Annotated in this window: 57 protein-coding genes (1 of these 57 cut by a window edge); 42 read left to right on the forward strand and 15 right to left on the reverse strand. The window is 75.9% G+C overall.

Features of this window, described 5'->3' with window-relative positions; translation table 11 throughout:
• Positions 1–193: 193 nt before the first annotated feature.
• Positions 194–712 (reverse strand): Lrp/AsnC family transcriptional regulator, encoded by a 519-nt coding sequence (locus tag ACI79V_RS14340; protein ID WP_456874797.1) that lies wholly within the window; start codon positions 710–712, stop codon positions 194–196.
• A gap of 157 nt (positions 713–869) precedes the next feature.
• Between ACI79V_RS14340 and hppD the strand changes: the two genes are divergently transcribed.
• The 10 genes from hppD to ACI79V_RS14390 all read left to right on the forward strand — a co-directional run bounded on the left by hppD (position 870) and on the right by ACI79V_RS14390 (position 11,224).
• On the forward strand, positions 870–2,075 hold the full coding sequence (gene hppD / locus ACI79V_RS14345; RefSeq protein ID WP_456890283.1) for a 4-hydroxyphenylpyruvate dioxygenase: 1,206 nt from the start codon (positions 870–872) through the stop codon (positions 2,073–2,075).
• A 318-nt stretch (positions 2,076–2,393) separates the two neighbouring features.
• Complete coding sequence (locus ACI79V_RS14350; protein ID WP_456890284.1) at positions 2,394–3,476, forward strand: sugar ABC transporter substrate-binding protein; 1,083 nt, start codon at positions 2,394–2,396, stop codon at positions 3,474–3,476.
• Between the two features lie 4 nt (positions 3,477–3,480).
• Positions 3,481–4,965 carry a sugar ABC transporter ATP-binding protein gene (locus tag ACI79V_RS14355; RefSeq protein WP_456890285.1) on the forward strand — a complete coding sequence of 495 codons (1,485 nt, stop codon included), beginning with the start codon at positions 3,481–3,483 and terminating at the stop codon, positions 4,963–4,965.
• Positions 4,962–5,987 (forward strand): ABC transporter permease, encoded by a 1,026-nt coding sequence (locus tag ACI79V_RS14360; protein WP_456890286.1) that lies wholly within the window; start codon positions 4,962–4,964, stop codon positions 5,985–5,987. Before ACI79V_RS14355 ends, ACI79V_RS14360 begins: the two co-directional genes overlap by 4 nt.
• Complete coding sequence (locus tag ACI79V_RS14365; protein WP_456890288.1) at positions 5,984–6,814, forward strand: mycofactocin-coupled SDR family oxidoreductase; 831 nt, start codon at positions 5,984–5,986, stop codon at positions 6,812–6,814. The genes ACI79V_RS14360 and ACI79V_RS14365 overlap by 4 nt, the downstream gene beginning before the upstream one ends.
• Positions 6,811–7,671 (forward strand): mycofactocin-coupled SDR family oxidoreductase, encoded by an 861-nt coding sequence (locus tag ACI79V_RS14370; RefSeq protein WP_456890290.1) that lies wholly within the window; start codon positions 6,811–6,813, stop codon positions 7,669–7,671. Before ACI79V_RS14365 ends, ACI79V_RS14370 begins: the two co-directional genes overlap by 4 nt.
• A gap of 10 nt (positions 7,672–7,681) precedes the next feature.
• The gene (locus tag ACI79V_RS14375) at positions 7,682–8,905 is read left to right on the forward strand and encodes an acyl-CoA dehydrogenase family protein (RefSeq protein ID WP_456890292.1); all 1,224 of its coding nucleotides are present in this window, start codon (positions 7,682–7,684) and stop codon (positions 8,903–8,905) included.
• A gap of 83 nt (positions 8,906–8,988) precedes the next feature.
• Positions 8,989–9,894, forward strand: coding sequence for a PaaX family transcriptional regulator (locus tag ACI79V_RS14380; protein ID WP_456890293.1), 906 nt, complete (start codon positions 8,989–8,991; stop codon positions 9,892–9,894).
• Between the two features lie 39 nt (positions 9,895–9,933).
• Positions 9,934–10,347, forward strand: coding sequence for a TIGR03668 family PPOX class F420-dependent oxidoreductase (locus ACI79V_RS14385; protein ID WP_456874787.1), 414 nt, complete (start codon positions 9,934–9,936; stop codon positions 10,345–10,347).
• A gap of 16 nt (positions 10,348–10,363) precedes the next feature.
• Positions 10,364–11,224: an LLM class flavin-dependent oxidoreductase gene (locus ACI79V_RS14390; protein ID WP_456890295.1), complete on the forward strand. Its 861-nt coding sequence runs from the start codon at positions 10,364–10,366 to the stop codon at positions 11,222–11,224.
• Positions 11,225–11,252: 28 nt separating this feature from the next.
• On the opposite strand, the gene ACI79V_RS14395 is transcribed toward ACI79V_RS14390, so the two are convergent.
• Together ACI79V_RS14395 and ACI79V_RS14400 are read right to left on the reverse strand one after the other, a co-directional pair.
• Positions 11,253–12,533, reverse strand: a complete 1,281-nt coding sequence (locus ACI79V_RS14395; RefSeq protein WP_456890297.1) for a 3,4-dihydroxy-2-butanone-4-phosphate synthase — start codon at positions 12,531–12,533, stop codon at positions 11,253–11,255.
• 1 nt (position 12,534) lies between these two features.
• Positions 12,535–13,038, reverse strand: a complete 504-nt coding sequence (locus tag ACI79V_RS14400; protein ID WP_456890299.1) for a flavin reductase family protein — start codon at positions 13,036–13,038, stop codon at positions 12,535–12,537.
• A 176-nt stretch (positions 13,039–13,214) separates the two neighbouring features.
• On the opposite strand from ACI79V_RS14400, the gene ACI79V_RS14405 reads away from it, so the two are divergent.
• The 10 genes from ACI79V_RS14405 to ACI79V_RS14450 all read left to right on the forward strand — a co-directional run bounded on the left by ACI79V_RS14405 (position 13,215) and on the right by ACI79V_RS14450 (position 22,841).
• A complete protein-coding gene (locus ACI79V_RS14405; protein WP_456890301.1) occupies positions 13,215–14,087 on the forward strand; it encodes an alpha/beta fold hydrolase in 873 nt (290 codons plus the stop codon).
• Entirely contained in the window at positions 14,084–14,953 is an 870-nt protein-coding gene (locus ACI79V_RS14410) for an alpha/beta fold hydrolase (RefSeq protein ID WP_456890304.1), read from the forward strand. The genes ACI79V_RS14405 and ACI79V_RS14410 overlap by 4 nt, the downstream gene beginning before the upstream one ends.
• A complete protein-coding gene (locus ACI79V_RS14415; protein ID WP_456890306.1) occupies positions 14,950–16,413 on the forward strand; it encodes an LLM class flavin-dependent oxidoreductase in 1,464 nt (487 codons plus the stop codon). Before ACI79V_RS14410 ends, ACI79V_RS14415 begins: the two co-directional genes overlap by 4 nt.
• Before the next feature lie 6 nt (positions 16,414–16,419).
• Positions 16,420–17,592 (forward strand): LLM class flavin-dependent oxidoreductase, encoded by a 1,173-nt coding sequence (locus tag ACI79V_RS14420; RefSeq protein WP_456890308.1) that lies wholly within the window; start codon positions 16,420–16,422, stop codon positions 17,590–17,592.
• A gap of 3 nt (positions 17,593–17,595) precedes the next feature.
• On the forward strand, positions 17,596–18,549 hold the full coding sequence (locus ACI79V_RS14425) for an NAD(P)-dependent oxidoreductase (protein ID WP_456890311.1): 954 nt from the start codon (positions 17,596–17,598) through the stop codon (positions 18,547–18,549).
• Positions 18,550–18,564: 15 nt separating this feature from the next.
• A complete protein-coding gene (locus ACI79V_RS14430) occupies positions 18,565–19,593 on the forward strand; it encodes an LLM class flavin-dependent oxidoreductase (protein WP_456890312.1) in 1,029 nt (342 codons plus the stop codon).
• Positions 19,594–19,602: 9 nt separating this feature from the next.
• The gene (locus ACI79V_RS14435) at positions 19,603–20,712 is read left to right on the forward strand and encodes an amidohydrolase family protein (protein ID WP_456890314.1); all 1,110 of its coding nucleotides are present in this window, start codon (positions 19,603–19,605) and stop codon (positions 20,710–20,712) included.
• Positions 20,709–21,128, forward strand: a complete 420-nt coding sequence (locus tag ACI79V_RS14440) for an iron-sulfur cluster assembly protein (protein WP_456890316.1) — start codon at positions 20,709–20,711, stop codon at positions 21,126–21,128. The genes ACI79V_RS14435 and ACI79V_RS14440 overlap by 4 nt, the downstream gene beginning before the upstream one ends.
• On the forward strand, positions 21,125–22,126 hold the full coding sequence (locus tag ACI79V_RS14445; RefSeq protein WP_456890318.1) for an amidohydrolase family protein: 1,002 nt from the start codon (positions 21,125–21,127) through the stop codon (positions 22,124–22,126). Before ACI79V_RS14440 ends, ACI79V_RS14445 begins: the two co-directional genes overlap by 4 nt.
• 157 nt (positions 22,127–22,283) lie before the next feature.
• A complete protein-coding gene (locus ACI79V_RS14450; RefSeq protein WP_456890320.1) occupies positions 22,284–22,841 on the forward strand; it encodes a hypothetical protein in 558 nt (185 codons plus the stop codon).
• 260 nt (positions 22,842–23,101) lie between these two features.
• On the opposite strand, the gene ACI79V_RS14455 is transcribed toward ACI79V_RS14450, so the two are convergent.
• Entirely contained in the window at positions 23,102–23,557 is a 456-nt protein-coding gene (locus tag ACI79V_RS14455) for a nuclear transport factor 2 family protein (RefSeq protein ID WP_456890322.1), read from the reverse strand.
• 98 nt (positions 23,558–23,655) lie between these two features.
• Between ACI79V_RS14455 and ACI79V_RS14460 the strand changes: the two genes are divergently transcribed.
• From ACI79V_RS14460 to ACI79V_RS14520, 13 genes are all read left to right on the forward strand, one after another.
• Positions 23,656–24,090 carry an organic hydroperoxide resistance protein gene (locus ACI79V_RS14460; RefSeq protein ID WP_456890323.1) on the forward strand — a complete coding sequence of 145 codons (435 nt, stop codon included), beginning with the start codon at positions 23,656–23,658 and terminating at the stop codon, positions 24,088–24,090.
• The gene (locus tag ACI79V_RS14465) at positions 24,087–24,530 is read left to right on the forward strand and encodes an ester cyclase (protein WP_456890325.1); all 444 of its coding nucleotides are present in this window, start codon (positions 24,087–24,089) and stop codon (positions 24,528–24,530) included. Before ACI79V_RS14460 ends, ACI79V_RS14465 begins: the two co-directional genes overlap by 4 nt.
• 14 nt (positions 24,531–24,544) lie before the next feature.
• Complete coding sequence (locus tag ACI79V_RS14470; protein WP_456890326.1) at positions 24,545–25,354, forward strand: alpha/beta fold hydrolase; 810 nt, start codon at positions 24,545–24,547, stop codon at positions 25,352–25,354.
• Entirely contained in the window at positions 25,351–26,310 is a 960-nt protein-coding gene (locus ACI79V_RS14475) for a quinone oxidoreductase family protein (protein WP_456890328.1), read from the forward strand. Before ACI79V_RS14470 ends, ACI79V_RS14475 begins: the two co-directional genes overlap by 4 nt.
• Before the next feature lie 48 nt (positions 26,311–26,358).
• Positions 26,359–26,646: a NifU family protein gene (locus ACI79V_RS14480; RefSeq protein WP_456890330.1), complete on the forward strand. Its 288-nt coding sequence runs from the start codon at positions 26,359–26,361 to the stop codon at positions 26,644–26,646.
• A complete protein-coding gene (locus ACI79V_RS14485; RefSeq protein ID WP_456890331.1) occupies positions 26,643–27,464 on the forward strand; it encodes a 2-keto-4-pentenoate hydratase in 822 nt (273 codons plus the stop codon). The genes ACI79V_RS14480 and ACI79V_RS14485 overlap by 4 nt, the downstream gene beginning before the upstream one ends.
• The gene (locus tag ACI79V_RS14490) at positions 27,461–28,363 is read left to right on the forward strand and encodes an acetaldehyde dehydrogenase (acetylating) (RefSeq protein WP_456890335.1); all 903 of its coding nucleotides are present in this window, start codon (positions 27,461–27,463) and stop codon (positions 28,361–28,363) included. The genes ACI79V_RS14485 and ACI79V_RS14490 overlap by 4 nt, the downstream gene beginning before the upstream one ends.
• Positions 28,360–29,451 (forward strand): 4-hydroxy-2-oxovalerate aldolase, encoded by a 1,092-nt coding sequence (dmpG, locus tag ACI79V_RS14495; protein WP_456890336.1) that lies wholly within the window; start codon positions 28,360–28,362, stop codon positions 29,449–29,451. The genes ACI79V_RS14490 and dmpG overlap by 4 nt, the downstream gene beginning before the upstream one ends.
• A 23-nt stretch (positions 29,452–29,474) precedes the next feature.
• Complete coding sequence (locus ACI79V_RS14500) at positions 29,475–30,758, forward strand: Rieske 2Fe-2S domain-containing protein (RefSeq protein ID WP_456890339.1); 1,284 nt, start codon at positions 29,475–29,477, stop codon at positions 30,756–30,758.
• A complete protein-coding gene (locus ACI79V_RS14505) occupies positions 30,755–31,684 on the forward strand; it encodes an alpha/beta fold hydrolase (protein ID WP_456890341.1) in 930 nt (309 codons plus the stop codon). Before ACI79V_RS14500 ends, ACI79V_RS14505 begins: the two co-directional genes overlap by 4 nt.
• A 109-nt stretch (positions 31,685–31,793) precedes the next feature.
• A complete protein-coding gene (locus ACI79V_RS14510; protein ID WP_456890343.1) occupies positions 31,794–33,179 on the forward strand; it encodes a hypothetical protein in 1,386 nt (461 codons plus the stop codon).
• Positions 33,176–34,117, forward strand: a complete 942-nt coding sequence (locus tag ACI79V_RS14515; RefSeq protein ID WP_456890345.1) for a DODA-type extradiol aromatic ring-opening family dioxygenase — start codon at positions 33,176–33,178, stop codon at positions 34,115–34,117. The genes ACI79V_RS14510 and ACI79V_RS14515 overlap by 4 nt, the downstream gene beginning before the upstream one ends.
• Positions 34,114–35,001, forward strand: a complete 888-nt coding sequence (locus ACI79V_RS14520) for an alpha/beta fold hydrolase (protein WP_456890346.1) — start codon at positions 34,114–34,116, stop codon at positions 34,999–35,001. The genes ACI79V_RS14515 and ACI79V_RS14520 overlap by 4 nt, the downstream gene beginning before the upstream one ends.
• Here ACI79V_RS14520 and ACI79V_RS14525 read toward each other — a convergent pair.
• A complete protein-coding gene (locus ACI79V_RS14525; protein WP_456874760.1) occupies positions 34,991–35,386 on the reverse strand; it encodes a WhiB family transcriptional regulator in 396 nt (131 codons plus the stop codon). The two genes, ACI79V_RS14520 and ACI79V_RS14525, sit on opposite strands and share 11 nt — an antisense overlap.
• A gap of 307 nt (positions 35,387–35,693) precedes the next feature.
• Between ACI79V_RS14525 and ACI79V_RS14530 the strand changes: the two genes are divergently transcribed.
• A complete protein-coding gene (locus ACI79V_RS14530; protein WP_456874759.1) occupies positions 35,694–36,038 on the forward strand; it encodes a YciI family protein in 345 nt (114 codons plus the stop codon).
• A 7-nt stretch (positions 36,039–36,045) separates the two neighbouring features.
• A complete protein-coding gene (locus ACI79V_RS14535; RefSeq protein ID WP_456890348.1) occupies positions 36,046–37,314 on the forward strand; it encodes an RNA polymerase sigma factor in 1,269 nt (422 codons plus the stop codon).
• Between the two features lie 5 nt (positions 37,315–37,319).
• Here the strand turns inward: ACI79V_RS14535 and ACI79V_RS14540 are convergent, their stop codons facing one another.
• From ACI79V_RS14540 to ACI79V_RS14560, 5 genes are all read right to left on the reverse strand, one after another.
• A complete protein-coding gene (locus ACI79V_RS14540; protein ID WP_456890351.1) occupies positions 37,320–37,787 on the reverse strand; it encodes a heme-degrading domain-containing protein in 468 nt (155 codons plus the stop codon).
• Entirely contained in the window at positions 37,784–38,062 is a 279-nt protein-coding gene (locus ACI79V_RS14545) for a YciI-like protein (protein ID WP_456890353.1), read from the reverse strand. The genes ACI79V_RS14540 and ACI79V_RS14545 overlap by 4 nt, the downstream gene beginning before the upstream one ends.
• A gap of 10 nt (positions 38,063–38,072) precedes the next feature.
• Positions 38,073–39,362, reverse strand: coding sequence for a D-arabinono-1,4-lactone oxidase (locus ACI79V_RS14550; RefSeq protein ID WP_456890355.1), 1,290 nt, complete (start codon positions 39,360–39,362; stop codon positions 38,073–38,075).
• Positions 39,363–39,483: 121 nt separating this feature from the next.
• Positions 39,484–39,687 carry a cold-shock protein gene (locus tag ACI79V_RS14555; protein ID WP_456874754.1) on the reverse strand — a complete coding sequence of 68 codons (204 nt, stop codon included), beginning with the start codon at positions 39,685–39,687 and terminating at the stop codon, positions 39,484–39,486.
• Positions 39,688–40,179: 492 nt separating this feature from the next.
• Complete coding sequence (locus ACI79V_RS14560; protein WP_456890358.1) at positions 40,180–41,364, reverse strand: MFS transporter; 1,185 nt, start codon at positions 41,362–41,364, stop codon at positions 40,180–40,182.
• 94 nt (positions 41,365–41,458) lie between these two features.
• Between ACI79V_RS14560 and ACI79V_RS14565 the strand changes: the two genes are divergently transcribed.
• Complete coding sequence (locus tag ACI79V_RS14565) at positions 41,459–41,944, forward strand: cupin domain-containing protein (protein WP_456874752.1); 486 nt, start codon at positions 41,459–41,461, stop codon at positions 41,942–41,944.
• 173 nt (positions 41,945–42,117) lie between these two features.
• On the opposite strand, the gene ACI79V_RS14570 is transcribed toward ACI79V_RS14565, so the two are convergent.
• From ACI79V_RS14570 to ACI79V_RS14585, 4 genes are read right to left on the reverse strand one after another with little or no spacing between them, the layout of a single operon-like run.
• Positions 42,118–43,053, reverse strand: coding sequence for an alpha/beta hydrolase (locus tag ACI79V_RS14570; protein WP_456890362.1), 936 nt, complete (start codon positions 43,051–43,053; stop codon positions 42,118–42,120).
• Between the two features lie 51 nt (positions 43,054–43,104).
• Positions 43,105–44,622 carry a flavin-containing monooxygenase gene (locus tag ACI79V_RS14575; protein WP_456890365.1) on the reverse strand — a complete coding sequence of 506 codons (1,518 nt, stop codon included), beginning with the start codon at positions 44,620–44,622 and terminating at the stop codon, positions 43,105–43,107.
• Positions 44,623–44,661: 39 nt separating this feature from the next.
• A complete protein-coding gene (locus tag ACI79V_RS14580) occupies positions 44,662–44,808 on the reverse strand; it encodes a hypothetical protein (protein ID WP_456890367.1) in 147 nt (48 codons plus the stop codon).
• A gap of 19 nt (positions 44,809–44,827) precedes the next feature.
• Positions 44,828–46,210, reverse strand: coding sequence for a cytochrome P450 (locus ACI79V_RS14585; protein WP_456890369.1), 1,383 nt, complete (start codon positions 46,208–46,210; stop codon positions 44,828–44,830).
• A gap of 161 nt (positions 46,211–46,371) precedes the next feature.
• Between ACI79V_RS14585 and ACI79V_RS14590 the strand changes: the two genes are divergently transcribed.
• The 3 genes from ACI79V_RS14590 to ACI79V_RS14600 are packed head-to-tail and all read left to right on the forward strand — an operon-like array spanning position 46,372 to position 49,174.
• Entirely contained in the window at positions 46,372–47,253 is an 882-nt protein-coding gene (locus ACI79V_RS14590; protein ID WP_456890373.1) for a 3-keto-5-aminohexanoate cleavage protein, read from the forward strand.
• 60 nt (positions 47,254–47,313) lie between these two features.
• The gene (locus tag ACI79V_RS14595; RefSeq protein WP_456874747.1) at positions 47,314–48,342 is read left to right on the forward strand and encodes an aldo/keto reductase; all 1,029 of its coding nucleotides are present in this window, start codon (positions 47,314–47,316) and stop codon (positions 48,340–48,342) included.
• A gap of 7 nt (positions 48,343–48,349) precedes the next feature.
• Positions 48,350–49,174, forward strand: a complete 825-nt coding sequence (locus ACI79V_RS14600) for an alpha/beta hydrolase (protein WP_456890376.1) — start codon at positions 48,350–48,352, stop codon at positions 49,172–49,174.
• Between the two features lie 10 nt (positions 49,175–49,184).
• On the opposite strand, the gene ACI79V_RS14605 is transcribed toward ACI79V_RS14600, so the two are convergent.
• Entirely contained in the window at positions 49,185–50,129 is a 945-nt protein-coding gene (locus ACI79V_RS14605) for a hypothetical protein (RefSeq protein WP_456890378.1), read from the reverse strand.
• A 222-nt stretch (positions 50,130–50,351) separates the two neighbouring features.
• On the opposite strand from ACI79V_RS14605, the gene ACI79V_RS14610 reads away from it, so the two are divergent.
• The 3 genes from ACI79V_RS14610 to ACI79V_RS14620 all read left to right on the forward strand — a co-directional run.
• On the forward strand, positions 50,352–50,600 hold the full coding sequence (locus ACI79V_RS14610) for a hypothetical protein (RefSeq protein WP_456890380.1): 249 nt from the start codon (positions 50,352–50,354) through the stop codon (positions 50,598–50,600).
• A 197-nt stretch (positions 50,601–50,797) separates the two neighbouring features.
• Positions 50,798–51,613 (forward strand): 3-oxoacyl-ACP reductase family protein, encoded by an 816-nt coding sequence (locus ACI79V_RS14615; protein WP_456890382.1) that lies wholly within the window; start codon positions 50,798–50,800, stop codon positions 51,611–51,613.
• A 54-nt stretch (positions 51,614–51,667) separates the two neighbouring features.
• On the forward strand, positions 51,668–56,584 hold the 5' portion of the coding sequence (locus ACI79V_RS14620) for an ATP-binding protein (RefSeq protein ID WP_456890383.1). Its footprint extends 597 nt past the window's final position; the window shows 4,917 of its 5,514 coding nt (coding positions 1–4,917); its start codon is at positions 51,668–51,670; the stop codon falls past the right edge of the window.

Consider the following 56,584-nt stretch of genomic DNA (forward strand, 5'->3'; position numbering starts at 1 on the left):
CCCCCCCGCCCCCCGCCCCCCCCCCCCCCCCCGCCCGCCCCCCCCCGCCCCCCCCCCCCCCCCCCCCCCCCCCCCCCCCCCCCCCCCCCCCCCCCCCCCCCCCCCCCCCCCCCCCCCCCCCCCCCCCCCCCACGGGGTGAGCCCGGGCCGGCCGCACGGTGGGGTCGGGCACCGCGCGGTGGGCCCTGGCCGGTCAGCCCCCCGACGGCCCCGGCATCCCCGAGCGGCCGGCGCCCGGCGCGGCCTCCGACCGCAGCAGCGGCAGCGTGCGCCAGGGCACCAGCTCCGACAGCACCACGACGCTGGTCGAGCGGACCACCGCCGAGGAGCGGTTGAGGTCGACGAGCATCTGCTGCAGCGCCTCGTGCGAGCGGGCGGCGACCCGCACCAGGACGTCGCCGCTGCCCGTGGTCGCGTGCGCCTCCAGCACCCCGGGGATGGCCTCGAGGTCGCGGCGCACCGCGTCGATGGCGCCCTGGGCGATCTCCAGCGTGACGAAGGCCTGCACGCCGAACCCGGCCGCCCGCACGTCGACGTCGGGGCCGTAGCCGGTGACCACCCCGGCCTCCTCCAGGCGCTGCAGCCGCGCCGAGACGGTGCCGCGGGCCACGCCCAGCAGCCGGGAGAGCTCCAGCGGCCCGGCCGAGCGGTGCTCCCGGACGGCGGCGAGCAGCGCCACGTCGAGCGCGTCGAGCACGCGGCGGTCGGTCACGAGCGGTCCTCCTGCTGGTCCCGGTGACCAGGTCATGGCGCGGTCAGCTGGTCGTCCTGGTCAGTCGTACCAGCACCAGCGGTACCGGTTGCCCAGGTGTCCCCCGCGGGTGTGCAGTCCGGGGGACACCGACGACCCCCCGCGGGAGGAGACGGCGATGAGCCTCGAGCAGATCCTCAACGACGACGAGAAGCTGGCCGGCCTGCACGCCGACCAGCTGCAGCAGCTGGTCGGCCTCGTCGAGTACGACGCCTCGGCCGACCCGTTCCCGGTCAGCGGCTGGGACTCGCTGGTGTGGGTGGTCGGCAACGCGCTGCAGACCGCGCACTTCCTGCAGTCGGCGTTCGGCATGGAGCTGGTGGCCTACTCCGGCCCCGAGACCGGCAACCGCGACCACCACGCCTACGTGCTCCGCTCCGGCGCGGCGCGCTTCGTCGTCCAGGGCGCCTACGACCCCGACAGCCCGCTGGCCGACCACCACCGGCGGCACGGCGACGGCATCGTCGACATCGCCCTGTCGGTGCCCGACGTCGACCGCTGCGTCGCGCACGCCCGCGCCCAGGGCGCCACGGTGCTCGAGGAGCCGCACGACGTCTCCGACGAGCACGGCACCGTCCGGCTGGCCTCGATCGCCGCCTACGGCGACACCCGGCACAGCCTGGTCGACCGGTCGCGCTACTCCGGCGTCCACCTGCCCGGCTACGTGCCGCGCACCTCCACCTACCGCAAGCGGGACGGCGCGCCGAAGCGGCTGTTCCAGGCCGTCGACCACGTCGTCGGCAACGTCGAGCTCGGCGCGATGGACACCTGGGTCGACTTCTACAACCGGGTCATGGGCTTCACCAACATGGCCGAGTTCATCGGCGACGACATCGCCACCGACTACTCCGCGCTCATGAGCAAGGTCGTGGCCAACGGCAACCACCGGGTGAAGTTCCCGCTCAACGAGCCGGCGATCGCGAAGAAGAAGTCGCAGATCGACGAGTACCTGGAGTTCTACCGCGGGCCCGGCGCGCAGCACGTCGCGCTGGCCACCAACGACATCCTGGCCACCGTCGACGCGATGCGGGCCGAGGGCGTGGAGTTCCTCACGACGCCGGACTCCTACTACGAGGACCCCGAGCTGCGCGCCCGGATCGGCGAGGTGCGGGTGCCGGTCGAGGAACTGCAGGCCCGCGGCGTGCTGGTCGACCGCGACGAGGACGGCTACCTGCTGCAGATCTTCACCAAGCCGACCGGGGACCGCCCGACGGTCTTCTTCGAGCTCATCGAGCGGCACGGGTCACTCGGCTTCGGCAAGGGCAACTTCAAGGCGCTGTTCGAGGCGATCGAGCGCGAGCAGGCCCGCCGCGGCAACTTCTAGGAGGACCCCCGCACCGCCGAGTGAGCAGTCGTCGCTGCTCGACGCGGCGTGTCGGAGGGTGTCGTCGCTCGCAACTGCGCACTCGGGTCGCGAGGGAGCCGTTCCCGAACCCCACCACGGCCCGCGTCCCCGTTCCACGGACGGAGGACGCGGGCCGTTCGCGTGCCCGGACGGGGCGATCACGGACCGGAACCCCGGCGCCTCCATTGTGGCGACGGTCACTGCGTGCTACACATCCCTCGTCTTCATGACGAGCGTCACAGGGGCGCTATCCACGACGGCGGGGTCCGTCCCGGCCGGCAGACCGAAGGAGACCTCGTGCGCAGCAGGATCCGGGGACTGGTCGCGGCATCGACAGCGGTGGGCCTGGCGCTGACGCTGGCCGCCTGCGGGAGCGACGGCGAGGCGTCCGCCGGGGGCGGGGGTTCCGGCGGGACCCAGAACGCCGCGGACGGGGAGGGCGGCAGCGGGGACGGCGTCGGCTGCGCCGAGGCCGAGGGTGCGGTCGTCGGCTACAGCGAGCCGCTGCCCGACCCCAACTTCCTGTTCATCGAGCAGATCATCGAGCAGGCTCTGGGCGAGTACGGCGCCGAGCTGCGGCCGGTCAACGCCAACCTCGACCCGGGCAAGCAGGTGGCCGACATCAACACGCTGGTGCAGAGCGGCGTCGACGTGCTCATCGCCAACCCGATTGACCCCAACGCCACGCTGCCGGCGTTCGACCGGGCCCGCGCCCAGGACATCCCGATCATCGCCCAGGAGACCACCGTCGGCGGGCCGTTCTTCACCAACGTCACCGCCGACGTCGAGTCCGCCGCCGCCCAGGGTGCGCAGCTGCTGGCCGAGACCGTCGGTGACGGCCAGGTCGCCGCGCTCGCCGGACCCAACTTCGCCGAGGTCATCACGCGCGAGAACGAGGCGTTCGCGGCCGCCGCCGAGGAGGCCGGCCTCGACGTCGTCGACACGCAGGTCAACCAGCAGATCACCCCGCAGGCCGCGCAGGCGATCGCGCAGGCGTGGCGGGACCGCTACGGCGCCGACCTCGCCGGGGTGTGGACGTTCAACGACACCTCCGCGGTGGGCGTCGCGTCGGCGTACTCCGGCAGCGACCAGCGGCCGGCGATCGTCTCGATCAACGGCCAGCCGGAGGTCATCCCGCTCATCGAGAGCGGCGAGGTCCTGGCCACCTTCGACATCCAGCAGGACAAGATCGGCCAGGCGCTGGCCTACGCCGCGCTCGCGGCCATCTGCGGCTCCGAGGTCCCCGAGGAGATCGTCGTCCCGGTGGCGCGGATCGACCAGGCCAACGCCGGCGAGTACCGGCCGCTGGAGGAGCGGGTCGACGACCCCTTCGAGGTCTCCTTCGAGGAGCGCGACGGCCGCACGTACGTGGCCGGCTGAGCCCGTGACGGCGACGCCGCTGCTGCGCGCCCGCGGCATCAGCAAGCGCTACGGGGGCGTGCAGGCCCTCGCCGGCGTCGACCTCGAGCTGTACCCCGGCGAGGTGGTCGCCCTCGCCGGGGAGAACGGCTCGGGCAAGTCGACGCTGTCCAAGGTCCTCGCCGGCCTGGTCGTCCCCGACGCCGGCGAGGTGGAGGTCGACGGCCGGCCGCTGACCCCGGGCAGCACGGTGGCGTCGCTGGAGGCCGGCATCGCCCTGGTCAGCCAGGAGCTGACCGCGGTGCCGCACCTGTCGGTGGCCGAGAACGTGCTGCTGTCCCGGCAGCGCTCGCCGCTGTCGCGGTTCAGCCGCCGGCGCACCGTCGAGGCCGCCCGCGAGCACCTGGCCGCCGTCGGCCTGCACGTGGACCCGGCGCTGCCGATGGCCGCGCTGGCGCCGGGCGACCGCGAGATGGTCGAGGTGGCCAAGGCGCTGGCCACCCGGCCCCGGGTGCTCGTCCTCGACGAGGCCACCGCGCGGCTGCCCGACCCCGGCCGGCTGTTCGCCGTCGTGGAGCGGGCCGCCGCCCGCGGCACCGCCGTCGTGCTCATCACCCACCGCCTCGCCGAGATCTGCCGGATCGCCTCCCGCGCGGTGGTGCTGCGCGACGGCCGGCTCACCGGCCGGCTGGCCCGCGAGGAGCTCACCGACGAGCGCCTCACCGCGCTGATGGTCGGGCGCGACCTCGGCGACTTCTTCCACAAGCACGACCTCGCGCCGGGACCCACGGTGCTGGAGGTCGAGGACCTGGTCACCGACCGCTCGCCGGCCCCGCTGTCGCTGGCGGTGCGCGCCGGGGAGGTCGTCGGTGTCGCCGGCCTGGTCGGCTCGGGCCGCAGCGAGCTGCTCGAGTCGATCGCCGGCGCGCGCCGCCGGGTCGCGGGCACCGTCCGGGTGGCCGGCACGCCGCTGGCCGGCCGCGGACCGGCCGAGGCGATGGCCGCCGGCGTCGCGTTCGTGCCCGAGGACCGGTTCGCCCAGGCGCTGGTGCCCGGCGCCAGCCTGGTGACCAACCTGTCCATGCCGCACTGGCGGGTGCTCGGCCGCACCGACCGCCGCCGGGAGCGGGCACGGGCCGACGACGCGGTCGCCCGCTACCGCATCCGCTGCTCCGGGGTGGGCGCGCCGGTGCGCAGCCTGTCCGGTGGCAACGCGCAGAAGGTCGTCATCGCCCGCTGCCTGCAGGACGACCCGCGGGTCGTCGTCCTCGACGAGCCCACCCGCGGCGTCGACGTCGGCGCCCGCTCCGACATCTACGCCCTGCTCGCCGGCGCCGCCGAGCGGGGTGCCGCCGTCCTGGTCGCCTCCTCCGACCTGCCCGAGCTGCTGGGCCTGTGCGACCGGGTGCTCGTGCTGCACGACGGCGCGTTCGCCGGCGAACTCGACCGCGCGCAGGCCACGGAGGAGTCGATCGCCCTTCTCGCCCTCGGTGGAGGTCCGACCCGATGATGTCCGCACCCGCCGCCCTGCGGGGCCACCCGGCGGCGACCGGCGACGGCCCGCCCCGGCCGCCGTCCCGGTTCGGCCGGCTCAACAGCGCCACCAGCCAGTACGTCGGGGTGCTGGCGGTGCTGGCGCTCCTGGTGGTCGTGCTGGGCGTCACCCAGCCGCAGTTCCTCACCGTGCAGAACTTCGTCAACATCGCCGACCAGAACGCGGTGCTGCTGACCGTCGCCGTCGGCATGACCTTCGTCCTGCTCGTCGGCGGCATCGACCTGTCGGTCGGCGGGGTGCTGGCGCTGACCTCGGTGGTGCTGTGGCAGCTGCTGACCACCGGCATGTCACCCCCGCTGGCGATCACGCTCGCGGTCGCGGTGGCCTTCTTCCTCGGGTTCGCCGTCAACGGGATCCTGATCGGCTGGGTCGGGCTGTCCTTCCTCGTGGTCACCATCGGCACCGCCTACGTCTTCCGCGGCCTGGCGCAGGTGTGGACCGGCGGGCAGTCGCAGTCGATCTACCGGACGGAGTACCTCGTCTCGCTCGGCGCGGCCCGCTGGCTGGGCGTGCCGGCCGGGGTCGTCATCGCCGCGGTGGTGTTCGTGCTGGCGCTGCTGGTGCTCCGCTACACCGGCTACGGCCGGATGCTCTACGCCGTCGGGGGCAACGCCGAGGCCGCCCGGCTGGCCGGCATCAACGTCACCTTCGTGCGGGTGTCGGTGTTCGGCATCTCCGCCGGGCTGGCGGGCCTCGCCGCGATCATGGACACCGCCCGGCTGACCACCGCGTCGCCGGTCGCCGGCTCCGGGTACGAGCTGCTCGCCGGCGCCGCGGTGCTGCTCGGCGGCACCTCGTTCATGGGCGGGCGCGGGTCGGTGTTCGGCACCCTGCTCGGCGTGCTGTTCCTCGGCGTGCTGCAGAACGGCCTGACCCTGGCCGGGATCAGCCCGTTCTGGGCCTCGGTCGCCAGCGGCACCGTGCTCATCGCCGCGGTCCTGGTCGACCGGCTGCGCAACGGGGTGATGCGCTCGTGACCGGCCGGGTCGAGGGCAAGGTCGCGCTGGTCACCGGCGCGGCGAAGGGGCAGGGGAGGTCGCACTGCGTGCGGCTGGCCGAGGAGGGCGCGCGGATCGTCGCCGTCGACCGCTGCGCCGACCTGCCGGGCATCCCCTACGCGCAGGGCACCGCCGAGGACCTCGCCACGACGGCCAAGCTGGTCGAGGCCGCCGGCGGGGAGGTGGTCACCGCCGTCGCCGACGTGCGCGACCGGGCCGCGCTCGCCGACGCGGTGGCCGCCGGGGTCGAGGCCTTCGGCGGGCTCGACGTCGCCGTCGCCAACGCCGGGGTCATCCAGCTCAAGCCGGCCCTCGACGTCGACGACGACGACTGGGACACCGTGGTCGGGATCAACCTGGCCGGCACCTGGCGCACCGTGCAGGCGGTGCTGCCCGCGCTGGTCGAGCGCGGCGGCGGCTCGGTGGTGATCACCAGCTCCGCGGCCGGGCTCAAGGGGCCACCGGCGATGGCGCACTACGCCGCGTCCAAGGCCGGCATCCTCGGCATGGTCCGCTCGCTGGCCACCGAGTTCGGTCCGCAGCGGGTGCGGGTCAACTGCATCGCGCCGACCACCGTCGACACCGACATGGTGCACTGGCAGGGCGCCTACGACGTCTTCCGCCCCGACCTCGAGCACCCGACGCGGGCCGACGTGGAGCCGGTCTTCGCCTCGCTCAACGTGCTGCCGGTGCCGTGGATCGAGCCGCAGGACACCAGCAACGCGGTGCTCTGGCTCGCCTCCGACGAGGCCCGCTACGTCACCGGCACCGTGCTCCCGGTCGACGCCGGGACGGCGCTGACGTGAGCACCGCGAGCGCTCCCGGCCGGGTCGCCGGCACGGTCGCCCTGGTCACCGGCGCCGCCCGCGGCCAGGGCCGGGCGCACTGCCTGCGGCTGGCCGAGGAGGGCGCCGACGTCGTCGCCGTCGACCTGTGCGCCCCGGTGCCCGGCACCGACTACCCGCCCGCGACCGAGGCCGACCTCGAGGAGACCGCCGAGGCGGTCCGCGCCGCCGGGCGGCGGGCGGCCGCCCGGGTCGCCGACGTCCGCGACGACGCCGCGCTGCGGAGTGCGGTGGACGGGGCCGTGGCCGAGCTCGGCCGGCTCGACGTGGTCGTGGCCAACGCCGGGGTGGTGGTCGCCGCTCCCGCCGAGCAGCTGTCCGCGCAGGAGTGGCGGACGGTGGTCGACACCAACCTCACCGGCGTCTGGAACACGGTGAGCGCCGCGCTGCCGCACCTGCTCGCCCGGCCGGCCGGGAGCCCGTCGGCCAGCATCGTGGTGACCAGCTCGGCCAACGGCGGGATGAAGGCGCCGCCGCACCTGGCCGCCTACGCCGCCAGCAAGTTCGGCGTCGTCGGGCTGGTGCGGTCGCTGGCGCACGAGCTGGGCCCCCGGGGTGTGCGGGTCAACGCCGTGCACCCGACCGCGGTGAGCACGCCGATGATCCACAACGAGGCCACCTACCGGCTGTTCGCGCCCGAGGCCGAGCGACCCGGGCCCGCGGAGGTGGCGCCGGTGTTCGCCCGGTTCCACTCGCTGCCGGTGCCCTGGATCGAGCCGGTCGACGTGAGCAACGCGGTGCTGTGGCTGGCCTCCGACGAGGCCCGCTACGTCACCGGCGTCTCGCTGCCGGTCGACGCGGGACTGTCCGCCCGCTGAGAGGAGCCGCATGACCCTGCGGGACGAGGCCGCCGACCGCACGCTGCTGCGCGACACCGCGGCCCGCTTCGCCGCCCGAGAGCTCGCCCCGGCCGTGGCGCGGGCCGAGCGGGAGACCGGCGGCCACCTCGGCCGGGAGGAATTCCGGTCGCTGGTCGCCGCGGCGGCCGACCTGGGGCTCACCACCCTGCTGCTGCCCGAGGAGCACGGCGGCGGGGGCGGCAGCCAGCTGGACAACGCCGTCGTCGCCGAGGAGCTCGGCGCGGTCGACGTCGGCTTCGCCGCGGCGCTCAACCTCACCGCGACCGTGCCCGGGCTGCTCGTGGCCGCGGGCACCCCCGAGCAGCAGCGGCGCTGGTTCACCGCGCTCACCGCCCCCGGCGGGCACCTGCTGGCCGGGGCGCTCAACGAGCCCTCGGTGGCCGGCGCGGAGCTGTTCAGCCCGGTGCCCGACCCGGCGATCGGGGTGGCCACCCGGGCGCGGCGGGACGGCGGGGACTACGTCGTCTCCGGGGCCAAGGCGCAGTGGGTGACCAACGCCGGGGCCGCGGACACCTACCTGGTCTTCGCCCGCACCGACCCGGCGGTGCCCGCCGCGCAGGGGGTGAGCGTCTTCTGGGTGCCCGCGGACACGCCCGGCCTCGTCGTGGGCCCGCGCACGTCGCTGCTCGGCATGCGCAGCGGCTGGCACGCCGAGCTGGTGCTCGACGACGTCCGGGTGCCCGCCGACGCGCGGATCGGCCCGGAGGGCGGCGCGCTGCCGCTGCTGGGCAGCTCCACCCCGGGCATGGTCGTGGGCCTGGCCGCCGCGCTGGTGGGCCTGGCCCGCGCCGCGCTGGAGCAGACGCTGGCCTTCGTCGAGGGACGGCGCAGCTGGGGACAGCCGCTGCGCAGCCACCAGGCGGTGGCGCTCAAGCTCGCCGAGATGGCCGCCGACCTGCACACCGCCCGGCTGGTGGTGCACGACGCCGCCCGTGCCGTCGACCGGGTGGCCGCCGGGGAGGAGGACCCGGCCGCGCTCGCCGCCCGCGTCCCGCTGGCCAAGGTGCGCGCCGTCGACGTGGCCATCGCCAACGCCCAGCGCGCGGTCGAGCTGCACGGCGGCGCCGGGGTGACCGCCGGCGGTGGCACCGGCGGCAGCGCTCCCGAGCGGCTGCTCCGCGACGCCTGGACCGGCTACTCCTGCGACTTCCCCCGCGACGTGCTGATGCTCGGGGTCGCTGCCACCCTGTAGTCGGGTGGTGGCACCCTGAGCACAGCGCGGCAACAGCACGGCCCCGGCCCCGGCGCCGGGCGCGGGCGGGAGGAGGTGCGGTCGTGGTCCGGTCCCCGGAGGGTGCGGGCCCGGCGCGGGGGCGCTGGACCGGCGGCACGCCGTCCATGGCGGCCTCGCCGCTGCAGCGCGAGCGCGGCGGCCCCGGGCAGCCCCGCCTGCTGATCATGGACGTCTGCGGCGCCTTCATGCGGCCGCTGGGCGGCTGGCTCCCCGTGGGCCGGCTGGTCGGGCTCATGGCCGTCGTCGGCGTCGACGAGCAGGCCACCCGCTCGGCGGTGTCCCGCATGCGCCAGCGGGACCTGCTCGTCGCCGAGACCCGCCACGGGCAGCGCGGCTACCGGCTGTCGGACAAGGCGCTGGTCAGCCTGGACGAGTCCGACCGGCGGATCTTCTCCCGGGTGCACTCGGCCACCGTGGCCGAGGGCTGGGTGCTCGTCTCCTACTCCATCCCCGAGCAGGAGCGCGACAAGCGGCACCAGCTGCGCAGCCGGCTGGAGTGGCTGGGCTTCGGGATGCTCAACAGCGGGCTGTGGCTGGCGCCGCGCTGGATCCAGCCGGAGCTGGAGTCGGCGATCAAGACCCTCGGCTTCGAGGAGTACGTGACCGTCTTCGAGGCCCACCACCTCGGCTTCGAGGACCTGCCGGCCCTGGTCCGCCGGTGCTGGCAGCTCGAGGACCTCCGCGACCTCTACGTCGAGTTCCTCGGCACCGCCTCGACGACGGCGCAGCGGTGGCGCGACCGCCCGGGGGACGACCGGGACGCCTACGTCGACTACGTCTCGACCCTGCACCAGTGGCGCAAGTTCCCCTACCTCGACCCCGGCCTGCCGGCCGAGCTGCTGCCCGAGCGGTGGGAGGGGCAGCGTGCCGCCGACCTGTTCTTCGAGCTGCGCGACCGCCTCGAGGCGCCGGCCCGCCGGTTCGTGACCGACTTCGTCTCCGGCTGAGCAGGCCCGGAGGGCTCCCGCTCTGGTAGGACTGGCGGCGTGCAGACGGCGGAACTGCGCAGCCGCTTCGCCTCCAGCGCCGTCGCCCGGCTGGCCACCGTGCGGCCCGACGGCGCGCCGCACGTGGTGCCCGTCGTCTTCGCGCTCGTGGACGGGACGGTCTACTCCGCGGTCGACGCCAAGCCGAAGCGGACCCGCCGGCTGCAGCGGCTGGCGAACGTCCGCGCCGACGCCCGCTGCGCGCTGCTCGTCGACCACTACGAGGACGACTGGTCGCGGCTGTGGTGGGTGCGCGCCGACGGGACCGCCGCCGTCGTGGAGGACCCCCCGGCGGCGCACCCGGGGATGGCGGCGCTGGCGGCGCGGCACGCGCAGTACCGGACCGAGCCGCCGGCCGGGCCGCTGCTGGTGGTCACCGTCGAGCGCTGGAGCGGTTGGTCGAGCACGTCCTGACCAGGAGGAGGAACAGGTGGAGATCGGCATCGGCATCCCGAACAGCGTCCGGGGCACCACGGGCCCCCAGCTGCTCGAGTGGGCGAGACGGGCGGAGGGCGCGGGATTCTCCAGCCTGGCCTCGATCGGCGCGGTCTCCTATCCCAGCTACGAGGAGCTGACCGTCTTCGCCGCCGCCGGTGCGGTGACCGAGCGCATCCGGTTCCTCACCAACGTCCTCATCTCCCCGGCCCGCAGCACGGCGGAGCTGGCCAAGCAGGCGGTCACCGTGCAGGAGCTCACCGGCGGGCGGCTGACCCTGGGCCTGGGCGCCGGCTGGCGCGACATCGACTACCGGCTCACCGGCCGGGACTTCGCGGCGCGCGGGCGGCTGTTCGACGAGCAGCTGGCCGACCTGCACCGGGCGTGGACCGGCGAGCCGATCGTCGAGGGGACCCGGCCGGCGACGCCGGAGACCTCCCACCCCGGCGTGCCGCTGCTCATCGGCGGCAACACCGAGGCGGCCATCCGCCGCACGGTCGAGTACGGCATCGGCTGGACCGCCGGCGGCCTGCCGCCGGAGATGACCGCGCCGTTCCTCGACCGGGTCCGGACCGCGTGGCGCGAGGCCGGCAAGGAGGGCTCGCCGCGGTTCGCGGCGCTCGTCTACTTCTCGCTGGGGGACACCGAGGAGGCGTCCCGGCGCTACCTCCTCGACTACTACGAGCCGATGGGCCGCGAGACCGCGGAGATGATCGCCGGCAGCGCGCTGCGGTCACCGGAGGCCGTCCGTGAGGCCATCGCCGGGTTCGCCGAGATCGGCGTCGACGAACTGCTCCTCGACCCCACCGTCCCCGACCCCGGGCAGGTGGACCTGCTCGCCGAGGTCGCGCTGTAGGCCGCGTCCCGGTGGGGCGCCGCCCGGGTCACGCCGGCCGCGCCGCGCCCTCGGCCTGCTCGACGCCGATGCCGAGCCGGCCGAGGGCCACCAGCGCGCCCGGGTCGGCCCCGGGCAGCCGGACGGCGCGCAGGCCGAGGACGTGCAGCGCGTCGGCGACCGCGTCCCAGCGCGGTACGGGGTGCCCGGCGCGGTCGCTGCCGGCCCGCTCGGGGCTGGTCCCGGCCGCATCGGCGGCGGCATAGCCCGCGAGCAGGTCGAGGACGCCGGTGCCGTCGGCGCGCTGGTAGAGCAGCAGGCCGCGTCCGGCGGCCACGACGTCGGCCAGCGCCGTCTCCAGCCGCTCGCCGCAGTCGCACCGCCGCGAGCCCAGCGCGTCGCCCAGCAGGCACTCGACGTGCACCCGCACCAGCGGGGGGTCGGCACCGGCGGCCAGGTCGCCCAGCCGCAGCGCGAGCACCTCCACCGTGCCGGCCGCCGACACCAGCAGCTCGGCGGTGAACCCGCCGGCCGGCACCGGCAGCCGGGTGGTCGCGCCGACCCGGACCGCGCCCTGGTGCAGTCGCTGGTGCACCAGCAGGTCGTCCAGCCGCAGCAGCGTGAGCCCGTGCCGGCGGGCCAGCGCGGTCAGCTCGGCGTCCGGGTCGGCGTCCGGCTCGGACCGGCCGCCCACCTCGCAGACCACCGCCGCCGGGGGCAGGCCGGCCAGCTGCACCAACTCGACGGCGGCCTCGGCGGGTCCCCCGCCGTCGAGGAGCCCGCCGGAGCGGGCGATGAGGGGGAAGACGTGTCCCGGCGAGCGCAGGTCGGCCGCGACCGTGCCGGGCGCTGCCAGCACGCCGATGGTGCGCAGCCGGTCGGCCGGGGAGGCGCCGGAGGAGGTGCCCGCGGCGTCGACGCTCACCGCGTACACCGTGGCCTGGGGGCGGCTCTGGTCGGCCACCATCGGGGTCAGGCGCAGCTCGGCGCAGCGGCGCGCCGGGAGCGCGACCCCGACCAGCCCGGTGCCGAGGTCGGTGAGCAGGCCGAGGGCGGCCGGCCCGACCGCGCCCGCCGCCTGCACCAGGTGGCCGGTGACCCCGTGCGGCCGGGTGTCGACGACGAGCACCGGGGCGCCGCGGCGCAGCGCGGCCACCGCCCCGGCCACCAGCTCCACCGACGTCCCGGCCGGCCGGGGCGGGGGAGGGGCGTCGCGGCCGACCCGGGCGAGCAGCACCTCGAGGAACGGCGAGTCCGGGTCCAGGCCGAGCTCGCGTGCGGTCGCGGTGCGCCACGGGTCCCCGGCGGGACGGTCGTCGCCGGTGGCCACCTCAGCCCCGCACGGTGGTGAAGCGCCCGGCGGAGAAGACCAGCGGGTCGCCGTCGGCCGCCCCGCCGTCGACCACCCGGCCGAGGACGAGGTCGTGGTCGCCGGCCGGGTGCACCGCGACCGTCTCGCAGTCCAGCCAGCCCAGCGCGTCGGCCAGCAGCGGGTGCCCGCCGGGGCTGGTGGTCCACGCGTCGCGGTCGCCGTAGCGGTCGGCGCCGCGCCGGGCGAACAGCCGGGCGAGGTCCTCGTGGCCGCTGGCCAGGATGCTGACGGTGAACCCGCCGGCCCGCCGCAGGTCCGGCCAGGTGGTGCTGCTGTGCGCGGCGCAGAAGCACACCAGCGGCGGCTCCAGGCTCACCGACGTGAACGAGTTGACCGCCATGCCGACCGGCCGGCCCCCGACCGAGGCCGAGACCACGACGACGCCGGTGGGGAAGCGGCCCAGGATGCGCCGGAACGCACCGGCGTCGACGCCGGTGCCCTCACTCGTCGCCGTCCGCGGCATCGCGCCTCCCGGAGTGCCGTCCTGTCGCGTCGTCATGACGGTCGTCACACGACCGGCATGACCGAGCGTCCCGCCGGGACGGCCTCCTGTCAACGCGGAGGAGCTCCGTCGAGGACTTGACCAGACCCCCGCGACTGCTACTTTCATGACGGTCGTCACAGAAACGGAGGGTCCGCGTGGAGGTCCTCGACGGCCGGTCCGTGGTGGACGGCCTGGCCACCCACCACCTGGAGGCCGGCCCGCCCGACGGTCCCACCGTGCTGCTGCTGCACGGCGGCGCGTGGGGCGAGTGCGCGCGGACCACCTGGACCCGGACCGCCGCCGACCTGGCCGACCGCGGGCTGCGCGTGCTGGCCCCCGACTGGCTGGGCTTCGGTGAGAGCGCCAAGGTGCGCGACTTCGAGGACCTCGCCGGGCGGATGCTCACCCACCTGGCGGCGTGGCTGCGGTCGGTCGGGGCCGGTGAGGTCGACGCCGTCGGGCTGTCGATGGGCGGGTCGCACCTGCTGCGCGCGCTGACGGCCGGACCGGCGCTGCCGGTGCGGCGGCTGGTCCTCGTCAGCGCCGGAGGTCCGCCGATCGACCGGTCCACCGGCGCCCGCCTCATGTCCTACGACGGCACGCCCGCCTCGATGCGCGAGCAGGTCCGGCTCGCCGTCGCCGACCCCCGCTGGGCCGACGACGAGGCCTACGTGGCGGCGCGGCAGGCGGAGGCCACCCGGCCCGGGGCCTACGAGTGGTTCGCCTCCCTCGCCGTCCGCGCGCCCTGGGCCCCGCCGCCGCCCGGCGACACGGTGCCCTACGAGCGGATCGGCGTCCCGACACTGGTGCTCGCCGGCGGCCGGGACCCGCTTAAGCCCGCGGGCTTCGCCGAGGCCGTGGCCGCGCGCATCCCCGGTGCCCGGCTGCACCTGTTCCCCGAGGCCGGGCACCTGCCCCCGCTCGAGGCCGCCGAGGAGTTCTCGGCCGTTCTCGGCGACTTCCTCGCACCCACCCCCACGAGCACGGTGGGCGCGCCCGCCCTGCAGGACAGGAGCCTCCCGCGATGACCGCAGCGCCGGCGCAGCCCGCCACCCCGACCCGGCACGCCTGGTACACCGCACCGGAGCGGGTGACCGTGCGCGGCACCGAGGTCGCCCACCGCCGCGCGGGCAGCGGCGAGCCGGTGCTGTTCCTGCACGGGCACTGGCTGACCGGCGTGTGGTCGCCGTTCCACCGCGCCCTCGCCGACCGCTGCGACGTGGTCGCGCCCGAGCTGCCCGGTTTCGGCGACTCGCCCGGCGCGCCGCACCTGACCACCCGCCCGGACATGGTGCTGCTGCTGCGCGACCTCCTCGACGCGCTCGGCCTGGACTCGGTGCACGTCGCCGGCTACGGCCTGGGCGCCTGGATCGGCGCGGACCTCGCGATCTGGGCACCGGGCCGGGTCCGCAGCCTCGCCGTCGTCGCCCCGTTCGGCCTGCGGGTACCCGGGGCGCCGGTCGCCGACGTCTTCGCCATGGACCCCGCCCGCTACACCGACGAGTACTTCAACGGCTCCGACGAGGGCTTCGCCGACCTGGTGCCAGGGGTGGGCACGCCGGCCCAGGGCGGTCCCGAGGGCTACGCGCACCGCTACGGCGAGCTCGGTGCGGCCGCGGCGATGATCTGGACCCGCCGCTACGACCTCAAGCTCGAGGAACGGCTGCCGCTGCTCGGGCTGCCCGCGCTGGTGGTCGGCGGCGGCGCCGACCACGTCGTGCCGCCCCCGCACCTGCGGGCCTGGGCCGGCCTGCTCGACGCCCGCCTGACCGAGCTCGACGGTGCCGGTCACGCCCTGCTGCTCCAGCAGCCCGACGCCGTCGCCACCGCCCTCGCCGACCACGTCACCGGCACCGTCAGCAGCACCGCCACCGCCCGGGAGGACGCACGATGACCGACGCCAGCCCCACCGCCGTCCCGGGCCCGGCCGCGGAGCCGGCCGCGCAGAACCGGCTCGAGTTCTACAACTTCCACCTGATGCCCTACCCCTACATCCCGCCGGGGGAGGACCTCGAGTCGACCTGGGTGACGCTGCCCAACACCTACTTCGACCCGCAGGTGGCCTACAAGCTCTACAACGAGTACCTCGAGCAGCTCGTGCTCTCGGAGAAGCTCGGCTACGACGGGGTCATCGTCAACGAGCACCACCAGAACGCCTTCGGCACCATCTGCGCCCCCGACGTCTGGGCCGGCTGGCTGGCCGCGCGGACCTCCGCCATCCGCATCGGCATCATCGGCAACGCGCTCCCGCTGCACCGCAACCCGCTGCGGGTGGCGGAGGAGATCGCGATGCTCGACATCGTCTCCGGCGGGCGCATCATCTCCGGGCACGTCCGCGGGATGGGCGCCGAGTACCACTCCTCCGGCCAGGACCCGACCACCTCCAAGGGCATGTTCTGGGAGGCGCACGACCTGATCCTCAAGGCCTGGACCGAGCCCGGCCCGTTCACCTGGCAGGGCGTGCACTACGACATCGAGCACGCCAACATCTGGCCCCGGCCGCTGCAGCAGCCGCACCCGCCGGTCTGGATGCCGGGCACCGGGTCGACCGACACCATCGACGAGGTCGCCAAGCGGCGGTTCTCCTACATGCAGACCACGACGTCGAACTGGATCACGAAGAAGTCCTTCGCGACCTTCCGGCAGATCTGCGAGGAGAAGTACGGCTACACGCCCTCGCCCCAGCAGCTGGGCCGGGTCGTGCCCACCTACGTGGCCGAGACCGACGAGCAGGCGCGGCGGGAGTTCATGCCGCACGCCATGTGGTTCTTCCGCACCGGCCTGAAGGTGCCCATGCACCACCTCATGCCCCCGGGCTACAACACGGCCGACTCGGTGCTGCGGACCATCCGCGGCCGCCAGGCTGCCGGCGTGAAGAACTTCTGGGAGCTCAGCTACGACGAGCTCATCGATCAGGGCTACATCATCGTCGGCTCGCCGCAGACGGTCGTGGAGAAGTACGCCCAGCAGGCCGAGGAGTACGGCCTGGGCATGGCGGTCAGCGCCGGCGGCCACCTCGGCTCCATGCCGCACTGGATGGTGCAGAAGAACATGTACCTGATGGCCGAGCAGGTCATGCCGGCCTTCCGCGCCGCCGACGGCAAGCCCACCTACGCCCGCCAGGGCGGTCCCCGCACGCTCAGCGAGATCGCCGCCACCACCGCCGCGCCCAAGACCCAGCCGGTCATCCGCCTGGCCAACGGCACCGACGTGCCCACCGCGCTGGCCCACCTGCCCGAGATCGCCGACACCGCCGACACCCGCCCACCGGGGGCGGGGGCCGGCGGGAACGGGCACGCGCCGACGGCGGCGGGCACCCCGGCGCCCGGCGCGCCGGTGCCCGCGGGGAGCTGAGCGGCCGTGGCCGCCCCGACGGCGCCGGTGGCCGCTGCCGCCGACACCACCTCCGACCCCGACGCCGGACGACGGGTGGACAAGCGGTCGACGCCGGTGCTGGGCAGCCCCTCGCGCCTCAAGCTCGGCGTCTTCTCGGCCAACATGGCCGGCGGGGCCAACCTGACCCGCTCACCGGCGGCGCTGCGGATGACCTGGCCGGAGAGCCGCGAGGTGGCCCGGCTGGCCGACGCCGCCGGTCTCGAGGCGATGATCCCGGTGGCCCGCTGGCGCGGCATGGGCCGGCCGGAGGAGCGGGCCGGACACCGGTCGTTCGACACCTTCACCTGGGCCGCCGCGGTGGCCGCGGTGACCGAGCGGATCCAGGTGTTCGCCACCTTCCACGTGCCGGTGCTGCACCCGGTCGCGGCGGCCAAGCAGATCGCCACCGTCGACCACGTCTCCGGCGGGCGGTTCGCGCTCAACGTCGTGGCCGGGTGGAACGAGGACGAGTTCCGCATGTTCGGCATCGAGCAGCGCCCGCACGACGACCGGTACGCCGTCGCGGGGGAGTGGGTCGAGTTCCTCGAGCGCATCTGGGCCGCCGACGAGGAGTTCGACTTCCACGGCCGCCACCTCTCCGGCACCCACGTGCTCAGCGAGCCCAAGCCGCTGCAGACCCCCGGCCCGGTGGTCATGAACGCCGGGTTCAGCCCGTCCGGGCAGGCCTTCGCCGCCCGCCACGCCGACGTGACCTTCGCCCTGGTGCCCTCGGTGGCCTCCGCCGCCGGCGCGGTGGCGCAGATCAAGCAGCGGGCCGCCGAGCACGGCCGCGACCTGCGGGTGTTCACCGCCGCGCACGTCGTCTGCGCCGACACCGACGCCGAGGCGCGGCGCCGCTTCGACGAGATGGTCGAGGTCCACGGCGACCGGGACGCCGCCCGCAACGCCCTGCGGCTGCTGGCCCCCAACTCCGCCAGCGCCGACTTCGACCAGGGCATGGCCGCCTCCGCCATCGCCGGCTTCTTCGCCCTGCCCCTGGTCGGGTCGCCGGAGACGGTCGCGCAGGGGATGGCCGAGCTCTCCGGCGCCGGGCTCGACGGGCTCGCGCTGTCCTGGCTGGACTACACGGAGGGCCTGCACCAGTACCGCGACCAGCTGCTGCCGCTGCTGGTCCGCGACGGGATCCGGGCGGGCTGAACGGTGCGCGTCCTCGTCCCGGCCGACTGCCCGCCCGAGGCCCTCGGGGAGCTGCCGCCCGGCGTGCGCTGCGACCCGTGGCCGCTGGACGCGGCGCCGGACGTCCCGCCGTCCGAGGTCGGGGCGCTGGTGCTCGACCCCCGGTACCGCGGCGCGCTGGCCGACCTGCTGCCGGGGCTGACCGGGCTGCGGCTGGTGCAGACGATGAACGCCGGCGTCGACTGGGTGCCGCCGCTGCCCGAGGGCGTCGTCCTGTGCCGGGCCGGCGGCGTGCACGAGGGCCCGGTGGCCGAGTGGGTGCTGGCCGTGGTGCTCGCCATGGAGAAGCGGCTGCCGCACTTCCTCGCCGAGCAGCGGGCGGGCCGCTGGGACGCCTCGGCCAACCTCGCCTTCGCCGTCGACGGGCCGGCCGCCGGCGACCTCGCGGCGTCGACCGCGGTGGTGGTCGGCGCCGGCGCGATCGGGACGGCGGTGGCGCAGCGGCTGCGGGCCCTGGGCACGACCGTGCACGGGGTCACCCGGTCCGGCCGCGACGGCACCGCGACCCCCGACCAGTTGCCCGTGCTGCTGCCGGCCGCCGACGTCGTCGTGCTGCTCGCCCCGGCGACCCCCGAGAACGTGGGCATGGTCGACGCCGCCTTCCTCGCGGCCATGCGGCCCGGCGCGCTGCTGGTCAACGCCGCCCGCGGGACGCTGGTCGACACCGGCGCCCTCGTCGACGCGCTGCGGGCCGGGCGGGTGCGCGCCGCCCTCGACGTCACCGACCCCGAGCCGCTGCCCCCGGACCACCCGCTGTGGACCTGCCCCGGCCTGCTGCTCACCCCGCACGTCGCCGGCTCCTCGCCGCACTGGCGGCAGCGCGCGTGGCGGCTGGCGGGCGAGCAGCTGCGCCGGCTCGCCGCGGGCCGGCCGCTCGAGCACGTCGTCGTCCGCCACCCCGTCCCCAGCCCCGCCTGAGCGAGAGGACCCGCCATGACCGCAGCCGACGGCCCGCCGCCCGGTGGCATGCCGGTGATGCCCCCGGTGCCCGACATCCCGGCCGACGGGCCGGTCCGGGTCGGGGTGTTCGTGCCCAGCGGCATCCCCGACGTCGACCCGCGGGTGCTGCTCGACTGGGCGCGGCTGATCGACGCGGGGCCGTGGTCGTCGCTGGCGGTGACCGACCGGGTCGCCTACGCCAACCTCGACCCGCTGATGACCCTGGCCATGCTCGCGCCGCTGACCGAGCGGGTGACGCTGTCGACGTCGATCCTGCTGGCCGGCCTGCGCAACCCGCACACGCTGGCCAAGCAGGTGGCCACCCTGGTGCGCATGGCGCCCGGCCGGGTCTCCCTCGGTGTCGGCGTGGGCGCCCGGCCCTGGGACTACGAGGCCACCGGCCAGGTGTGGGAGGAGCGCGGCCGCATGCTCGACCGCGCGATGGAGGTGCTGCTGTCGCTGCGCGAGACGCCGGGCGAGCAGTACCTCGGTCCCCGGCTCGGGGACGTCGAGGTGCTCGTCGGCGGCGCCAGCGGGCCCGCCCTGCGCCGGATGCTCGCCTACGGCAACGGCTACGTCGCCGGCGGCATCAAGCCCGAGTTCTTCGCCTTCGAGGCGGCCGCCGCGCTGGGCGCCTGGGCCGGCGCCGGCCGGCCCGGACGCCCCCGCATCGTGGCCGGCTCCTGGGTGGCCCGCTCTCTCGACCCCGACGACGGGGCCAGCCGCTGGCTGGCGTCGTTCTTCCGCACCGGCGCGCCGCCGATGATGGTCAACGCGGGCGTGTGGCGCGGCGCCGACGGCGTGCGCGCGCAGATCGAGACCTACGCCGCGCAGGGCGCCGACGAGGTGGTCCTCTTCCCCTGCGTCGCCGACCTCGCCGAACTCGAGTGGCTCACCGAGGTGGTGGCCGGGCTGCCCGAGATCAAGGTGGGCACGCCGACGCCGCGCCCGCCCACCGCCCCGCCGCCCGACGTCGTCCCCGGCACCGCCGACGTGGTCGTCGGCGGCGGCCGCCCGGACTGAGGAGGCCCCGTGCTCCCCGACGGCACGCCGGTGGTCAACGCGGTCGCGCACGCCTACAACCTGTCCCCGGACAACGCCCGCGGGCCGATGGGGGAGGCGGTGCGCCGCGGCTTCTACGGCATCCACGCGCACTTCAACCCACCGGAGTGGGTGGTGCCCGAGGAGACCTTCTGCACCGACCAGAGCGCCGAGCTCCTGGCCGGCACCCACTTCGCCGAGAGCGACGTCGACCTGCTCGTCTACCACGTGCTGCGGCTGGACAGCCTGTTCGCCGACGGGCTGTGCTCGCTGGACAAGGCGGTGGAGCTGCAGCGCCGCTGGCCCGACCGCAGCATCGTCTACCTCGGCCTGGACCCGACGCTGGGCCTGCAGCGCTGCCTCGACGACCTCGACGAGCAGGCCGCGCTGCTGCCCGGGGCGGTGGGCGTGAAGCTCTACCCGGACCAGCTGGCGCCCTACCGGACCTTCCGCATGGACGACCCCGAGCTGGTGTTCCCGCTCTACGAGCGGGTGCTGGCGATGGGCCTGAAGGTGGTCGCGGTGCACAAGGCGCTGCCCAACGGCCCGGTGCCGCTGGGGCCCTACCGCATCGACGACGTCGAGGGCGCGGCCATGCACTTCCCCGCGCTGCAGTTCGAGATCGTGCACGCGGGCATGGCCTTCGTGGCCGAGACCGCGCTGGCGCTGGCCCGCTTCCCCAACGTCCACGCCAACCTCGAGATCACCACGATGCTGCTCAACAAGGCGCCGCGGCTGTTCTCCGAGGCCATGGCCGAGTTCCTGTTCTGGGGTGGCCCGGGAAAGCTGCTCTACTCCGACGGAGCGCTGTTCGCCCACCCGCGGCTGGGCCTGGAGGCCTTCGCCGCCTGGCAGCTGCCCGAGGACCTCCAGGACCGCTACGGCCTGCCCCCGCTGTCGGCCGAGGACCGCGCCGGCATCCTCGGCGGCAACCTGGCGCGGATGCTCGGCATCGACCTGCCCGCACGGCTGGCCGCGGTCGCCGACGACGAGTTCGCCCGCGCCCGCCGGGAGCGCGGCGGCCCGGCCGAGCCGTTCAGCACCTGGTCGCGGCTGGCCGGCACGGCCGTGCCCGCCCCGCTCGCGGAGCGTGCCGCGTGAGCGGGCCGGTGGAGCTGCTCACCGTGCCGGGGGCGGGCCGCCCGGGCCGGGCCGACGACGCCGCGGTGGCCGCCGCCCTCGAGCAGGTCGTCGACCCCTGCTCGGTGGCCCAGGGCACGCCGCTGTCGCTGCCGGCGATGGGGCTGGTGCGCGGCTGGCAGCTCGCCGACGACGGCCGGCTCGTGCTCGACGTGGCGGTGACCGCCCCCGGCTGCGGCTACCTGGGTGTGTTCGCCGACGCCGCCGCCCGCGCGCTGGCGGGCCTGCCCGGCGTCACCTCGGTGACCGTCCGGCTCGACGCCGCGCTGGTGTGGACCGAGGACCTGCTGCGCCCCGACGCCGCCGCCGTGCTGTCCGCCGGGCGCGAGCGGGTGCGCGAGCGGCTGGCCGCCGGGAGAGGGGCGGTGCGCCCGTGATCGGCGACATCGTGGTGCTGGACGCCGCCGTCCACCTGCACGACATGAGCGAGGACAACCTCACCGACGACGCCGTCCGCGCCGCCGGCGGGCACGACCCGCGCCGGCTGCCGCTGGCCATGGGCGAGGCGCTGCGCCCGCTGCACGGCGCCGACGTCGACTTCGCCACCCGCACCGGCGTGGTCGAGCAGGGCCGGATGCTGTTCGAGCAGTCGCCCACCGACCTCGCCGTGGCCCAGGTGGTGCCGATCTTCGACGGCTACAAGGACTGGTGGGCGCCGGTCGAGCTGCAGGCGGAGTTCGTGCGCGCCTTCCCCGACCGGGCGTTCCTGTGCGGCGGGGTGGACCCGCGCTTCGCCGGGCTCGACGCGGCGCTGGAGCACCTGGAGTGGCAGGTGCGCGACCTCGGCGCGGTGTCGCTGAAGTTCTACAACGGGCACGTCGAGCGGTCCTGGCGCTGCGACGACCGGGAGCTGGCCTACCCGCTCTACGAGCGCGCCGCCGAGCTGGGCATCCGCGTGCTGCAGTTCCACAAGGGCTTCCCGTTCGGGCTGGAGAACATCGAGGACGTCCGCCCCAACGACCTGCAGCGGCCGGCGCGCGACTTCCCCGAGCTCGACTTCGTGATCCACCACCTCGGCGTCCCGTACTTCGAGGAGACGGTGTCGATCGCCGCGCGCTTCCCCAACGTGCACCTGTGCCTGGGCGCCAACCTGGCCTTCACCCCGATCGCCCCGCGGCAGGTGCAGGAGCAGCTGGGCCGGCTGCTCGCCCAGGTGGGCGCCGACAAGCTCAGCTACGCGTCGGAGGGCTTCCTGGCCGGACCGCCGCGGCCCTACCTCGACGCGGTCATGGCGCTGGAGATCCCCGAGGACCTGCGCACCGGCTACGGCTGGCCGCAGATCACCCACGAGGACAAGCGCGGCCTGCTCGGCGCCAACATGGCCCGGCTGCTGGGCATCGACCTGACCGCCGCCGCGGCCCGCGCGGGCGGTTAGCAGCGGTCGCGCGAGATCGGCGATCTCGTGGCCATCAGCTGCCCATCGCCACGAGACCGTCGATCTCGCGGGGAGTCGATCGGGACGCGCCGGGCGGATCGCCACCGGCGCTCACTACCTCGTTCACGCCCCGGCAGCGGAGTGCCACAGTTGCGGAATGGCTCGAGGAGCCGCCACCTACGCGCGCCCCAAGTGGCGACGCCCGCCCACCCTCGGCTACCCGGCCGCGCTGGACGCGGTCGGGAACGTCGCCGCTCCTCTGCTCGGGGGATTCAGTCTCGCGTCGACGGTGGTCGTGGCCGACGACGCGGCCAATTTCCGGTGGCCGGGCTGGGCGCTGCTGGCTCTGACGACCGCCGCGGTACTGCTGCTCAACGCGGTGCAGTGTGGCTTCCATGCCCGTCGCTACCTGTGGTCAGCCGACGACGCGAACAACTGGATGCCCGACCTGAAGGACCATGCGGGCTGGGAAGAGCACCTGCAGCAGCAGCAGCACGAGGACTACGACTCGTGGCGCCAGTGGGTCAAGTGGACTATTCGTCTGTACAACGCGGGCATCGTGGCGCTCCTGGCCGGCCTCGCCCTTGCACTGCCCCCGCCACACGGAGATGGTCTCCAGCAGACCCTGCGCTGGGTCGCGTTCGCGATAGCCGTCACCGTGGCTCTCGTCGAGTTCGCATGGACCGTCAAGGCCACGTGGAGGGGGCAGCCGTGACAGCACCACCGATGCGGAACCAGTGCCCGTGCTGCGACGAGGGTTCCCTGCCGCACTTGCCAGGCTGCCCGTACAGCGACCTCGGGATCCCAGACGCCTTGCGCACGCACCGCACACTCGGCGAGCCGCGATGCGAAGACGTCGCCGAACGACGACAGGCGCCGCGCGCACCCACCTGACGGAGGCCGGCCGGAGGGTGTGCGCGCACGCCGGGTCCAGGGGGCGGAGACCCGGCGTGCGCGCACACGCTCGGGGGAGCGCTAGCCGACCGGTGCGGCCGAGGAGCGCCAGGTGGGCATGCCCTCGAAGAAGGCGTCCCAGGCCGCCTCGTCGTAGGCCATGTGCTGTGCCTCGACGAGCCGGCCGTCGCGGACCCTGAACACCACGGCCTCGGGGACGTCGAGGGTGCGGCCGTCGGGACGGCGGGCGGTCACGTGCGCCAGCGCCACGACGTGGTCGTCGCTGCCCAGGTAGTCCACCGGCGCGGCGTCGTAGGTGCCCTCGGTGAACGCCATGATGTCGCCGAAGTTCCGCAGCACGCCGTCCATCCCGATGGTCGTGCCACCGGCCGGGCTCGAGCCGGTCACCGTCCACACCATGCCCTCGTAGTCGAAGAGCTCGTGCACGGTCGCCATGTCCCCGGTCTTGAACGCGCGGTGCGCGCGGCGCACGAGGTCGGCGTTGGGGTGCTCGTTCGGGGTCGGCTCGACCGGCATGGTCGCCTCCGGGTCCGGGCTGGCTCTCGCCAGGTGTGGTGTGTTTGTGTGACGATCGCAACAGAAAGGCCATGAGTCAACCTGGACCGGAGGACCGCATGCCCACCCCGCTGCAGCGCACCCTGTACACCGCCCACGCCGAGGTCAGCGGCGGCCGGGAGGAGGGGAAGGGCCGCACGCACGACGGCGAGCTCGAGGTCGACCTGCGGGTGCCGGAGTCGCTGGGCGGTCCGGGCGGTGGCACCAACCCCGAGCAGCTGTTCGCGGTCGGCTACGCGGCCTGCTTCCAGAGCGCGCTGGGCGTGGCCGCCCGGCGGGAGCGGGTCGACGTCAGCGGCAGCACGGTGCGCTCGCAGGTGCACCTCGGCCCGGTCGAGGGCGGCGCCTTCGGTCTCGCGGTGGTCCTGGAGGTCGAGATCCCGGGAGCCGACCCCGACGCCGCCCGCCGCGTGGTGGAGGCCGCGCACGCGGTCTGCCCGTACAGCAACGCCACCCGCGGCAACGTCGACGTCGACGTGCGGATCGTGGGATGACCGCCACCGCGCCGGCCGACGCCCTGGCCGCAGGCCGGGAGATCATGCGGCGCAACATCCAGGAGCTGTTCGCGCCGGGCGACGCCGCGCTGATCCCCGAGCTGTACGCCGCCGACGTCGTCGACCACAACCCGGTCCCCGGCCAGCGCCCCGGCCACGACGGCCTGCGCGACGTGCTCGAGGTGTTCCACCGCGCCTTCCCCGACCAGGAGATGGAGCTGCTGTTCACCCTGGCCGACGGCGACCTGGCGATGGACCACTGGGTCTTCCGGGGCACGCACACCGGCGACCTCGACGGCGTGCCGGCGACCGGGCGGCGGGTCGAGTTCCGCGGCTTCGACCTCGCCCGCATCCGTGACGGGCGGATCGCCGAGATCTGGCACGTCGAGGACATGGCGGCCATGTGGGCCGACCTCGGCCTGCCCGGGGGGCCGCGCTGACCGCCGGGACCGCCGTGTCCGTCCGGGTCCGGCGGCGCTACGTCGACCTGCCGCACGGCCAGGTCCACCTCGCCGAGGCGGGGCCGGACGGCGGGCGCCCGGTGGTGCTGCTGCACCAGACCCCGCGGTCGGTCGACGAGTACCGCGACGTGCTGCCGCTGCTCGCCGCCGCGGGGCTGCGCGCGGTCGCCGTCGACACCCCCGGCTTCGGGGCCAGCGACCCGCTGCCCGCGCCGTCGGTCGAGACCCTCGCCGCGGCGGTCGGCGACGCGGTCGCGGGCCTCGGCCCGGCGGTGCTCGCCGGCCACCACACCGGCGGGGTGCTCGCCGTCGAGCTGGCCGCCACCCGGCCGCGGCAGGTGGCCGGCCTGGTGCTGTCGAGCACCCCGCTGGTCGACGCCGCCTTCCGCGGCCGGCCCCCGCACGGCGTCGACGACGTCGAGCCCGCCGACGACGGCACGCACCTGCTGGCGCTGTGGCGGGGCCGGGCGCCGTTCTACCCGCCCGGCCGCCGCGACCTGCTCGAGCGCTTCGTCCGCGACGCGCTGACCGCCGGGGAACTGGCGCACGAGGGGCACGCCCTGGTGCGCCGCTACGCCATGGAGGACCGGCTGCCCACCCTCACCGCGCCGGTGCTCCTGCTGGCCGCGCCCGAGGACCCGTTCGGCGCGCCGAACACCGCCCGGATGGCCGAGGCGCTGCCCGCGGCCGGGCGGCCCCGGCCCGTGGTGGTCGAGGTCCCCGGCGGCACCGTGCCGCTGCCCGACCAGTGCCCGGAGGAGTACGCGGCCGCCGTCGTGCGGTTCACGGCGGGGCTGCCGTGAGGGCGCTGCGGGTCTCCGCGGTGGGCGGGACGCCGCAGCTCGAGGAGGTGCCCGAGCCCGTCCCCGGCCCGGGGGAGACCCTGCTGCGGATCGCCGGCGCGTGCCTGGCGCACGTCGACCGCAGCATCGCCGCCGGCAGCCTGGGCGGCACCCCGCCGCTGCCCTACGTGCCCTGCACCGACGGGGCCGGCTGGGTGGTGAGCTCCAGCGCCCACCCGCCCGGCGCGCTGGTCTGGGTGCGCGGTGCGGGGGTGGGGGTGACCCGCGACGGTGTGGCCGCCGAGCTCGCCGTCGTCCCGGACGCCGCCGTGCACGCCATGCCCGACGGCGCCGACCCGCTGCTGGCCGCCTGCTTCTTCTCGCCGGCCACCTCGGCCGCGACCGCGCTGGCCGACCTCGGCCGGCTGCAGGCCGGCGAGCGGGTGCTGGTCACCGGCGCCGCGGGCGCGGTCGGCTCGCTCACCGTGCAGCTCGCGCTGGCCGCCGGTGCCGAGGTGGTCGCCTGCGTGCGCACGCGGGCCCGGGCGGCCGGGGTGCCGGACGGCGCGGAGGTGGTCGTCGGGGAGCCCGGCCCGGTCGGCGCCGACCTGCTCGTCGACACCGTCGGCGGCCCCGGCCTGGCCGGCCGGCTGTCCGCGGTGCGGCCCGGCGGGCGGGCGGTGCTGGTGGGCTACACCGCCGGCACCACCGTGCAGCTGGATCTGCCGGCGCTGCTGCGCGCCGACGTGGCGCTGCTGCCACTGAACATGATCCGGCGCGCGCCCGAGGCGTTCGCCCGCGCCGGCGACCTGCTCGCCCGGCTGGCCGCCGGCGAGCTGCACCTGGCCGTCACCCGCTACGACCTCGCCGACGCCGCGGCCGCCTGGGCCGACCTGGGCGCCGGGCGGGTCGACGGCCGCGCCGTCCTGGTGCCGGCCGGCCGATCCGGATCGGCCCTGTCGCCCGCGCTTCTGTAGCGCTATCGTGACGACCGTCTCACATCCGCGATGCGGGAAGGGGGTCCGGTGGACGACCAGGAACGGGTGCACGCCGCGGCGCGGCGGGTCACCGCGCTCTTCCGCAGCCACGGCGGGTCGGTCGCGGTGGCCGGCACCGACACCGCCGGCGCGGTCGAGGTCCGGTTCGGCGGCACGTGCAGCGGCTGCCCCTCGCAGGCGCTGTGCCTGGAGCACACCGTGCGCCCCCGGCTGCTGGCCGTCCCCGGCGTCACCTCGGTGACCGCGACCGGGGCGCGGGTCAGCGACGAGGCCGACGCCCGGCTGCGCACCTTCCTCCGCGGGGGAGCGGCGTGACCGCCGTCCCGGCCGGCGCGCGCGCCGACCGGGCCCTGCTGGAGCGGATCGCCGACGAGCTCGCCACCGCCGCGGCCACCCGCACCCCGGTGCCGCCGCCGTCCACCGTGCACCCGGGCCTGGCCCCGGAGGACGCCTACGCCGTCGCCGCGGTCGGCATCGGCCGTCGCCGCGCGGCCGGGGCGCGGCTGCTCGGCCACAAGATCGGCCTCACCTCGGCGGCGATGCAGCGGATGCTCGGCGTCGACGAGCCCGACTACGGCGCGCTGCTCGACGACATGCTCGTCCCCGACGGCGGCAGCGCCGCACCGGCCCGGTGGTGCCAGCCGCGGATCGAGCCCGAGGTGGCGTTCCGGCTCGGCGCCCGGCTGGCCGGACCCGGCCTCGGCGTCGACGACGTGCTCGCCGCCACCGAGGCCGTCGCCCCGGCGCTGGAGATCATCGACAGCCGGGTGGCCGACTGGCGGATCACCTGGTGGGACACCGTCGCCGACAACGCCTCCTCGGCCGCCTTCGTCGTCGGCCCGTGGACGCCGACCACCGCGGCCGGGGACCTCGCCGCCCTGGACGTCGCCCTGGCCGTCGACGGCGAGGTCGTCGAGCACGGCAGCAGCGCCGCGGTGCTCGGCCACCCCGCGACCGCGGTCGCCTGGCTCGCCGAGGCGCTCGCCGGGCACGGCGCGGCGCTGGAGGCCGGCGCGGTCGTGCTGTCGGGCTCGTGCACCCGCGCGGTCGACGTCCGGCCCGGCACCCGGGTCACCGCCACCGTGGGCGGCCTCGGCGAGGTCGCGGTCGACTTCTCCCGGGAGGACGCGTGAGCGGGAGGGTCCCGGTGGCCGTCGTCGGCTCCGGCAACATCGGCACCGACCTGCTGGTCAAGCTGCTGCGCAGCGACCGGCTCGAGCCGCGGTGGATGGTCGGCATCGACCCGGCCAGCGAGGGCCTGGCCCGCGCCGCCGCGGCCGGGCTGGAGACCTCCGCCGAGGGGGTCGACTGGCTGCTGGCCCGGCCGGAGCTGCCGGAGATCGTCTTCGAGGCCACCTCGGCGCGGGTGCACGTGCGCAACCACCGCCGCTACGCCGAGGCCGGCATCCGCGCGGTCGACCTCACCCCGGCCGCACGCGGGCCCTACGTGGTGCCGCCGGTCAACCTCGACGAGCACCTCGACGCCCCCAACCTCAACATGGTCACCTGCGGCGGCCAGGCGACCGTGCCCGTCGTCGCCGCGGTCAGCCGCGTGACGCCGGTGGCCTACGCCGAGATCGTCGCCTCCATCGCCTCGCGCTCGGCCGGGCCGGGCACGCGGGCCAACATCGACGAGTTCACCCGGGTCACCGCCCGCGCCCTCGAGGTGGTCGGTGGCGCCGAGCGCGGCAAGGCGATCATCGTGCTCAACCCGGCCGAGCCGCCGATGCTCATGCGCGACACCGTCACCTGCCGCATCGACCCCGGCGCCGACCGCGCCGCCGTCACCGCGTCGGTCACCGGCATGGTCGCCGATGTCGCCCGGTACGTGCCCGGCTACCGGATGACCAGCCCGCCGCAGTTCGTCGAGGACGGGCACGGGGCCCGGGTCAGCGTCTACCTGGAGGTCGAGGGCGCCGGTGACCACCTGCCGTCCTTCGCGGGCAACCTGGACATCATGACCGCGGCCGCGGCGCGGGTCGGCGACGTGCTGGCGCAGCGGCCGGCCGTCCCCGCGGGAGCGGCGCGGTGACCGGGGGCCTCCCGCGGATCGGGATCCGCGAGCCGCTGCCCCGTCCGCACGGGGACGGCCTCGACGTCCGGATCACCGACTCCACGCTGCGCGACGGCAGCCACGCCAAGGCCCACCGGTTCACCCGCGAGGAGGTCCGCGACATCGTCGCCGGCCTCGACGCCTCCGGTGTGCCGGTGATCGAGGTCAGCCACGGCGACGGGCTGGGCGGCTCGTCGTACGCCTACGGGCCGAGCCTGGTCGACGAGCGGGAGCTCATCGACGTCGCCGTCGAGACGGTGACCCGCGCCAAGGTGGCCGCGCTGCTAGTGCCGGGCATCGGCACCGTCGACGACATCCGGTGGTTCGCCGACGCCGGCGGCTCGGTGATGCGGGTGGCCACCCACTGCACCGAGGCCGACGTCGCCGCCCAGCACTTCCAGGTGGCCCGAGACGCGGGGCTGGAGACCGTCGGCTTCCTCATGCTGGCCCACCGGATCGGCCCCGAGGAGCTGGCGGAGCAGGGGCGGGTCATGGTCGACGCCGGCTGCCAGTGCGTCTACGTGACCGACTCGGCCGGCGCGCTCGTCCTGGACGACGTCACCGACCGGGTGGCGGCGCTCGTCGCCGAGGTCGGCGACGAGGCGCAGGTCGGCTTCCACGGCCACCAGAACCTCTCGCTCGCCGTGGCCAACACCGTCTTCGCGTTCCGGGCCGGCGCCGGCCAGGTCGACGGGTGCACGCGCGGCATGGGCGCCGGGGCGGGCAACACCCCGACCGAGGCGCTGGTCGCCGTCTGCGACCGCATCGGGCTGACCACCGGCATCGACGCCTTCTCGATGATGAGCGTCGCCGAGGACGTCGTCCGCCCGGCCATGGAGACCGAGTCGGTGGTCGACCGGCTGTCCCTGGCCATGGGCTACGCCGGCGTCTACTCCTCCTTCATGAAGCACGCCGCCGCCGCGGCCGCGCGCTACGGCGTCGACCCGGCCGAGGTGCTGCTGCGCTGCGGCGAGCGGCAGCTGGTGGGCGGCCAGGAGGACCAGATCGTCGGCATCGCGCTCGAGCTCGCCGCGGCGCGCGAGGACCGCGCCCGGCAGCTGGCGTGAGCACACCCACCGAGGAGGCAGCCATGGCCGCAGGGACCGACACCGGAAGGGGAGACGCACGGGCGACGGCGTCCCCGCGACCCGACCGCCGGTACTCGACCGGCCGGCAGGACTGGTCGACCTGGCCGAAGTACGACGCGGCCGCGACCGGCTTCCGCGGCTACTGGTACCCGGTCGTCTTCGCCGACCAGGTCGGCCCCGACCCCGTCGCGGTCACCGTGTGCGGCGAGAAGGTGGCCCTGGTCCGCGAGGGCGACGAGGTCCGCGCGCTGCACGACCGCTGCCCGCACCGCGGCATCCCGCTGTCGATGGGCAGGCGGGAGTTCCCGAACACGCTGTCCTGCGCCTACCACGGCTGGACCTTCGACACCCGCGACGGCCGGCTGGCCGCCGTCATCACCGACGGCCCGGACTCGCCGCTGTGCGGCAAGGTGTTCGTCCGCACCTATCCGGTCGAGGTCCGCCTGGGCCTGGTGTGGGTCTACGTCGGCGACGGCGAGGAGCCCCCGCCGATCGACGACCAGTTGCCCGAGGAGTGGCGGGGCAACGAGCTCACCGCCGGCATCCGCATCGACGAGCGGGCCGGCAACTGGCGCTTCGCCTGCGAGAACGGCTTCGACGAGGGGCACGCCAAGTACCTGCACCGCACCTCGGTGTGGCGCACGTTCAAGACCATGCCCACCTGGAACGTCACCCGCATCGTCCCCCGGGGGCGCTGGCTGTACCGGGTGCAGGACGAGGTGCACTGGGAGGCCGAGTTCCCCGGCTACGGCACCTGGACCAACTACCGCTGGTGGAAGAAGAAGCCGCCGCGGCCGGACTTCAAGGACTTCCGGCTGGGCAACACCGGCGGGTCGAAGAAGGCCGACCCGGTCATCGAGGAGCAGGACTTCCCGGGCTTCGCCTCGGTCGGCATGCCCGGCGTGCTGCGCATCGCCTACCCCAAGTTCATCCACTACGAGTTCTACGTCCCGGTCGACGCCGACTCCCACCGCTACGTCGGGGTGATGGTCGACTTCGGCACCCGCGCGGACGGGCTGCGGTTCGCCGTCAAGTACCTCGGCGCGGTCCGCTGGCTCTTCCACGGCCAGTTCTCCGGCCAGGACGCGCGGATGGTGGAGGCCACCGACGCCCCGCCGGAGCGGCTCTACCGGCCCGACGTGTCGCTCACCGAGTGGCGCAAGCTGGTCGAGCAGTCGACCGTCGTCGGCCGGAACGGCACCGCCCGCGCCCCGGCGGAGGGCTCCCCGGACGCGCCGGTGGCCGCGGGCAGCGGCCGGCCCTCGCACGTGCAGGGGACCTCGTGAGCCCGTACCTCGCCGAGCGCGACCTGGCCGCCGTCGACACCGGCGAGGTGCTCACCCGGCCGGCGCGGCCGCCCGCCCGGCTGGTGCACAACGGCGAGCACGCCTACTCCGTGTGGGAGGCCGGCTCCGGACCGGACACCGTGCTGCTGCACGGCGGCGGGCCGGGCTGCACCGGCTGGAGCGACTTCGGCCCGACCGTGCCGCACCTGGCCCCGCACCGCCGCTGCGTGGTGCCCGACCTCCTGCAGTACGGCGCCAGCGACAAGCCCGACATCGCCGAGGGGGTGTGGGACTTCCACGCGCGCAACCTGCTCGCCCTCTTCGACGCCCTCGACCTCGGGGCCCCCGACGTCGTCTGCAACTCCTGGGGCGGGACGGCGGCGCTGCGGCTGGCCGCGCTGCACCCCGAGCGGGTGGGCTCGCTGGTCATCACCGGGTCGATGCCGGTGCTCTACGGGCCGCTGGCGCCGCTGCCCGAGCGCTCGCGGCGCGGCCGCAACGCCCGCGACGCGTACTACGGCGGCGAGGGCCCGACCCCGCAGAAGATGCGCGACCTCATCGCCCGGCTGGAGTGGTACGACCCCGACGCCGTCCCCGAGGAGACGGTCACCCTGCGGTACGAGCAGAGCCTCGACGCCGGGGAGCGCCGGCTCGGCGAGTCCGACGAGCACCGCGGCACGTTCCAGGACCTCACCGCCGACCTGCAGGGCCTGCGGGTGCCGGTGCTCTACCTGTGGGGGATGCACGACGCGTTCCTCACCCCCGACTACCCGCTGATGCTGGCGCGGATGACGCCGCGGGGCTCGCTGTTCGTCATGGACCACGCCTCGCACCACCTGCAGGAGGAGCGGCCGCGGGAGTACGCCGCGGTCGTCAACGGCTGGCTCGACCGCACCCGCGGGCGGGCCGGGGAGGAGCGGGGATGAGGACGGCGCTGCTCGGGGTGGCCGGCGCGGCCGGCCTGGTCGCGCTCGCGGCGCGCAACCGGTACGCGCTGCGGCGGCGGGTCGACACCCGCGTGGTCCGGGTCGGCCGTTGACCGCTGGCGTGCACCCGGCCGGCCCGGCCGACCTCGGACGGGACGGGCTGGCCGGCCTGCCCGCGCGCCAGCGGGACCTGGTGGCCCGCGCGTGGGCGCACGTCGACCAGCGGCGGCTGCGCGAGCTCGCCGTCCTGGTCACCTCGGTGCCCAGCCCGACGGGGGAGGAGCGGCCGCTGGCCGAGGAGCTGGCCGCCCGGCTGCGCGGGGCCGGGCTCGACGGCCGGCTGCAGCCGCTCGACGACCGGCAGGCCAACGCCTGGGGGCGGCTGGCCGGGACCGGCAGCGGGCCGAGCCTGATGCTCTACGCGCCGGTCGACACCTTCACCGCCGGGACCGAGGACGAGGACCTGCCCTGGATCGGGCCGCAGCTGCGCACCGACATGCGCCCCGGGGCCACCGTCGACGGGCCCTACGTCACCGGCCTGGGCGCGTCCAACCCCAAGGGCCACGCCGCCTGCGTGCTGGCCGCGGCCGAGGCGGTCGCCGCCGCCGGCGTGCCGCTACGTGGCGACCTGGTCGCGGCCTTCGGCGCCGGCGGCATGCCGACCAACGCCCGCCCGCTGCCCGGCCGCGACCGCGCCAACACCGGCCAGGGCGTCGGGGCGTCCTTCCTGCTCGAGCAGGGCCTGTGGACCGACGCCGCGGTCATCGCCAAGCCGGGCTGGGGCGCCTCGGCCGCCGAGGTCGGCCTGGTGTGGTTCGACGTCTGGGTCGGCGGCACGCACACCTACGTCGGCAGCCGGCACCGGCTGCCCTACGTCAACGCCGTCGCGCAGGCGGCCACCGTCGTGCACGGGCTGGAGGCGTGGTTCGAGCGCTACGCCGCCGCGCACACCGACGCGGTGGTCAGCCCGCAGGGGGTGGTCTCCTCCATCGAGGGCGGCTGGCCGCGGCTGGCCGCGGCCACGCCGGGCCGGGTGCGCATCCGCTGCGACGTCCGCCTCGCCCCCGGCCGCAGCCCCGCGTCCCTGGCCCGGGAGTTCCGCGCCGCGGTGGCCGCGATCGCCGACCGCCACCCCGGCCTGGACGCCGCCGTCGAGACCGTGCTCGCCATCCCCGGCAGCGCCACCCCGGAGGACGCCTGGGTGGTGCGCAGCACGGTGGCCGCCTGGGAGGCCGCGGAGGGGCGGCCGCACGAGGTCCCGGCCGGGCTGAGCGGCGCCACCGACGCCAACATCCTGCGCAACCGCGGCATCCCGACCGTGCGCATCGGCATGCCCAAGGTCGGCGCCGTCGAGCCCGCGCCGTTCGAGGTCGACTTCGCCCGCGGGATGAACACCGTCGACGTCCGGGACATGGAGCGGCTCACCCGGCTGCTGGTCCGGGTCGCCGTCGACACCTGCACGCGCACCTTCGAGGAGACGGGAGACCGGCCGTGAGCCGCATCGTGCTGGGCGTCGGGGCGTCGCACTCGACCCTGATGAACACCCACTGGGACGCCGTGGAGCACGTTGACCGCGCCGAGCGGTTCCGCGACGCGCTGCGCGAGGCGCGCGACGCGGTCGCCGCCGCCCGGCCCGACGTCGTCGTGATCGCCGGCAGCAACCACTTCCGCGGCTTCTGGCTCGACCTCGTCCCGCCGTTCACCCTGGGCGTCGGCGAGGTGGTGGCCAGCGGGGAGTCCGGGACGCCGTCGGGACCCCAGCGGGTCGACCCCGACTGGGCCCGGGGACTGCTCGGCGCGGTCACCGACCAGGGCTTCGACGTGGCGCTCTCGGCGCGGCTGCAGATCGACCACGGCCAGAGCCACGCGATCCAGTACCTGCTCGACGGCGTCGACGTGCCGGTGGTGCCGCTGGTGGTCAACGTCTTCGCCCCGCCGCTGCCGCTGATGCGGCGCTGCCTGGACCTCGGCGCCGCCGTCCGCCGCGGCGTCGAGACCGACGGTCAGGACCGCCGCGTGGTGGTGGTCGCCTCCGGCGGGCTCTCGCACCGGCTGCCCTTCCCGAAGTGGTACGCCCCGGAGGGCGCCGACGAGGAGTTCCTCGTCGAGGCCTGGCTCGAGGGCCGCGGCCACTGGCAGGAGTACGACCCCCGCCGGCGCGAGATCATCCGCGCGGCGCAGCCGTCGATCGAGCCGGGGTTCGACCGGGAGTTCCTCGACGCGTTCGTGCGCGGCCACCTGGCCTCCTACGCGGCGATGACCGCCGAGGAGGTCGAGAAGGCCGCCGGCAACGGCGCGCAGGAGCTGCGGACCTGGCTGGTCGCCGCGGGCGCGGCCGGCGGCGGCCGCGGGCGGGTGCTGGCCTACGAGCCGATGCCGGAGTGGCTGACCGGCATGGGCGTCGCCCTGCTCGAGCCGGAGGTGGCGGCGTGACGTTCTGGACCGACCTCGCCGGCACCGACTTCTGCCTGGCCACCGTCGACGCCGGCGGGGTGCCCACCCGCGCGCTGCTGGCCGGGCCGGCCGACGGCGAGCCGGTGGTCATGCTGCACGGCACCAGCGGCCACCTCGAGGCGTTCGTGCGCAACGTGCCCGCGCACGCGCTCGCCGGCTACCGGGTGCACGCGATCGACATGCTGGGGCACGGGTACACCGGCAACCGCGGGGTGCCGCAGGAGATCCCGCGCTACGTCGAGCACCTCGTCGCCTACCTCGACGCCCAGGGCATCGGCCGGGCCCACCTGGTCGGCGAGTCCCTCGGCGGCTGGGTGGCGGCCTGGCTGGCGAGCGAGCAGCCCGACCGGGTGGCCACTCTGCAGCTGCTCGCCGCCGGCGGCACCAAGGCCGACCCGGCGGTGATGGAGCGCATCCGCACCTCCACCCGGCAGGCGGTGCTCTCCGACGACGTCGAGCTGACCCGCCGTCGGCTGCTGCTGCTGATGCACGACCCGGCCGACGTCTCCGACGAGCTCGTGCAGGTGCGGCACGCGGTCTACCACCGGCCGGAGTTCGTGGCCAACATCGACCACCTGCTCGCGCTGCAGGAGATGGCGGTGCGCCGGCGCAACCTGCTGACCCCCGACCGGCTGGCCCGCATCCAGGCGCCGACCGTGGTGGTGTGGGGCCACGAGAACCCCTTCGGCGACGTGCCCGAGGCCCGGGCGCTGGCCGCCGCGATCGACGGCGCCGAGCTCGTGCTCTACCCGGAGTGCGGGCACTGGCCGCAGCACGAGCACGCGGCCGAGTACAACGCGCTCAGCCTGCGCTTCCTGGCCGGGAGAGGTGCCGTCAGCGCTAGGAAGGCACTCAGGCGCTGAGCCGCTCGCGGCGCTCCAGGCGCACCCGGCGCCGCTCGCGCTCGGACAGGCCGCCCCAGATGCCGAAGCGCTCGTCGTTGGCGAGGGCGAACTCCAGGCACTCCGTGCGCACCGAGCAGCCCATGCAGACCCGCTTGGCCTCGCGGGTCGAGCCGCCCTTCTCCGGGAAGAAGGCCTCCGGGTCGGTCTCGGCGCACAGCGCGTCCAGGCGCCAGGCGGCCTCCCCGCCCTCGGTGAGGTCGCTCCAGAACGTGGTGGGCGCCTGCTCCGCGGCGGCGTCGTAGGCCGGCTCGTACGCGGCGACGGCGTCGTACTCCGCGACGGCGTCGTAGCGGGAGACGAGGCTCAGGTGGGCGCTCGGGGCGGGGCGCGAGAAGGAGTGCACGGGAAGCTCCTCGGATCGGGGTGGGGCGTGGCGCCCTGTGACGGACGGGTACGCCTTGACTGCTGTCCGTGACGTTACGCAGCGGGCGACAGCGGGCGCACTGGCAGGAACTGAGCGAAACGGGCCCGTCCACTTGGCGCATCGTGCCCTCGACCCGGGGCAGCGGCGTGTCGCTGGCATCGCCGCTCCCCGTGCGCCAGCGGAGGCGTCACGAGATCTTCCGCGCGACCTGTCGATCTGGTGCGGTGCTGCGTGTCGTAGGGGTGGAGGGCCCGACCAGCGGGCCCCCGGGACCCGGGAGGGCCAGATGGCGCAGTACCTGATCCTGATCTACGAGGACGAGGCGTCCTACGCGACGGCGGCGCCGGAGGTGTGGGGCGAGATCCTCGAGGAGCACAACCGGTTCGCCGCCGGCGTCGACGGCCTCGGCGCGAAGGTGCTCGGCGGGTCGGCCCTGCAGCCGACGACGACGGCGACCAGCGTGCGCGGCGGGAGCGAGGTCACCGACGGCCCCTTCGTGGAGACCAAGGAGGCGCTCGGCGGCTACTACCTGGTCGAGGCGCCCGACCTCGACACCGCCCTGGCCGTCGGGCGGACCGTGCCGGCGCGCTTCGGCGGGGTCGAGGTCCGCCCGGTCATGGTGTTCGACTGAGCGCACCGTGACCGCCGACCCCGGGCCCGACGCCTCCGCCGTCGCCGCCGCGGTCGCCGACGCGCACCGTCGCGAGTGGGCCTTCGTGCTCGCCGCGACGGTGCGCGTCACCCGCGACATCGACCTCGCCGAGGAGTGCGTGCAGGAGGCCTTCGCCACGGCCCTCACCGAGTGGCGCGACACCGGCGTCCCGGCCCGGCCCGGCGCCTGGCTGACCACGGTGGCCCGCCGGCGGGCGCTCAACGTCCTGCGCCACCAGGGCGTGGTGCGCCGCCACCTCCCGCTGCTGGTGGAGGACGACGTCGCCCCCGACCCGCGTGACGGCGCCGGCGAGGACGGCACCCACGGCTACCCCGACGACCGGCTGCGGCTGGTGGTCACCTGCTGCCACCCGGCGCTGGACCGCGCGGCGCAGGTGGCGCTCACCCTGCGGCTGCTGTGCGGGCTGACCACCGCGGAGGTGGCCCGCGCGTTCCTGGTGAGCGAGCCGACCATGGCCGCCCGCCTCACCCGCGCCAAGAAGAAGATCGCCGTCGCGCGCATCCCGTACCGGGTGCCCCCGCCGGCGGAGCTGCCCGAGCGGGTCGACGCCGTCCTCGCGGTGGTGCACCTGCTGTTCACCACCGGGCACACCGTGCCGGCCGGGGAGGAGCTGGTGCGCCGCGACCTCGTCGAGCGCGCGCTGCAGCTGTGCCGGATGCTGCGCACCCTGCTGCCCCGCGATCCCGCGGTGGCCGGGCTGCTGGCGCTGCTGCTGCTCACCGACGCCCGCCGCGCCACCCGCACCGGCGCGGACGGCCGCCTGCTGCTGCTGGAGGAGCAGGACCGCTCCCGCTGGGACGCCGCCGCGATCGCCGAGGGCGTGGCGCTGGTGCGCGAGGCGCTGCGGGGACGGCCGCCGTCGCGGTACGCGCTGCAGGCCGCGGTCGCCGCCGTCCACGCCGAGGCGCCGAGCTGGGCCGCCACCGACTGGGCCGAGATCGTGGCCCTGTACGGGGTGCTCGGGCAGGTGTGGCCCTCACCGGTGGTGGCGCTCAACCGCGCCGTCGCCGTCGGCTTCGCCTCCGGGCCCGCCGCCGGGCTGGCCGCGCTCGACGAGCTGGCCACCGAGCCGCAGCTGGCCGGCTACGGCTACCTCCCGGCCGCGCGGGCGGACCTGCTGCGCCGGCTGGGCCGGGTCGAGGAGGCCCGGCTGGCCTACACCGAGGCGCTGCACCTGACGGCCAACGCCGTCGAGCGGGAGTTCCTCGCCGGCCGGCTGACCGAGCTCGGCTGACCCGCTCACCGCCCCAGGTGGGCGCGCAGCGCCGCGACCACCATCCGGTGGTCCTCCAGCTGCGGCAGCCCGGACACCGCGACGACGCCGACCGGGCCGACGCCGCGCACCAGCAGCGGCACCGCCCCGCCGTGCGCGGCGTAGAGCCGCGGGTCCAGGCCCGCGGACTCCTCGAACGTCGTCCCGCGCTCGACCCAGGTCTGCCGGACGTGGAGCGAGCTGTGCCCGAAGCGGTGCACCACCCGGGACTTGCGCTCGATCCAGTCGGCGTTGTCCGGGGTCGCGCCGGTGAGGGCGGCGGTGAAGAGCCGGTGCCCGTTGCGGGTGATCTCCACCGCGACCGGGGCGTCCACCCGGCGGGCGGCGGCCACCAGCGCCGAGCCGAGCTCCCAGGCGTCGTCGTTGGTGAACCCGGCGAGCTGCAGCTCGTCCTCCTCCGCGGCGAGCTCGGCGACGGTGGGGAAGCCGGTCACGAGGCACCCCCGCCGACGACGACGTCCCACCGCCGGATCGACCAGGCGGTGACCAGCCCGTGCACCACGTACGGGTCGGTCTCGGCGAACCGCTCCACGACGTCGCGCTCGGCGGTCCACACCAGCAGCGCCCGGTCGTACGGATCGGGCAGCGCCCCGGCCAGCAGCAGCTCACCGCGGTCGTGCGCCGCCCGCGCGAGCGCCAGGTGCTCCTCGCGCAGCGGCGCCCGCCGGGTCACGTAGTCGTCCACCAGCTCGTACTCCAGGACCAGCACGGGACCACTCTCACACGTGCGCGCCGACGGTCCGGTCGAGGAAGTCGTTGCGGAACGCGCCGCGCGGGTCGAGGCGCCGCACGAGGGCGCGGAAGTCGCCGAGCCGCGGGTAGCGCTCCGCGAGCTCCGCGGCGCCGGTGGTGAACAGCTTGCCCCAGTGCGGACGGGGGTCGAACGGGCGCAGCGCCTCCTCGATCTCCGGGAGGAGCGCCCGCACGGCGGCCTCGTCGGGCAGCCAGGTGAAGTGCAGCGCCAGCACGTCGGTGCCGTACGCGGGGCTGAGCCACAGCTCGTCGGCGGCGACGGTGCGGATCTCGCTGACCATCAGCAGCGGTGCGATCCGGCCGGCCAGCGCGCGCAGCGCCCCGACCGCCGCGCCGGCGTGCCGCCGCGGCACGAAGTACTCGCTCTGCAGCTCCTCGCCCCGGCTGGGCGTGAACCCGACCCGGAAGTGGGGGAGCCGCTCGTGCCACTCACCGGGGACGCCGAGCTGCTCGGTGAGGTTCTCGACCGGCGTGCCGGGGAGCATGTGCGTCGGCTCGGTGGCCGAGCGGGCGCCGAGGAACTCCTCGGGCGCGACCTCCAGCTCGTCGACGCGCGACTTCACCCACACCTGGGTGATCTCGTGCCAGTCCGTGAACACGCTGACGCTGTAGGCGGCGTCGGCCACCGCGTCGAGGTCGGCCAGCAGCCGCTCCCACGTGAGCCCGAGGTAGACGTTGTTGCGCACCGAGAAGGTCGGCTGCACGCGCAGCCCGACCCCGGTGACGACGCCCAGCGCGCCCAGGTGGACGACGGCGCCGGGGAGGTCGGGGTCCCCGTGCCGGAGGCGGACCAGCTCGCCGTCGGACCGCACGAGGTCGAGGCCGACGACGGACGTGGCCAGCGAGCCGTTGCGGTTGCCCGAGCCGTGCGTGCCGGTGGCGGTGGCGCCGGCGACGGTGATGTGGGGGAGCGAGGCCAGGTTGTGCAGGGCGTACCCGTGCCGCGCCAGCTCGGGCAGCAGCTGCCCGTACTGGACGCCGCCGGCGACCCAGGCCACGCCCGGGGCGTCCCCGTCGGGCGGGTCGAACCGGACGTCCGCGGGCAGCCCGTCGAGGGACACCAGGTCGGCGTCGGTGTCGGCGATGTCGTTGAAGCAGTGCCGGGAGCCCAGGGCCTTGACCCGCCGGCTGCGCGCGACGACGTCCTGCACCTCGGCGACCGACGTGGGCCGGTGCAGCCGCGCGGCCCGGTAGGTCAGGTTGCCGGCCCAGTTCGTCCCCGCCGGGCCGGATCGGGCCGGTGCGTGCTGCTGCATGTCCGTCCGCGGCCCTCTCGTCGACGTTCCCGCCGTCCATCCAACACCGGCGGGCGCCCCCGGGACGGGTGGACCCCCACGGCCCGGGGCCGTGGGGGTCCACCCGTCGTGCTGGAGCCGGTCAGACCGCGCGGACGTTCTCCGCCTGCGGGCCCTTCTGGCCCTGGGTGACGTCGAACTCGACGCGCTGCGCCTCGTCCAGCGACCGGTAGCCGGTGCCGCTGATCGCCGAGAAGTGGCAGAAGACGTCGGGACCGCCGCCGTCCTGCTCGATGAAGCCGAAGCCCTTCTCCGCGTTGAACCACTTCACAGTGCCCTGGGTCATGTCGTTCTCTCCTCCGTGCTGGGGGTGTCGGGCCCGGCAGGTGCCGTCCCGGGTCGCCGCACCGACCGGCAGGACCGAGAGGGAACGTCAGGCAGAGACGACTGCGGACGTTCGGGAACGAGGCAGAGGTACGACAGCGACCGACCGCGACTGTACCGGCTCCCGGCCGGGTGGGGGTGTCACCAGCGGAGCGGGTCCACCAGCCGGGACTGCGCCGTGCGGCAGGCGCGGCAGTGGCCCCACGCCACGAGGGACAGGTGGGTGGTGGGCTCGCCGCACTCGGGGCAGTCGACCGGCTCGCCGGACCGGGCCCGCGCCGCGTCGAGCTCGCGGGACCGCTCGGCGTGGACCGCCGCGTCGCCCCGGCAGGGACACCCGAGGTGGGCGTCGGCGCAGCGTCCGCGGTGTGTGGTGATGGGACCCCCTCCGGTCCAGGGGGACGCTACCCGCCCGCGGCGGCGACGTCGCCGTCCCGGTGCCGGGGCGGGCGGCTCAGCGGCGGGTGCGCAGCTCGAACCACAGCCAGGCGGCGAGCGCGGCCGGCACCGCCACGAACGCCGACATGGCCGCGACCGGGCCCAGCAGCGAGCCGACCCAGGCGATCAGCAGCGGCGCGCCGAACCCGACGTAGGCGAAGGCGTAGAAGGCGCTGTTCATCGCCCCGCGGGTGTGCGGCGGCGCGAGCCGGGCGGTGAGGGTCAGGCCGGCGGTGAGGCACAGCCCGCCGCAGGTGCCCATGAGCACCGACGCGGGGACCAGCAGCGGCTCCGAGCGAGTGACGATGGCCGCCACCGCCAGGGCGACGCCGGCCGCGCCCAGCGCCATGCCCAGCGGCGCGGCGCCGCGCTCGAACCGGCGCCCGAGCCGCGCGGCGACCGCGCTGGCGCCCAGGGCGAGCCCGCCGACCAGCCCGGCGTAGGCCACCCCGACACCGTCGGGGACCACCAGCAGCGGCAGCAGGGTGGCCGCGACCGCGGGGAAGGCGAACACCCCGACCGCGGTGGGCGCGAGCACCGCCCAGAACGGCCGCCGCGCCTCCGGGGGCAGCCCCAGGGTCATCAGCCGGCCCGGGCGCCGGACCAGCACCGTCTCCGGCACGGTCAGCAGCGCCCCGAGGCCGACGACGAGGACTGCGACGTGCACCAGGTAGGGCAGCGTCGTCGGCGCGGGGCCGTACTGCGCGAGCAGCCCGCTCATCGCCGGGGCGATGGCGAACCCCAGCGACGTCGACACCGCCCCGCGGGTGGCCGCCGACTGCTGCCCGTCGGGACCGGCGAGCTCCTGCAGCCAGGCGTTGGCGACGGAGAACACCACGCCCGAGACGACGCCCTGCAACAGCCGGCCCGCGTAGAGCAGCGGCAGGTGGTCGACGGCGGGGACGAACAGCAGCGAGACCAGCCCGGCGAGCACCGCGAAGGGCAGCACCAGCGCCCGGCGGCCGAAGCGGTCCGAGGCCGCGCCGGCCACGGTGAGCGCGGCGATCAGGCCGATGGCGTAGCAGCCGAAGACGGCGGTGAGGTCGGCGTCGGACAGGCCCAGGGTGCGGCGGTAGACCAGCAGCAGCGGGGTGGGGACGTTCGTGCCCAGGGCGACGGTGAACAGCCCGAGGGTGAGCGCGTCGAGGCGTCGCCGCAGGACCCGCTGCGACGCGACCCGCTCCGTTGCGGCGTCCGGCACCCGGCGGACGCTACCGCCCCCGCCGACCCCGCGACCTCCTCCCCGCGGCCGGGTCGCTGCCAGGATGGGCGGGCGACGGAAGGAGGGCGCGCCCGTGTCCCTGCACCGGCACTACCCGCCCGACCTCTACCGCGGCACCACGGGGGAGGCCAGCGCCTGGCTGCGGCCGGCCGACCGGCCCCCGGACACCGTCTCCGCCACCGGGGTGACCTGCGAGTTCCTCGCCACCGCCGACCAGACCGCAGGGCGCTTCGGCCTCTACCGGTGGACCTTCGGCGAGGAGGCCTCCGGCCCCGGGCCGCACTTCCACCGGTCGATCTCCGAGCAGTTCTACGTGCTGTCGGGCTCGGTGGAGATCTACGACGGCCGCACCTGGACCACCGCGGGGGAGGGCGACTTCCTCTACGTCCCCGAGGGCGGGATCCACGGCTTCCGCGGCGGCGACCGGGCCTCGATGCTGCTGCTGTTCGCGCCGGGCGGACCGCGCGAGGAGTACTTCCGGACGCTGGCCCGCGGGGAGCGGATGACGCCGGAGGAGCGGGCGGAGTTCATGCTCCGCCACGACACCTACTGGGTGTGACGGCGGCCGGGTGGCGCGGCGGGAGCGGTCCGGCGTGTGCCGAGTGATCGGTTGCGGTCGACGACACGCGCCGACACGCCGTGTCGGGTGGCAGCAACTGCGCGCTCGGCCCTGACGGCGCCCGGCCCGCCCGCACCTCACACCTGCACGGGCGGGGCCGTGGCCACCGGTCCTCAGCGCCGGATGAGCTCCCCGAACCGCGCGCAGCTCTCGTCGATGGCGGCCTGCGCGGCCGGCGAGACGGTCCCCATGTCGAAGAAGCCGTGGATCATGCCGTCGTAGCGGAGCACGTCGGCGTGCACGCCCGCGGCCTCCAGCGCCTTCCCGTAGGCCTCGCCCTCGTCGCGCAGCGGGTCGTACTCCGCGGTGACGACGACGGCCGGTGGCAGGCCGGACAGGTCGCCGTGGTGCAGCGGCGAGAGGCGCGCGTCCCTCGCGTCCTCCCAGGCCCCGGCGTAGTGGCCGTAGAACCAGTCCATCGTGTCCTTCTCGAGGAAGTACCCCTTGGCGTTGTCCACGCGCGACGGGTACTCGCCCTCCGCGTCCACGGCCGGGTAGACGAGCAGCTGGCCCACCATCGGCACGCCGTCGTCGCGCAGCGTCTGGGCGACCACCGCGGCCAGGTTCCCGCCCGCGCTGTCGCCGGCCACCGCCAGGCGCCCGTCGCCGCCGAACTCGTCGAGGTGCTGGGCCAGCCACCGTGCCGCGGCCACGGCGTCCTCCGCAGCGGCGGGGAACGGGTGCTCGGGTGCCAGCCGGTAGTCGACGGCGACGACCACGGCCCGCGCCCCGCGGCAGACGTTGCGGACCATGTTGTCGTGGGTGTCGAGGTCGCCGATCACCCAGCCGCCGCCGTGGAAGAACACGACCGTGGGCAGCGGGCCGTCCTCCTCGGGGCGGTAGACCCGGGCGCGCAGCTCGCCCTCGGCGCCGGGGACGGTGACGTCCTCGGTGCTGCGGACGGGCACGACGTGCTCGGGCGCGCGGACGTCGCGGGTCAGCGACAGGTAGTAGGCGCGACCGGCCTCGGGCGTGCCCTCGTAGAGGGGTGGTGCGCCCATCTGCTCGAGCATGCCCAGCAGGGCGGCGAGGTGCGGGTCGACCGGCACAGGTGTCCTCCTCGGTTGTCGGGTCGGGTCGGCTCGGCGGTGGGCGAGGGCTCAGCGGTAGACGAGGGAGCCGTCGTCGAGGTCGGCCTTCGGCAGGAGCTCGGCCTCCTGCGCGTGCTCGAGCATGTGGGTCCACGGTTCCCGGTCGCCCTGCTTGAAGAGCACGTGCTGCGAGCGCAGGACGTAGCCGGGGTTGAAGTTCTCCGGGTCCGACCACGGCTTGAGCTGCATGCCGGCGTCCTCCGGCCGCAGCTCGGGCACCACCGACCGGGCGCCCTGCTCCTGCATGCGCGTGAAGAGCCGGTCGACCAGGTCGCAGACGAGGTCCACGCGCAGCGTCCAGCTGTGCCGGAAGTAGCCGAAGACGTAGGCCATGTTGGGCACGCCGCTGATCATCAGGCCGCGCCAGGTGACCCGCTCCGGGAAGGCCACCGGCTCACCGTCCACCGTGAAGGAGACGTCGCCGAACGCCGAGAGGTTGAAGCCGGTGGCGGTGACGACGACGTCGGCCTCGAGCTCCTCGCCCGAGCCGGTCCGGATGCCCTTCTCGGTGAAGGTGTCGATGGTGTCGGTGACGATCGAGGCCTTCCCCTCCCGGAGCGCCGCGAACAGGTCGCCCTCGGGGACGATCGCGATGCGCTGCTGCCACGGCCGGTACCGCGGCGTGAAGTGCTTCTCGACGTCGAACCCCTCGGGCAGCAGCGGCCTCATCGACTCGATCAGGAAGGTATGCAGGTCGTCGGGCGCCTCGTGCGACAGCCGCGCCAGCTCGTTGAACTGGGCGGCGTAGGCCCGGCGGAGGATCTCGTGCGTCCAGTCCTCCGGGATGTCGAGCGCGCGCAGGGTCACGGCGAGTTCGTGGGTCAGCGGCGGCGCCAGGAAGTAGGAGGGGGAGCGCTGCAGCATCGTCACGTGCGCCGCGTCCTGGGCGATGGCGGGGATCAGCGTCGCGGCCGTCGATCCCGAGCCGATGACGATCACCCGTTTGCCGGTGAGGTCGAGGTCCTCGGGCCAGGACTGCGGGTGGACGAGCAGGCCCTGGTAGCGGTCCATGCCCTCCCACTGCGGCCGGTAGGGCTCGGCGTGGTTGTAGTAGCCCTGGCACATCCACAGCCAGTCGGTGGTCATCCGCAGCTGCTCGCCGGTGTCCTCGCGGCTGACCTCCACGGTCCACCGGGCGTCCTCGCTCGACCAGGAGGCGGCCGTGACCCGGTGTCGGTAGCGGATCCGCGGGGCGAGGTCGTCCTCGGCGATGACCTCGTCGAGGTAGGCCAGGATCTCCTCGCCGGCGGCGATCGACGGGCCGCGCCACGGCTTGTGCCGGTAGCCGTAGGTGAACAGGTCGCTGTCGGAGCGGACGCCGGGGTAGCGGTGGGTCCACCAGGTCCCGCCCCGGGTCTCCTGCGCGTCGAGGAGCACGAACGACCGGTCGGGGAACCGTTCCCGCAGGTGGTGCGCCGCCCCGATCCCCGAGACCCCGGCGCCCACGATGAGGACGTCGACGTGCTCGACGTCCTCGTCAGTGGGCTGTGGGGCCTCGAGGGTCGCCGTCCCGGTCGTCGTGGTCATGGAGACCTCCCTCTCGCGGTGTGGCGCAGGTCACGGAAACTACCCGTCCGGGCCACCGCCCGGCGATCCGCCCGGCCGGTGGGCGGCCGGGCCGGAGGGGGCCGACCGGCGCCGGGCCTCCTCGGCGAGCTGGCGGGCGGCGACGACGGAGGCCGGATCGTCGGTGCGGGCGGAGGGTCGGGGCACGGTCGGTCCTCCTCGGGATTCAGAAGGTCACGGGCAGCGCGTCGACGCCGTGGACGAAGGCCAGCCGCCGGAAGGCCAGCTGTTCCGGGGGGACCGCGAGCGCGAGGTCGGGGAAGCGGCGGAACAGCGCGGGCAGGACGGTGCGCAGCTCCAGCCGGGCGAGCTCGGCGCCGACGCAGCGGTGGATCCCGTGGCCGAAGGCGACGTGCCCGCCGCGCGGGGAGCGGCCGGGGTCCACCCGGTCGGGGTCCGGCCCGGTCCAGGCCGGGTCGCGGTTGGCGCCGCTGAGCGAGACGAGCACGACGTCGCCGGCCCGCAGGTGCTGCCCGAACAGCTCCCGGTCGTGCCGGGCGAAGCGGGGGAAGGCGACCTGCACCACCGACAGCAGCCGCAGCAGCTCGTCGACCACGTGCTCGACGTCGGCCGGCGACCCCTCGCGCACCACCGCGGCCGCGACGGGGTCGCGCAGCAGGACCAGCGTGCCCAGCGAGATCATCGCCGCCGTCGTCTCGTGGCCGCCGGTGACGATGCCGTCGGCGAGCCCGACGAGGTCGGTGTCGGACACCGCGTCGCCGTGCGTGCGCAGGACGCGGCCGATCAGCCCGTCGCCCGGCGCGCGGCGCTGGGCGGCCACCACGTCGGCGAGCAGCCGGCGTTGAGCGGAGACCGCGCCGAATGCCCCGGCGGTCCCGCGCGTGGCGTCGAACCGGCGGGCGCCCAGCCGGGTGAGCAGCTCCTGGTCGGCGCCCGCCAGCCCCAGCAGGTCGCAGATGGTGCGCATCGGCACCGGTGCGGACACGTGCCGGGCGAGGTCGGCCGGCGAGCCAGCCGCGGCGAGGACGTCGAGCTGCCGGGCCACGGTCGCCTCCACGGTGGGCGCCAGCCGCTGCAGGCGGGCCCGGGTGAACTCGGGGGCGACCAGGCCGCGCAGCCGCGTGTGGTCCGGCGGGTCGGTGAAGCCCAGCCCGCCGACGTCGTCGGCCGTGGCCGGCCCGGTGCCGCTGAACAGGTGCCGCACGTCGGTGCTGAACCCGTCGCGGTCGGCGAGCACCGCGCGGGCCTCCGCGGCGCGGGTGACCAGGTGGACCGACGGCTCGAAGGGCAGGTCGAGCCGGTGCAGCGGCCCGCTCGCGCGCAGCTGCGCGAGCCGCGGGTCCGGCTCGGTGCCGGCCCGCCGCAGCGGCACCGTCGCGGCCTCCGGCAGGGCCCGCAGCCGGGAGAGGTCCAGCTGCCCGTGCGCCATGCGGCGGGCGGCCCGCCGCGCCAGCAGCCGCCCGAGCCAGGCCCGCAGCCGGGTCGCCGGGCCCCGCCCGCCGGGCACCCGGTCGCGCGGCGGGCCGCCGGCGGGATCGGGACCGGCCGGCCGGGGGAGGGTGGCGACGCTGCACTCGGGAGCGGTCATGGCGCCTCCGTCCGGCTCCGGGGAGATGGACCGGACGGGAGGTGACCTCTCGTCCCGTCCGGCTCTGCCAGCCTGGTGACGCCGGGGTGCGGAGACCATCGGGGGACGCCCCCGAACCCGCCGGCCGGCGTGGGGGAGGACCCCGACAGGGAGGGGCGGGGATGGGCCGGAGCGTGTGGATCGAGGTCGCGCTCAACGGCGCCTGGACCCGGCAGCGGCAGCCGCTGATGCCGGTGACGCGGGCGCAGCTGGTCGAGGAGGCCGTGGCCTGCGCCGACGAGGGCGCGGCGGTGGTGCACCTGCACGCCTACGACGACGCCGGCCGCCCGCGGGAGGCCTACGACCTCTACGCGCCGGTGGTCGAGGCGATCAGCAGCCGCCGCGACGTCGTCGTCTACCCGACCGTGCCGATGGCGGTGGGCCCGTCGGCGACGCCCGTGGAGGGCCGGGCCCGGTACGCCGTGGTCGACCGGCTGGCCCGCGCCGGGCTGGTCGAGTGGGCCGTCGTCGACCCCGGCTCGGTGGTGCTGGCGACCGTCGCCGAGCTGGCCGACGGCGGCGACGGGATGGTCCACGCCAACGCGCCCGCCGACGTCCGGGCGGGCCTCGCGGTGTGCGCCGAGCACCGGCTGGTGCCGAGCTTCGCGGTCTACGAGCCCGGCTTCACCGGCCTCGGGTCGCTGCTGGCGGCCCGGGCGCCGGCGTCGCCGCGCCCGGTGTACCGCTCCACGTTCTCGACCGGCTCCACCTTCGGCCTCCCGCCGGCCGGGTGGGCGCTGGACGCCCACCTCCGCCTGCTCGGCGAGTGCGACCCGGGCGCGACCTGGTTGGTGGCCGGGCTCGGCGTCGAGCTGGCCGGGCTGCGGGAGGAGGCGGTGTCGCGCGGCGGACACGTGCGGGTGGGCCTGGAGGACGCGCCGCTGGGCTGCACCCGCGGCAACGCCGGGCTCGTGGCCGAGGCCCGCCGGTCGGTGGAGGCGGCCGGCGCCCGTCCGGCGTCGGCGGCGGAGGTGCGCGCGGCCACGGGGGCCGGCCGGCGCTGACCGCCGTGGCCGTCGCGGCGTCGACGGGCGGCGCGCGGACCGGTGTGGCCGACTGTGCCCATGGAGATGCGCACCCTCGGCCGCAGCGGCTGTGCCGTGTCGGCCCTGTGCCTGGGCACGATGACCTTCGGCGCCGAGACCGACGAGTCCGGCGCGCACGAGCAGCTCGACGTCTTCGTCGAGGCGGGCGGCACGCTGGTCGACACCGCCGACGTCTACTCCGCCGGCGCGGCGGAGGAGATCGTCGGGCGCTGGTTGGCCGCCCGCCCGGCCGACGTCCGCGACCGCGTGGTCCTCGCGACCAAGGGCCGCTTCCCGATGGGGAACGAGCCCAACGCGCTGGGCAGCTCGCGCCGGCACCTGCGGCGGGCGCTGGACGACTCGCTGCGCCGGCTCGGGGTCGACCACGTCGACCTCTACCAGCTGCACGCGTGGGACCCGCTGACGCCGCTGGAGGAGTCGCTGCGGTTCCTCGACGACGCGGTGTCGGCCGGGAAGGTCGGCTACCCGGGGTTGTCGAATTTCACCGGCTGGCAGGTGCAGCGGGCCGTCGACGTCGCCGAGCGCGACCGCCTCGCCGTCCCGGTCACGCTGCAGCCCAACTACAGCCTGCTGGTGCGCGGCACCGAGGCCGAGATCGTGCCCGCATGCCTGTACAACGGCCTGGGCCTGCTGCCGTGGGGGCCGCTCGCCGGGGGCTGGCTGTCGGGCAAGTACACCCGCGACCAGCGACCGGAGGGCACCACCCGGCTCGGCGAGGACCCCGCCCGCGGCATGGAGGCCTACGACCGGGTCGGCGCGCGGGACCGCACCTGGGACGTGCTCGAGGCGGTGCAGGACGTCGCTGAGGCGCGCGGCGTGCCCATGCCGCAGGTGGCGCTGGCCTGGCTGCTCGCCCGTCCCGCCGTCAGCTCGGTGATCCTCGGGGCGCGCACCACCGACCAGCTGCGCGGCAACCTGGGCGCCGCGGGCCTGGTGCTGTCGGTCGAGGAGACCGCGCGGCTCGACGCCGTCAGCGACCCGGGCGCGCCCGACTACCCCTACGGCGAGCTGGGGATCGAGCAGCGCAGCCGCTCGCTGTCCGGTTGACCGCCCGGTGCGTCCGGTGCTGCGCGCGGCGCTGGTCGTCCTCGTCGTGGCCGCCCTCGTGCTGGGCCTGCTGTGGGCCTTCCAGCGCCGCCTCGTGTACCTGCCCGACGACGGCCCGGTGCCCGCCGCGGCCGAGGCCGTCCCCGGCGGCCGCGACGTCACGCTCCGGACCGCGGACGGGCTGGACCTGGGGGCGTGGTTCGTCCCCGGCCCGGCTCCCGGCGCGCCGGTCGTGCTGGTGGCCAACGGCAACGGCGGGCACCGGGGCCTGCGCGCGCCGCTGGCCCGGGCGCTGTCCGGGGCGGGACTCGGCGTGCTGCTGTTCGACTACCGGGGCTACGGCGGCAACCCGGGCAGCCCCAGCGAGGAGGGGCTCGCCCTCGACGTCCGCGCCGCGCGCGACTGGCTGCTCGAGGAGGCGGGGGTCGCGCAGGAGCGGCTGGTCTACTACGGCGAGAGCCTGGGCTGCGGGGTGGTCACCGCGCTGGCGCTCGAGCACCCGCCGGCCGGGCTGCTGCTGCGCTCGCCGTTCGTCGACCTCGCCGCCGTCGGCGGCCACCACTACCCGTTCCTGCCCGTCCGGCTGCTGCTGCGCGACCGGTACCCGGTCGCGCAGCAGGTCGCTCGGGTGCGGGTGCCCACGACGGTGGTCCTCGGCGACGCCGACACGATCGTGCCGCCGGCGCAGAGCCGGCGGGTGGCCGAGGCCGCCGCCGGGCTGCACCGGCTGGTGGAGGTGCCCGGCGCCGACCACAACGACGCCGTCCTGCTCGACGGGCAGGCCCTCGTCGCCGCCGTCGTGGAGCTCGCGGGCCCGGCCGCCGCGGACTGACCGGCGCCGGTCAGTGCGCCCGCGGGGACGCCGGCCGCGCGCGGAGCCGGTGCAGGAACCGGCCGGGCCGGACGCGGCGCCGGCGGGCGGGCCCGGCGACCGGGTCGGCCGGTGCGGTCTCCGCCCGGAGCGCGGCCCGCCGCAGCTCCAGGTCGGCGACCTCCGCGCGCAGCGCCACGGCCTCCCGGTGCAGCCGGTCGCGGACGGTGGCCGCCTCGGCGTCGGCCCGCCGGCGCTGCTCGCGCGCGGTCGCGAGCATCCCGACGATCTCGCTGCGCGCCTGCAGCCGCGCGGCGGCCGCGTCGTCGGCGGCCTGCCGGCGGACCGCCTCGGCGTCCTCGGCCGCGCACCGCTCGACCTCCCGCGCCGCGGCCTCCCGGGCCGCGGCGGCCGCGCGGGCGTCCGCGCGCTCCTGCTCGGCCTCCGCCAGCAGCCGCGCGGCCTCGGCGGCGGTCTCCCCGGCGCGGGCGGCCGCCACCGCGAGCACCCGGTCGGCCTCGACGGCGGCGTCGGCGAGCACCCCGCGGGCGCAGGCGAGGACCTGCTCGGCCTCGGCGGCGGCGGCCTGCCGCTCGGCCCGGCCCTCGGCGCGGATGCCCTCCGCCTCGTCGGCCGCGACGGCGAGCAGCGCGGCGATCCGGCCGGAGACCCGGACCAGCTCCGCGCCGGAGGACGAGTGCGACAGCAGCGCCCGGGCCTCCTCGAGCGCGGCCACGGTCTCCAGGTGCCGGGCCAGCAGGTGCTCGTGCTCCCGGCCGGCGGCGGCGAGCTCGTCCTCGGCCCACCGGACGTAGGTGTCGACCTGGAAGCGGTCGTAGCCGGCCAGGGTGCGGGTGAACATCGGGCCGGCGGCGAGGACGGTGGGCAGGTCACCGGAGACGTTGGGGCGGCGGCCGTCGAGCCGTGGCGTGCCGGCCGGGGGGACCCCATGGTCGATCTGCAGCTCCGCGCTCATGCTCCCGCCTCTCCCCGCGGGCCGGTCCCGGGGTCCGGGACGCTATGACCGGCGGAACGGGCCGGCACCCGGGACCGGGACGGTCGTCACCCGTGGGCGTCGCCGGGACGCCCGATGGGGCGACCGGGCCGGCGGGCGCCTCTGCTGCGTGACGTCGCCCCGGCGGGTGACAGGACCGGCGCTGGGGCGACGGAGGCGGGCGCGGGCGCGCACGCTGGGGGCATGGCGTCCGACGCGACCCCGCCGGCACCCGGCGACATGACCGTCCCGCTGCTGTTCGGCTGGGAGGGCATCGTCACCGGGGTGCTGCTGCTCGGCGCCGTCGCGGTGCTGTTCCTCGTGGTGGCGTCGGTCCGGGCCGGCGGCAGCGACCGGTCGGACTGGCAGGCCTGGCTCGACGCGCGCTCGGCCGGTGCCACCGCGCCGCCGTCCGGCACCGTCGAGCCCGGGAGGGCGACCGCCGGGGAGTGACCCGCCACGCCCGGCGTTCACGCCGTGCACACGCCCTCCCGTGCTCTTGTCTGCGTGCTCTTGTCTGGCCTGCGCTTGCCCTGCCGCCCGCCGCGCAGGATGCTGCCCGCATCCGATGCCGGAGCAGGTGGCGCCGTCATCCACCCGGGTTCCGGTCCAGGAACGAGGCGCACGCGCCCGAGCCCCAGGAGGAGCCGGTGACAGCGACCCAGACCCGTACCAGCAGGACCGGTGACAAGCTCTCCGGCCGCGTGGCCTTCGTGACCGGCGGCACCCGCGGCATCGGCGCGGCCATCTGCCGCAGCCTCGCCGCCCAGGGCGCCGACGTCGCGGCCGGCTACAGCGGCAACACCGAGCGGGCCGAGATGTTCGCCCAGGACTTCAGCGGCGCCTATCCCGAGAGCCGGATGAGCGTGCACCGCGGCGACATCGCCAGCCCCGAGGACTGCCGGCGCACCGTGGCCGAGGTGATCGAGCGGCACGGCCGGCTCGACATCCTGGTCAACAACGCCGGCATCACCGCCGACCGGACGGTGCTGAAGATGACCGACGACGACTGGCGCCGGGTCATCGACGTCAACCTCTCGGGCGCCTTCTACCTGTCCCAGGCGGCGCTCAAGCACATGCTGGAGCGCGGCAGCGGGCGGATCGTGATGATCTCGTCGGTGATCGGCGAGACCGGCGGCATCGGCCAGTCCAACTACGCCTCGGCCAAGGCCGGGCTGCTGGGCCTGACCAAGACGCTGGCCCGCGAGGCCGCGATGCAGGTGCAGCGCTCGGGCAAGACCGACGGGCTGGGCATCACCGTCAACGCCGTCACGCCCGGCTACACCGCCACCGAGATGCTCGACAGCGTGCCGGACAAGGTGCTCGACGGCCTCAAGGCCAAGATCCCGCTGGGCCGGCTCGGCGAGCCGGAGGAGGTCGCCCGCGTCGTGCACTTCCTCGCCGCGGACGCCTCCGGCTACATCACCGGCCAGGTGTGGGGCGTCAACGGCGGGCTCGACATGTAGCCGGCGCCGACGTCCGGCCGGAGGCGCCCATCGACCAGGGAGAGGTACCCGCGCGTGTTCGAACGGATCGCCGTCGTCAACCGTGGGGAGCCCGCCGTGCGGCTCATCCGGGCGGTGCGGGAGCTCGACGCCGAGCACGGGACGCGGACCCGGGTGATCGCGCTGCACACCGAGGCCGAGCGCCGGGCCACCTTCGTGCGCGCCGCCGACGAGGCGGTGCTGCTGGCCGACACCGGCGCGGTCAACCCCTACCTCGACCACGCCGAGCTGGGCCGGGCGCTGCGGGTCAGCGGTGCCGACGCGGCCTGGGTGGGCTGGGGCTTCGTCGCCGAGGACCCCGCCTTCGCCGAGCTGTGCGCCGACCTCGGCGTCACCTTCGTCGGGCCGCCGCCGGAGGCGATGCGGCTGCTCGGCGCCAAGATCGAGGCCAAGGTGCTCGCCGAGCGGGTCGGCGTGCCGGTCGCGCCGTGGAGCGCGGGTCCCGTGGCCGACCTCGACGACGGCCGGCGGCACGCCGAGGCGATCGGCTACCCGCTCATCGTCAAGGCCCGCAGCGGGGGCGGCGGCCGGGGCATCCGCGTCGTCCGCGCGCCCGGCGAGCTGGCCGAGGCCCTCGAGCGCACCCGGTCGGAGGCGGAGAAGAGCTTCGGCGACCCCGTCGTCTTCATGGAGCGGCTGGTCGAGGGCGGCCGGCACGTCGAGGTGCAGGTGATCGCCGACTCCCAGGGCACCGTCTGGGCGCCCGGCGTGCGCGACTGCTCGGTGCAGCGGCGCAACCAGAAGGTCATCGAGGAGTCGGCCTCACCGGTGCTGTCCCCCGAGCAGGACGCCGCGCTGCGGGAGTCGGCGATCGCGCTGGTGCGGGCCGCCGGCTACGTCGGCGCGGGCACCGTCGAGTTCCTGTACCAGCCGCAGGAGCGGCTCACGACCTTCCTCGAGGTCAACACCCGGCTGCAGGTCGAGCACCCGGTCACCGAGGCGACCACCGGCCTGGACCTGGTGAAGCTGCAGCTGCACGTGGCCGCCGGCGGCCGGCTCGAGGGCGGGCCGCCGCCGGCCACCGGGCACGCGGTGGAGGCGCGGCTGACCGCCGAGGACGCCGAGCAGGGGTTCGCCCCCGCGCCCGGCCGCGTGGAGCTGCTGCGGCTGCCCACCGGCCCGGGCGTCCGCGTGGACACCGGCCTGGGCGTCGGCGACGTCGTCCCGCCGCAGTACGACTCGATGATCGCCAAGGTCATCGCCTGGGGCCGCGACCGGCCCGAGGCGCTCGCCCGGCTGCGCTGCGCGCTGCGGGAGACCACCGTCGTCCTGCGCGGCGGGGCGACGACGAAGTCCTTCCTGCTCGACCTGCTCGACCGCCCCGAGGTGGTCGAGGGCACCGCCGACACCGGCTGGCTCGACCGCGCCGGCGTCGTCGGCGGCGACCGCGGCGCCGGGGACGCCTGGGTGGCGCTGGTGCAGGTCGCCGTCGACATCGCCGTCGCCGAGGAGCAGCGCGAGCGGATCGCGTTCCTGGTCTCGGCGCGCGGTGGCCGGCCGCGGGCACCGCACGAGGTGGGCCGCACCGTCGAGCTCGGCGTCCGCGGGCAGGTGTACCGGCTCACCGTCGCCACGGTGGGCCACGACCGCTACCGGGTCGGTCTCGACGGCCGCGTCGTCGACGTCGAGGTCGACCGGCTCGGGCCGCTGGAGACCCGGCTGGCCGCCGCGGGCCGGCGCTACGCGGTGGTCGCCGTCGAGGCGCCCGGCTCGTCCCTGGTGGAGGTCGACGGGGTCACCCACCGGGTCGGCCGCGACGTCGGCGGCGTGGTCCGCGCACCGGCCCCGGCGGTGGTCGTCGCCGTCCGGGCCGCGCCCGGCGACGAGGTCGAGGCCGGCGCGCCGGTGGTCGTGCTGGAGAGCATGAAGATGGAGACGCCGGTGCGGGCGCCCTTCGCCGGCCGGGTGCGCGAGGTGCGGGCGGCGGTGAACAGCCAGGTCGACGCCGGCGCGCCGCTGCTGCTGCTCGACCGGGCCGGGGGCGACGTCGAGGAGGCCACCGGCGAGCGGGTGGCGCTGCCCGGCGGCGACGACAAGCCCGAGGGCGACCCCCGCGCGCGGGCGCTGTCCCTGCTGGCCGAGCTGCGGGCGCTGGTCACCGGCTTCGACGTCGGCGCCGGGCACGCGCGGCGGCTGGTCGCCGAGTACGCCGCCACCCGCGACGAGCTGCCCGCCGACGACGCCCGGCTGCTGTCGGCCGAGCTCGACGTGCTGGTCACCTTCGCCGACCTCGCCGAGCTCTCCCGCAACCGGCCGGCCAGCGAGGAGGAGGAGGCCGACACCCAGGTCCACAGCCCGCGCGAGCACTTCCACGCCTACCTGCACTCCCTCGACGCCGAGCGGGAGGGGCTGCCGGAGGCGTTCCGCGCGCGGCTGCGGCGGGCGCTGGCCCACTACGGCGTCGCCGACCTGGAGCCGGTCCCGGCGCTGGAGGAGGCGGTGCACCGGGTGTTCCTGGCCCAGCAGCGCACCGCCGAGCAGCTGCCCGCCGTCTCGGCGCTGCTGGAGCGCTGGCTGACCGCCGACCGGCTGCCCGACGGCCGCTCGCGCGGCGAGATCGGGGAGGTCCTCGACCGGCTGGTGCTGGCCACCCAGCTGCGCCACCCCTCGATCGGGAACCTGGCCCGCGCCGTCCGCTTCCGGCACCTCGAGGAACCGGTCGTGCGGACGGCCCGCCAGGAGGTCCTCGACCGGGCCGCCCGGCTGCTCGAGGAACTCGACGAGGCCGGCGCGCGCGGGGACACCGCGGAGAGCATCCGGCGGATGGAGGCGCTGGTCGCCAGCCCCGAGCCGCTGGTCCGGCTGCTGGCCCAGCGGCTGTCCCGCACGACGACCGTCCCCGACCCGGTGCTGGAGGTCCTCACCCGCCGCTACTACCGCAGCCGCAACCTCGAGGACGTCCGGTCGACCCTGCTCGACGGGGACACCTCCGTCACCGCCGAGTACGCCCTCGGCGGCGACCGGCTGCACCTGCTGGCGCTGATGACCCGCGCGGCGCGGCTGCCGCAGGCGCTGGCCGCGGTGGCCGGCGCGGTGGCCCGGCTCGCCGACCCGGGGCAGACGGTCGTGGACCTCTACGTGGAGTGGCCCGACCGCCCGGCCGACGCCGACGCGCTGTCGGACGCCGTGCGCGACCTGGTCGACGGCGTCCCCGAGCTGCGCGCCGCGCGCCGGGTCACCGTCACCGTCGCCACCCCCGACGGCGGGCCCGACGGCGGCGAGGTGGAGACGCTGACCTTCCGGCCGGGGGAGGACGGCCGGCCGGCCGAGCAGCGGCTGCTGCGCGGCCTGCACCCGCTGACCGCCCGGCGGCTGGACCTGTGGCGGCTGGAGGCGTTCGACGCCGAGCGGGTGCCCTCGCCGGAGGACACCGTGCTGCTGCACGTCACCGCCCGCGACCATCCCAACGACGAGCGGTTCATCGCCCTGGCCGAGGTCCGCGACCTGACGCCGGTGCGCGACGAGCACGGGGAGGTCGTCGGGTTCCCCACCGTCGAGCGCCAGCTGCTGTCCTGCCTCGACGGGCTGCGGCGCGCCCAGTCGCTGCGGCGGTCCCGGCGCCCGCTCGAGCACAACCGCATCCACCTCTACGCCTGGCCCTCGATCGAGGTGCCGCTGGCCGAGGTCGCCGAGTTCGCGCGGACCGCGGCGCCGCTGACCCTCGGCGCCGGCCTGGACCAGATCGTGCTGCTGGCCCGGCTGCAGGAGGAGGCCGGCCGCCCGCCGCGCGACGTGGCGCTGCGCTTCTCCAACGTCCCGGGCACCGGGGTGCGGATGGCGGTCACCGACCGGCCGACGACCCCGCTGCGCCCGCTCGACGACTACACCGAGAAGGTCCTCAGCGCCCGGGCCCGCGGCGCCCCGTACCCCTACGAGCTCAGCACCCTGCTGGCCGGCCCCGGCGGCTCCTTCGTCGAGCACGACCTCGGCGACGACGGCCGGCTGATGCCGGTGGACCGCCCGCCGGGGCAGAATCGGGCGGGGGTCGTCGTCGGGCTGGTGAGCACGCCGACGGAGCGCTACCCGGAGGGGATGACCCGGGTGGCCCTGTTCGGCGACCCCACCCGCGCGCTGGGCACGGTCGCCGAGCCCGAGTGCGCCCGGATCGTGGCCGCGCTCGACCTCGCCGAGGAGCGCGGCATCCCGGTCGAGTGGTTCGCGCTGTCCTCCGGCGCCCGCATCTCGATGGACAGCGGCACCGAGAACATGGACTGGGTCTCGCGCGCGCTGCGCCGGATCATCACGTTCACCCAGGCCGGCGGCGAGGTCAACGTCGTCGTCACCGGCATCAACGTCGGCGCCCAGCCGTACTGGAACGCCGAGGCCACGATGCTCATGCACACCCGCGGCATCCTGGTCATGACCCCGGACAGCGCGATGGTGCTGACCGGCAAGCACTCGCTGGACTACTCCGGCGGGGTGTCGGCGGAGGACAACTTCGGCATCGGCGGCTACGACCGGGTCATGGGGCCCAACGGGCAGGCGCAGTACTGGGCGCCCGACCTCACCGGCGCCCTCGACGTCCTGGCCCGGCACTACGACCACACCTACCGCGCGCCGGGGGAGCGGTGGCCGCGGCCGGCGGGCACCGCCGACCCGCGCGACCGCGACGTGCGCACCTTCCCGCACCGGCACCCCGACAGCGACTTCACCACCGTCGGGGACGTCTTCTCCGCCGAGGCCAACCCGGAGCGCAAGAAGGCCTTCGACATCCGCACCGTGATGCGGGCGGTGACCGACCAGGACCACCCGGTGCTCGAGCGGTGGGCCGGCATGGCCGACGCCGACACCGCCGTCGTGCTCGACGCGCACCTCGGCGGGCACCCGGTGTGCCTGCTCGGCGTGGAGTCCCGGCCGATCCCGCGGCGCGGCAGCCGCCCCGCCGACGGCCCCGACCAGTGGACGGCGGGCACGCTGTTCCCCCGATCGTCG

This window comes from Geodermatophilus sp. SYSU D00700 (genome assembly GCF_054050255.1).

What these genes read in the sequence shown, in the direction of transcription:
- ACI79V_RS14595 (WP_456874747.1), top strand. Translation starts at nt 47,314, where the DNA reads ATGGAGATGCGCACCCTCGGCCGCAGCGGCTGTGCCGTGTCGGCCCTG.
- ACI79V_RS14415 (WP_456890306.1), top strand. Translation starts at nt 14,950, where the DNA reads ATGACCGACGCCAGCCCCACCGCCGTCCCGGGCCCGGCCGCGGAGCCG.
- ACI79V_RS14500 (WP_456890339.1), top strand. Translation starts at nt 29,475, where the DNA reads ATGGCCGCAGGGACCGACACCGGAAGGGGAGACGCACGGGCGACGGCG.
- ACI79V_RS14590 (WP_456890373.1), top strand. Translation starts at nt 46,372, where the DNA reads ATGGGCCGGAGCGTGTGGATCGAGGTCGCGCTCAACGGCGCCTGGACC.
- ACI79V_RS14410 (WP_456890304.1), top strand. Translation starts at nt 14,084, where the DNA reads ATGACCGCAGCGCCGGCGCAGCCCGCCACCCCGACCCGGCACGCCTGG.
- ACI79V_RS14455 (WP_456890322.1), bottom strand. Translation starts at nt 23,557, where the DNA reads ATGCCGGTCGAGCCGACCCCGAACGAGCACCCCAACGCCGACCTCGTG.
- ACI79V_RS14530 (WP_456874759.1), top strand. Translation starts at nt 35,694, where the DNA reads ATGGCGCAGTACCTGATCCTGATCTACGAGGACGAGGCGTCCTACGCG.
- ACI79V_RS14450 (WP_456890320.1), top strand. Translation starts at nt 22,284, where the DNA reads ATGGCTCGAGGAGCCGCCACCTACGCGCGCCCCAAGTGGCGACGCCCG.
- ACI79V_RS14555 (WP_456874754.1), bottom strand. Translation starts at nt 39,687, where the DNA reads ATGACCCAGGGCACTGTGAAGTGGTTCAACGCGGAGAAGGGCTTCGGC.
- ACI79V_RS14585 (WP_456890369.1), bottom strand. Translation starts at nt 46,210, where the DNA reads ATGACCGCTCCCGAGTGCAGCGTCGCCACCCTCCCCCGGCCGGCCGGT.
- ACI79V_RS14575 (WP_456890365.1), bottom strand. Translation starts at nt 44,622, where the DNA reads ATGACCACGACGACCGGGACGGCGACCCTCGAGGCCCCACAGCCCACT.
- ACI79V_RS14360 (WP_456890286.1), top strand. Translation starts at nt 4,962, where the DNA reads ATGATGTCCGCACCCGCCGCCCTGCGGGGCCACCCGGCGGCGACCGGC.
- ACI79V_RS14605 (WP_456890378.1), bottom strand. Translation starts at nt 50,129, where the DNA reads ATGAGCGCGGAGCTGCAGATCGACCATGGGGTCCCCCCGGCCGGCACG.
- ACI79V_RS14375 (WP_456890292.1), top strand. Translation starts at nt 7,682, where the DNA reads ATGACCCTGCGGGACGAGGCCGCCGACCGCACGCTGCTGCGCGACACC.
- hppD (WP_456890283.1), top strand. Translation starts at nt 870, where the DNA reads ATGAGCCTCGAGCAGATCCTCAACGACGACGAGAAGCTGGCCGGCCTG.
- ACI79V_RS14400 (WP_456890299.1), bottom strand. Translation starts at nt 13,038, where the DNA reads ATGCCGCGGACGGCGACGAGTGAGGGCACCGGCGTCGACGCCGGTGCG.
- ACI79V_RS14460 (WP_456890323.1), top strand. Translation starts at nt 23,656, where the DNA reads ATGCCCACCCCGCTGCAGCGCACCCTGTACACCGCCCACGCCGAGGTC.
- ACI79V_RS14550 (WP_456890355.1), bottom strand. Translation starts at nt 39,362, where the DNA reads ATGCAGCAGCACGCACCGGCCCGATCCGGCCCGGCGGGGACGAACTGG.
- ACI79V_RS14610 (WP_456890380.1), top strand. Translation starts at nt 50,352, where the DNA reads ATGGCGTCCGACGCGACCCCGCCGGCACCCGGCGACATGACCGTCCCG.
- ACI79V_RS14465 (WP_456890325.1), top strand. Translation starts at nt 24,087, where the DNA reads ATGACCGCCACCGCGCCGGCCGACGCCCTGGCCGCAGGCCGGGAGATC.
- ACI79V_RS14430 (WP_456890312.1), top strand. Translation starts at nt 18,565, where the DNA reads ATGACCGCAGCCGACGGCCCGCCGCCCGGTGGCATGCCGGTGATGCCC.